48 protein-coding genes and 1 pseudogene are annotated in these 55,272 nt (G+C 65.5%); 31 read left to right on the top strand and 18 right to left on the bottom strand.

Annotation, left to right across the window (positions count from 1 at the left end; genetic code table 11):
* The 4 genes from HGB10_05090 to HGB10_05075 all read right to left on the bottom strand — a co-directional run.
* Positions 1 to 173, bottom strand: a 173-nt coding sequence (locus tag HGB10_05090; protein ID NTU71177.1) for an ATP-binding cassette domain-containing protein, incomplete at its 3' end; no start/stop codon positions are given.
* Positions 174 to 235: 62 nt separating this feature from the next.
* A complete protein-coding gene (locus tag HGB10_05085) occupies positions 236 to 790 on the bottom strand; it encodes a GNAT family N-acetyltransferase (protein NTU71176.1) in 555 nt (184 codons plus the stop codon).
* A gap of 9 nt (positions 791 to 799) precedes the next feature.
* Positions 800 to 1,192 carry a hypothetical protein gene (locus HGB10_05080; protein ID NTU71175.1) on the bottom strand — a complete coding sequence of 131 codons (393 nt, stop codon included), beginning with the start codon at positions 1,190 to 1,192 and terminating at the stop codon, positions 800 to 802.
* 64 nt (positions 1,193 to 1,256) lie between these two features.
* Positions 1,257 to 2,180 (bottom strand): DUF4350 domain-containing protein, encoded by a 924-nt coding sequence (locus HGB10_05075; protein NTU71174.1) that lies wholly within the window; start codon positions 2,178 to 2,180, stop codon positions 1,257 to 1,259.
* A 134-nt stretch (positions 2,181 to 2,314) separates the two neighbouring features.
* Here HGB10_05075 and HGB10_05070 point away from each other — a divergent pair, with 134 nt between their 5' ends.
* The 4 genes from HGB10_05070 to HGB10_05055 all read left to right on the top strand — a co-directional run bounded on the left by HGB10_05070 (position 2,315) and on the right by HGB10_05055 (position 6,652).
* A complete protein-coding gene (locus HGB10_05070) occupies positions 2,315 to 3,109 on the top strand; it encodes a DUF1295 domain-containing protein (protein NTU71173.1) in 795 nt (264 codons plus the stop codon).
* A 64-nt stretch (positions 3,110 to 3,173) separates the two neighbouring features.
* Positions 3,174 to 3,578 (top strand): hypothetical protein, encoded by a 405-nt coding sequence (locus HGB10_05065; GenBank protein NTU71172.1) that lies wholly within the window; start codon positions 3,174 to 3,176, stop codon positions 3,576 to 3,578.
* Entirely contained in the window at positions 3,575 to 5,800 is a 2,226-nt protein-coding gene (locus HGB10_05060; GenBank protein ID NTU71171.1) for a hypothetical protein, read from the top strand. The genes HGB10_05065 and HGB10_05060 overlap by 4 nt, the downstream gene beginning before the upstream one ends.
* A 66-nt stretch (positions 5,801 to 5,866) precedes the next feature.
* Positions 5,867 to 6,652, top strand: coding sequence for a MerR family transcriptional regulator (locus HGB10_05055; GenBank protein ID NTU71170.1), 786 nt, complete (start codon positions 5,867 to 5,869; stop codon positions 6,650 to 6,652).
* Between the two features lie 49 nt (positions 6,653 to 6,701).
* On the opposite strand, the gene HGB10_05050 is transcribed toward HGB10_05055, so the two are convergent.
* Positions 6,702 to 7,391 (bottom strand): iron-binding protein, encoded by a 690-nt coding sequence (locus HGB10_05050; protein NTU71169.1) that lies wholly within the window; start codon positions 7,389 to 7,391, stop codon positions 6,702 to 6,704.
* A 113-nt stretch (positions 7,392 to 7,504) separates the two neighbouring features.
* On the opposite strand from HGB10_05050, the gene HGB10_05045 reads away from it, so the two are divergent.
* Both HGB10_05045 and HGB10_05040 read left to right on the top strand, forming a co-directional pair.
* On the top strand, positions 7,505 to 7,924 hold the full coding sequence (locus tag HGB10_05045; protein ID NTU71168.1) for a hypothetical protein: 420 nt from the start codon (positions 7,505 to 7,507) through the stop codon (positions 7,922 to 7,924).
* A 60-nt stretch (positions 7,925 to 7,984) separates the two neighbouring features.
* A complete protein-coding gene (locus tag HGB10_05040) occupies positions 7,985 to 9,445 on the top strand; it encodes a hypothetical protein (GenBank protein NTU71167.1) in 1,461 nt (486 codons plus the stop codon).
* A gap of 44 nt (positions 9,446 to 9,489) precedes the next feature.
* Here the strand turns inward: HGB10_05040 and typA are convergent, their stop codons facing one another.
* Positions 9,490 to 11,298, bottom strand: coding sequence for a translational GTPase TypA (typA, locus tag HGB10_05035; GenBank protein NTU71166.1), 1,809 nt, complete (start codon positions 11,296 to 11,298; stop codon positions 9,490 to 9,492).
* A 186-nt stretch (positions 11,299 to 11,484) separates the two neighbouring features.
* Between typA and HGB10_05030 the strand changes: the two genes are divergently transcribed.
* Positions 11,485 to 12,726 (top strand): PASTA domain-containing protein, encoded by a 1,242-nt coding sequence (locus HGB10_05030; GenBank protein NTU71165.1) that lies wholly within the window; start codon positions 11,485 to 11,487, stop codon positions 12,724 to 12,726.
* On the opposite strand, the gene HGB10_05025 is transcribed toward HGB10_05030, so the two are convergent.
* From HGB10_05025 to HGB10_05015, 3 genes are all read right to left on the bottom strand, one after another.
* The gene (locus HGB10_05025) at positions 12,723 to 13,388 is read right to left on the bottom strand and encodes a hypothetical protein (protein ID NTU71164.1); all 666 of its coding nucleotides are present in this window, start codon (positions 13,386 to 13,388) and stop codon (positions 12,723 to 12,725) included. The two genes, HGB10_05030 and HGB10_05025, sit on opposite strands and share 4 nt — an antisense overlap.
* A gap of 5 nt (positions 13,389 to 13,393) precedes the next feature.
* Positions 13,394 to 13,924 carry an L-2-amino-thiazoline-4-carboxylic acid hydrolase gene (locus HGB10_05020; GenBank protein ID NTU71163.1) on the bottom strand — a complete coding sequence of 177 codons (531 nt, stop codon included), beginning with the start codon at positions 13,922 to 13,924 and terminating at the stop codon, positions 13,394 to 13,396.
* 113 nt (positions 13,925 to 14,037) lie between these two features.
* Entirely contained in the window at positions 14,038 to 15,303 is a 1,266-nt protein-coding gene (locus HGB10_05015; protein ID NTU71162.1) for an arginine deiminase, read from the bottom strand.
* Between the two features lie 163 nt (positions 15,304 to 15,466).
* On the opposite strand from HGB10_05015, the gene HGB10_05010 reads away from it, so the two are divergent.
* A complete protein-coding gene (locus tag HGB10_05010; protein ID NTU71161.1) occupies positions 15,467 to 16,942 on the top strand; it encodes an aminotransferase class V-fold PLP-dependent enzyme in 1,476 nt (491 codons plus the stop codon).
* 5 nt (positions 16,943 to 16,947) lie between these two features.
* On the opposite strand, the gene HGB10_05005 is transcribed toward HGB10_05010, so the two are convergent.
* The 5 genes from HGB10_05005 to HGB10_04985 all read right to left on the bottom strand — a co-directional run bounded on the left by HGB10_05005 (position 16,948) and on the right by HGB10_04985 (position 20,901).
* Positions 16,948 to 17,889 carry a hypothetical protein gene (locus HGB10_05005; GenBank protein NTU71160.1) on the bottom strand — a complete coding sequence of 314 codons (942 nt, stop codon included), beginning with the start codon at positions 17,887 to 17,889 and terminating at the stop codon, positions 16,948 to 16,950.
* Entirely contained in the window at positions 17,889 to 18,995 is a 1,107-nt protein-coding gene (locus HGB10_05000; protein NTU71159.1) for a hypothetical protein, read from the bottom strand. The genes HGB10_05005 and HGB10_05000 overlap by 1 nt, the downstream gene beginning before the upstream one ends.
* Positions 18,996 to 19,005: 10 nt before the next feature.
* Complete coding sequence (locus tag HGB10_04995) at positions 19,006 to 19,893, bottom strand: hypothetical protein (protein NTU71158.1); 888 nt, start codon at positions 19,891 to 19,893, stop codon at positions 19,006 to 19,008.
* Between the two features lie 3 nt (positions 19,894 to 19,896).
* On the bottom strand, positions 19,897 to 20,550 hold the full coding sequence (locus tag HGB10_04990; GenBank protein ID NTU71157.1) for a hypothetical protein: 654 nt from the start codon (positions 20,548 to 20,550) through the stop codon (positions 19,897 to 19,899).
* A gap of 174 nt (positions 20,551 to 20,724) precedes the next feature.
* Entirely contained in the window at positions 20,725 to 20,901 is a 177-nt protein-coding gene (locus HGB10_04985) for an SMC-Scp complex subunit ScpB (GenBank protein NTU71156.1), read from the bottom strand.
* A gap of 191 nt (positions 20,902 to 21,092) precedes the next feature.
* Between HGB10_04985 and HGB10_04980 the strand changes: the two genes are divergently transcribed.
* Positions 21,093 to 21,938 (top strand): hypothetical protein, encoded by an 846-nt coding sequence (locus HGB10_04980; protein ID NTU71155.1) that lies wholly within the window; start codon positions 21,093 to 21,095, stop codon positions 21,936 to 21,938.
* Here HGB10_04980 and HGB10_04975 read toward each other — a convergent pair.
* On the bottom strand, positions 21,935 to 22,942 hold the full coding sequence (locus HGB10_04975) for an acyltransferase (protein ID NTU71154.1): 1,008 nt from the start codon (positions 22,940 to 22,942) through the stop codon (positions 21,935 to 21,937). The genes HGB10_04980 and HGB10_04975 overlap by 4 nt on opposite strands.
* Positions 22,943 to 23,041: 99 nt before the next feature.
* Here HGB10_04975 and HGB10_04970 point away from each other — a divergent pair, with 99 nt between their 5' ends.
* The 14 genes and pseudogenes from HGB10_04970 (at position 23,042) to HGB10_04905 (ending at position 42,800) form a co-directional block, all read left to right on the top strand.
* Positions 23,042 to 25,234, top strand: a complete 2,193-nt coding sequence (locus HGB10_04970; GenBank protein ID NTU71153.1) for an alpha/beta fold hydrolase — start codon at positions 23,042 to 23,044, stop codon at positions 25,232 to 25,234.
* A 79-nt stretch (positions 25,235 to 25,313) separates the two neighbouring features.
* Positions 25,314 to 27,047, top strand: coding sequence for an ABC transporter ATP-binding protein (locus HGB10_04965; protein NTU71152.1), 1,734 nt, complete (start codon positions 25,314 to 25,316; stop codon positions 27,045 to 27,047).
* A 59-nt stretch (positions 27,048 to 27,106) separates the two neighbouring features.
* Complete coding sequence (locus HGB10_04960; protein ID NTU71151.1) at positions 27,107 to 29,008, top strand: ABC transporter ATP-binding protein; 1,902 nt, start codon at positions 27,107 to 27,109, stop codon at positions 29,006 to 29,008.
* A 42-nt stretch (positions 29,009 to 29,050) separates the two neighbouring features.
* Positions 29,051 to 29,548 carry a PaaI family thioesterase gene (locus HGB10_04955; protein NTU71150.1) on the top strand — a complete coding sequence of 166 codons (498 nt, stop codon included), beginning with the start codon at positions 29,051 to 29,053 and terminating at the stop codon, positions 29,546 to 29,548.
* Between the two features lie 124 nt (positions 29,549 to 29,672).
* Entirely contained in the window at positions 29,673 to 30,101 is a 429-nt protein-coding gene (locus tag HGB10_04950) for a hypothetical protein (protein ID NTU71149.1), read from the top strand.
* A gap of 58 nt (positions 30,102 to 30,159) precedes the next feature.
* The gene (locus HGB10_04945; GenBank protein ID NTU71148.1) at positions 30,160 to 30,408 is read left to right on the top strand and encodes a hypothetical protein; all 249 of its coding nucleotides are present in this window, start codon (positions 30,160 to 30,162) and stop codon (positions 30,406 to 30,408) included.
* 204 nt (positions 30,409 to 30,612) lie between these two features.
* A complete protein-coding gene (locus HGB10_04940; GenBank protein ID NTU71147.1) occupies positions 30,613 to 31,431 on the top strand; it encodes an N-acetylneuraminate synthase in 819 nt (272 codons plus the stop codon).
* A 17-nt stretch (positions 31,432 to 31,448) separates the two neighbouring features.
* Positions 31,449 to 32,606 (top strand): annotated as a pseudogene (locus tag HGB10_04935) (acylneuraminate cytidylyltransferase).
* Complete coding sequence (locus tag HGB10_04930; GenBank protein ID NTU71146.1) at positions 32,606 to 34,600, top strand: hypothetical protein; 1,995 nt, start codon at positions 32,606 to 32,608, stop codon at positions 34,598 to 34,600. The pseudogene HGB10_04935 and the gene HGB10_04930 overlap by 1 nt, the downstream one beginning before the upstream one ends.
* Before the next feature lie 191 nt (positions 34,601 to 34,791).
* Positions 34,792 to 36,432 carry a diguanylate cyclase gene (locus HGB10_04925; protein NTU71145.1) on the top strand — a complete coding sequence of 547 codons (1,641 nt, stop codon included), beginning with the start codon at positions 34,792 to 34,794 and terminating at the stop codon, positions 36,430 to 36,432.
* Positions 36,433 to 36,604: 172 nt separating this feature from the next.
* Positions 36,605 to 37,957, top strand: coding sequence for a hypothetical protein (locus HGB10_04920; GenBank protein NTU71144.1), 1,353 nt, complete (start codon positions 36,605 to 36,607; stop codon positions 37,955 to 37,957).
* Between the two features lie 219 nt (positions 37,958 to 38,176).
* The gene (locus HGB10_04915; GenBank protein ID NTU71143.1) at positions 38,177 to 38,995 is read left to right on the top strand and encodes an ABC transporter permease; all 819 of its coding nucleotides are present in this window, start codon (positions 38,177 to 38,179) and stop codon (positions 38,993 to 38,995) included.
* 5 nt (positions 38,996 to 39,000) lie between these two features.
* Positions 39,001 to 40,215, top strand: coding sequence for an ABC transporter ATP-binding protein (locus tag HGB10_04910; GenBank protein NTU71142.1), 1,215 nt, complete (start codon positions 39,001 to 39,003; stop codon positions 40,213 to 40,215).
* A 56-nt stretch (positions 40,216 to 40,271) separates the two neighbouring features.
* Positions 40,272 to 42,800, top strand: a complete 2,529-nt coding sequence (locus HGB10_04905; GenBank protein NTU71141.1) for a UPF0182 family protein — start codon at positions 40,272 to 40,274, stop codon at positions 42,798 to 42,800.
* Here the strand turns inward: HGB10_04905 and HGB10_04900 are convergent.
* Both HGB10_04900 and HGB10_04895 read right to left on the bottom strand, forming a co-directional pair.
* The gene (locus HGB10_04900) at positions 42,797 to 44,278 is read right to left on the bottom strand and encodes a glycosyltransferase family 2 protein (protein ID NTU71140.1); all 1,482 of its coding nucleotides are present in this window, start codon (positions 44,276 to 44,278) and stop codon (positions 42,797 to 42,799) included. The two genes, HGB10_04905 and HGB10_04900, sit on opposite strands and share 4 nt — an antisense overlap.
* Positions 44,279 to 46,297, bottom strand: a complete 2,019-nt coding sequence (locus HGB10_04895) for a glycosyltransferase (protein NTU71139.1) — start codon at positions 46,295 to 46,297, stop codon at positions 44,279 to 44,281. It lies immediately after the preceding gene.
* 188 nt (positions 46,298 to 46,485) lie between these two features.
* Here HGB10_04895 and HGB10_04890 point away from each other — a divergent pair, with 188 nt between their 5' ends.
* From HGB10_04890 to HGB10_04860, 7 genes are all read left to right on the top strand, one after another.
* Positions 46,486 to 47,631 (top strand): CDP-glycerol glycerophosphotransferase family protein, encoded by a 1,146-nt coding sequence (locus HGB10_04890; protein ID NTU71138.1) that lies wholly within the window; start codon positions 46,486 to 46,488, stop codon positions 47,629 to 47,631.
* Positions 47,632 to 47,697: 66 nt separating this feature from the next.
* A complete protein-coding gene (locus HGB10_04885) occupies positions 47,698 to 49,125 on the top strand; it encodes a hypothetical protein (protein NTU71137.1) in 1,428 nt (475 codons plus the stop codon).
* Positions 49,122 to 49,517, top strand: coding sequence for a glycerol-3-phosphate cytidylyltransferase (gene tagD, locus HGB10_04880; GenBank protein ID NTU71136.1), 396 nt, complete (start codon positions 49,122 to 49,124; stop codon positions 49,515 to 49,517). The genes HGB10_04885 and tagD overlap by 4 nt, the downstream gene beginning before the upstream one ends.
* Positions 49,514 to 50,467, top strand: a complete 954-nt coding sequence (locus tag HGB10_04875) for an alcohol dehydrogenase catalytic domain-containing protein (protein ID NTU71135.1) — start codon at positions 49,514 to 49,516, stop codon at positions 50,465 to 50,467. Before tagD ends, HGB10_04875 begins: the two co-directional genes overlap by 4 nt.
* A 100-nt stretch (positions 50,468 to 50,567) precedes the next feature.
* The gene (locus tag HGB10_04870) at positions 50,568 to 51,071 is read left to right on the top strand and encodes a DUF523 domain-containing protein (protein NTU71134.1); all 504 of its coding nucleotides are present in this window, start codon (positions 50,568 to 50,570) and stop codon (positions 51,069 to 51,071) included.
* Positions 51,072 to 51,129: 58 nt separating this feature from the next.
* Entirely contained in the window at positions 51,130 to 51,987 is an 858-nt protein-coding gene (locus HGB10_04865; GenBank protein NTU71133.1) for an amino acid ABC transporter substrate-binding protein, read from the top strand.
* A gap of 73 nt (positions 51,988 to 52,060) precedes the next feature.
* Positions 52,061 to 52,723, top strand: a complete 663-nt coding sequence (locus tag HGB10_04860) for an amino acid ABC transporter permease (protein NTU71132.1) — start codon at positions 52,061 to 52,063, stop codon at positions 52,721 to 52,723.
* A gap of 76 nt (positions 52,724 to 52,799) precedes the next feature.
* Here HGB10_04860 and HGB10_04855 read toward each other — a convergent pair whose 3' ends face one another.
* Entirely contained in the window at positions 52,800 to 54,200 is a 1,401-nt protein-coding gene (locus tag HGB10_04855) for a tyrosine phenol-lyase (GenBank protein ID NTU71131.1), read from the bottom strand.
* Positions 54,201 to 54,536: 336 nt separating this feature from the next.
* Between HGB10_04855 and HGB10_04850 the strand changes: the two genes are divergently transcribed.
* Positions 54,537 to 55,124: a hypothetical protein gene (locus tag HGB10_04850; GenBank protein NTU71130.1), complete on the top strand. Its 588-nt coding sequence runs from the start codon at positions 54,537 to 54,539 to the stop codon at positions 55,122 to 55,124.
* Positions 55,125 to 55,272 lie beyond the last annotated feature (148 nt).

Here is a 55,272-nt window from a genome sequence, read left to right as displayed (position 1 = left end):
GGCTCGCCGAGGAAGCGCACCGGCGGCGGGTCGGCCCACAGCGGCAGCACCTCTTTGGTCAGCAGCTTGATGAGCGTCGACTTGCCCGCGCCGTTGGGGCCCAAGACCACCAGCCGCTCGCCGGCGTCGATGCGGAACTCGTCCACCGAGAGGATCGCTCGTCCGTCCCGCATGACGACTGCGCCACGCAGCTCGAGCAGGGGCGGCGCCAACGACTCCGTGCTCACGTCGTCGCTCACAGCGCCGCCTCGTTGATCCGCGCGTAGCGGACGTGGTCTTCCCACCGGCCGTTGATGCGCAGGTAGCGCGGCGAGTAGCCCTCCCGGGAGAACCCGGCTCGCTCGGCGACGCCCAGCGACCGCTCGTTGTGCGGCATCACGTTGATCTCGAGCCGGTGTAGGCCGAGTTCCCCGAAGGCGATGCCCACCACACCCCGCACCGCCTCGGTCATGAAGCCCTGACCGACCGCGTCGGGAGCGAGCGCATAGCCCACGTGTGCCGACTGCAATGCGCCCCGGATGATGTTGCGGGTGTTGACCGCACCGATGACGACGCCCGGGTCGGTCTTGGGCGACAGGAACAGACACAGCGACATGCCGCGCCGGCCCTCCTCGATCTGGCCGCGCAACCGCTCGGCGACCACGGGCAACTGCCAGTAGTCGGCAGGCCGCGTGGGATCCCACGGGAAGTGGTACTCGAGCGAGCGCAGCCCGTACGCGCGCACAGGCGCGGCATGCTCGGGTCCGAGCTCACGCAGCAGCAGCCTATTGGTCTCCCACGCGCCCGGCATGCGTCCCCGCTACTCCGCGCTGCGATGGATGAGCGGAGCGAACGACTCGGAGGCGACGTCCTTGAGGACCTGCGCGCGTGCAATCGGGTCGAGCCCGGCGAGCTGCTCGCGCATGACCTCGCTTGCGGTCGCTATGCGGTCCGAACGACGGCTGACCGCGCCGCCGCTGATGACCGCGATTCCGCCGAGGATGAAGACCGCCGGCAGCAGGTACGGCCACGCCCCGCGCTTGCCGCGAATCAGGTTCATGATGACGGCGCCCAGCCCGGCTCCCACGAGCGAAAGCCCGATGGCGGCGTCGACCGCCGGGTCGTCGATGCGCTCGACGAACCGATCGCGGATCTCATCCTTGCGCGCGAGCCATTCGTCCTTGGTCGCGAGAATCTCTTCACGAGTGACCATTGTGGTCCCACCTTCCTTCTCGGTTAGTACGTTCCCGAGCAAAGCCGCCGAGCAACGCGAATCGCTACGCGGGCTTGGGGGCGGCGATCAGTTCGAGCAGGTTGTCGAGCAGTCGTGCGTTGTCGTTGGTGTCGATGGCGATGTTGGCGAAGATCGCATCGTCTCCGAGAACCACCACGCGTCCCGAGCCGATCGTCGCGACGCCCACCACGCCGTACGGCGGCTGCGGATCCTTCTTGTCGAACTTCTGGTCGTTGTTCTGGTCGACCACGACCTCGGCGGGCGCCTCGATGATGATGCGGGGATCGGCGATGTCGGACTTCTCGAGACCGACGGGCCAACCGGACGCGACGCTCAGCATCTTGACGCCCTCGGTGACCGGGTCGGCGATGACCTTGTCGGTCGCCCAGTAGCCCTGGTTGCCGTCGAGACGCGGATCGACCATGACTCCGGTGCCGACCGGCAGCCCGTAGCGTGCGGGCGTACCCATGACGGGGAACGGCACGTGGATCGTCATGATCATCGTGCCACCGCGCCCGACGAAGTCGTCGAGGACCGTGCGCTCCTCATCGGAGAGCGGAACCATGGGTCCGGGCAGGAACACCGCAGCGACGTCTTCGGACAGCGTCTTCTTGTCGATGGGCTTCGTGATCACCTTGACCGCGTAGCCGGCATTGCGCATGCGTTCGACGGCCTTCGACTGCCCGAGTTCGCTGGCATCCTGCGGCCCGAAGACCTCGTTGTGCGACATGTCGAAGACGATCGTGCCGCGCTTGGAACGCGAGCCGGTCGGCTCGAGCGTCTCGGCGACGATCATCGGGGCGGAAGGGTTCATCGGCAGAGTGGTGGCGGTCGACGAATCCTCGGCGGGCTTCTCGGCGTATCCGCCGGTGCGAATCTGAACGGACACGTAGATCGCATAGCCGAGGACGGCGATTGCGAGCACGACCGGTATCGAGATCAGGAGGGCGAGGGACTTCTTGGACACGGAACGGTCCTTTCGGTGGTGTCGCGAGTGCGGTTTGCGGGCAGAGAAACACCGATACGGTAGCACGCTCGGCCACGCACGACGCGCGCGGGCGTGAGATGCTTGCCGAGTCGACAATCGGTGAAGGGACCGTCGTGGCAGAACTCATGGTCATCGCGTACGTCTTCGGGCGTTGCGCCCTGTTCCTGTTCGTGTACGCGACCGCGTGGTACGTGCTCGCGCTCGTGATGCGCCGAAACGACATCGCCGACATCGCGTGGGGCCTCGGGCCGACGCTCGTCGCCTGGTGGCTCGCGCTGCAGCCGTTTGCCGCGCCGCATGCTCTGCCGCTGGCCGCGCTCGTAAGCGTGTGGGGGCTGCGCCTCGCGTGGCACGTCGCGCGCCGGGACTTCGCTCCGGGCCGTGGCGAGGACGCCCGCTACGCAGCGTGGCGCGCCGAGTGGAAGTACGTGAAGCTGCGCTCCTACCTTCAGGTCTTCCTGCTGCAGGCGTTCTTCATGCTGCTGGTGATTGCTCCGGTGGTCCTCATCGCGACCTCGGCCGTCGCCCCCTCACTGCCGTTCGTCATCGCGGGGCTCGCCGTGACGTTCGCAGGCTTCGCCATCGAGTCGACCGCCGACCGGCAGCTCGCGGCCTTCCTCGCGCAGCCGCGTGAGACGCGCGGGCGCGTGATGGACCAGGGGCTATGGGGATGGAGCCGCCACCCCAACTACTTCGGCGAATCGATGATCTGGCTCGGGTTCGCGATCCTCTCGGCGGGTGTTCCGCTGGGGTGGATCGGGTTCATCAGCCCGATGATCATCACGTGGCTGCTCGTGTTCGTGTCAGGCATCCCGATGGTCGAGCAGCGCCACGCGGGCGAGCCGGCGTGGGAGGCGTACAAGGCGAGGACCAGTGCGTTCGTGCCGCTGCCGCCCAAGCGCGACTGAGGCGGACTGCGCGCGGCTCGGTGATAGAGTGAGTTTGACCGCGACGCTCGAACGCGGAGCGCCCATGAGAGAGGACCTTCTCGATATGCCGTGGCAAAGAGACGACGACGACAATCTCAGATTCGACGGTCCGCTCGCGGACTTCATGGGCCTCATCAAGGTGTCCTACGAACAGGACACCGAGCGTGGCACCGACAACCCCGAGCTCGGCGAGTACGTCACCGCTACGGCCATCGTGCTTCGCGAGGTGATGATCGAGTACTTCTCGGATGACCCCGAGGCCAAGGAGTTCGTTGAGCGGCTCTCCGATGGCCTCAAGGAAGACGACAACGGCGCCGTGCACGTCGCCACCTTCGAGATGCTCGACGACATGGCCGAGCACATCGAGCCGGACGCCCTTGAGCACTGGATGTCCACGTTCGCGATTCGCGGCGCGATCGTGGAGTTGGCGACCACGGCCTTCGCGTGATCGCAGGCGTCGACACGCCGGCGCGTGATCGCCGTGTGACTGCGGCAGCCCGAGCACTCGCATGTGCGGTTGCGTTCTACATCGCGCTCGCCGCGCTCTCGCCCGCGACGGCCTTCGCCTCCACAGCGGCAAGCGCCACGCCCGATGCCTCGCCTGCCCGCGCCCGCACGGTCATCGTCGTGCTCGCGCCGTACCTCTCGTGGTCCGATCTCACCGCCGAGAAGACCCCCGCCATCCACAAGCTCCTCGAGTCAGCGGCCCTGGGCAGCCTGAACGCGAGGTCGGCCGACACGGGCTGGCCCACGTACGCGGGCGGCGCCCTCACCATCTCGGCCGGTCGCTGGGCGACCGGTCCCACCGGCGGCCCGATCGACGCCGCCTCTCTCGACCGCGCGCGCGAGGCGAACGCGGACTCGCTGTCGCCTCCCACGCTCGGGCTGCTCGGTGATGCGCTGCAGGGTGCCGGTCTGCGCACCGTCGCGGCGGGCGCCTCCGACACCTCGACGGTGGCTTCGGGGCGGTTGCGCCCGGCCGAGCTCATCGCGACCGACGGCAGTGGCACCGTGAACGTACGTTTCGGCGACTCGCAGGTGGCCGACGCCTCGGCACCGTTCGGGCTTCGAACCGACACCCGCGCACTCGTCTCGGACGTCGCGTCCGCGCTCACCGGCGCGCCCGGGCTGATCGTCGTGGACACCAGCGACCTGTCGCGCGCGCATGACGCGAGCGCCACGCCCGACGCTTACCGCGCCAATCACGCTGCGGCGGTGACCAAACTCGACGACCTCGTCGGGGAGCTCTCGCTGCTGGTCGCGCAGGGTGCCGGCGACGGAGTGATGCTCGCGATCGTGCCGGTCGCGACCAATAAGGAGTGGTACAAGGCGCCTGAGTTCGGGCCGCTCATCCTTGCAGGCGGCGGCTTCTCGGGCGAAATTCTCTCTGCCTCCACCCGCCGAGCAGGACTGGCCACGAACCTCGATATCGGCCCCACGGTGCTCGCGGCGCTGGGCGTCGAGGTGCCCGCACAGATGCTCGGCCGGCCGCTCACCTCACGCGCGGATGCGACGTCGGTTGACGAGCGCATCGCGCGCTACGCGCTGATCGACGCCTCGGTGGGCACGATCGACCGACTGCGCGACGCATGGCTCGCGCGCTGGTTCTGCTACGCCGCGATCGCCGCCATCGCGCTCGCGACGCTGCTGATCGCGTACCCGATGCGTCGCGCTGCGTTCGCCGGCGAGGCCGCTCTGATCGTGGTGCTCGCGGCGATGCCCGCCGGCTGGCTCATGCTGGTGGTCCGCCCGTGGCCGATAAACGATGCGGGCGCATTGCACGCGTTCATCGTCGCAACGGCGTTGATCGTCGCAGCCGCGTTCGGGGTTCGCGCCCTGTGGCCGAGCCGCGCGCCGGCTGCCGCGCTCTTCCTCACCACGCTCACCTCGTTCGCGATCGCACTCGACCAGTGGACGGGCAACCCGTTCGAGTCGGGCATCTTCTCGTACTCGATCGCCGCGGGCTGGCGCTACTACGGCATCGGCAACGAGGGTGCGGCGATCCTCGTGGGCTCGTCGATCGCGGCACTCGCGCTCGCTGCCGACTGCGTGCCCGAGCGGTTCGCGGGCGCTGTCCGGCGGTTCGGCATCCCCGTGGTTGGCAGCATCGTCGTCGTGACCGCCGCCGCCCCGTTCGCGGGCGCGAACGCCGGCGCCGCCGTCTGGGGCGTGGTCGCGTACTGCATCGCATGGGCGGCGATGAACGGCATCCGGCTCACCTGGCGTTCTGCCGCGGTCACGTTGGGAGCGGTGGTGGTCGTGGTCGCGGCGTTCTCGGCGATCGATCTGCTGCAGGCCAAGAGCGGCGGAAGCCACCTCGCGCGCTTCGCAGGCGGCATCTTGCAAGGCGACATCTCCGGGACCGCCGAGCTCGTGCGCCGCAAACTCGCCAACAACCTGGGGCTGCTCACGCGCACGACGTTCACGTGGGTCGCGCTCGCGATGGCGGCGGCTCTCGTCGCGCTGCGGTTTGCGCCGGGACGCCCGCTGCGTGCCGGCTTGGCCGAGACCCCCGCCTACGGCAAGGCCGTCGTGGGCATCATCGTTGGCGGCCTCGTCGCGTGGGCAACCGAGGACTCCGGCACCGTGATGCCCGCGCTGATGCTGCTCGCCGGCATAGGGCCGGCGTTCGTGATCGTGCTCCGGCGCCAATCCCAGCAGACTCCCTGACACCCTCCTCTTGACCCTCACGCAACGTGAGGGTTTACGCTCCTTCTCGGAAGGAGGCGATGCGAGATGTCATGGACTGTCGGTGAAGTCTCAAAGCTCACACGCGTGAGCGTTCGAACGCTGCACCACTACGACGAGATCGGGCTGCTCGCGCCAAGCGCGCGCTCGGATGCGGGCTACCGGCTCTACTCGGTCGATGACCTCGAGCGGCTGCAGCAGATCCTGCTCTTCCGGGAGCTGGGCTTCGCGCTGCCCGACATCGCCGAGATCCTCTCGGACCCCACGTTCGACCGGGCCAAGGCGCTCAAAGCGCAACGCAACCTCCTCGCCGAGAAGGTGCGGCGAACCGAAGTCGCGATCGACGCGATCGATCTGCGGCTGCTGGAGATGGGAGAAGGGATCGAGATGACCAAGGACGAGGCGTCCAAGATGTTCGGTGAGCTGTTCGACGGGTTCGATCCGGCCGAGTACGAGGACGAGGTGCAGGAGCGCTGGGGCGAGACCGATGCGTACAAGCAGTCGGCCGCGCGCACGAAGCGCTACGGTCGCGCCGAGTGGGAACTGATCAAGGCGGAGGACCTAGCGAACACGAACGCGTTCATCGCGCTCATGGACGCCGGCGTGGCCGCCGATTCACCCGAGGCGATGGCACTCGCGGAGGACCATCGCGAGCACATCTCGAAGTGGTTCTACGACCTGCCGGTCGAGTTCTACGGGAACATGGCCGCCATCTGGGTCAACGACCCGCGCTTCACGAAGAACATCGACAAGCCGCGCGCGGGGCTCGCAGCATACAAGTACGCGGCGGTGGTTGCGCTCGTGGCAGCGAATGCGGGCGGCGCCAGCGAGTAGACCTGGCGTCGCGCGGGTCACTCGCGGGTGCGCGGCCCCGCGCCGCGACCTACAGGTGGTCGTGGAAGCCGCACTCCACGTGACTGCCGTCGCAGAACGGCTTGTTCTTGCTCTGGCCACAGCGGCATAGCGTCACGCGGTTGCGGACCTCGTAGGTCTCGCCGTCCGCCGCTTCGACCTCGATGCCGCCGCGCACCCAGATGGGCCCGCTCACGGCCGCCTTCACGTCCTGCACGAACGCGATCGACGGGTCGAGTTGCGGCTCGAGGCGCTCCCCCGACTCCGAGTCGATGGCCGTGTAGCGACCCGAAGGGCACAGCTCGCACTCGTCGCGCACGAGCTGCTCGGCCTCGTCGGAGTCCTCGAGGATGCGATGCCACACCGCACCGTCGCGATGACAGAAGCGCGCGTCGGCGCACAGTGAGCGCGCGTCGGCGAGGTCGAGCCTGGGACCGTGGACCATCTCGGCCTGCTCGGCGTAGGGAGCGCGGCTCGCGACCTCGGTGCCGTCGAAGCCGAGTAGCGCATGGCTGCCGTCACATAGCGGCTTCGCGTCTGACTTGCCGCAGCGGCACAGTCCGCAGCTCTCGCGGTCCATAAGCCGCGAGTCGACTCGCCACTCGCGCGACTCGCCCTCGTCGTCGCACACGATCGACTCCACGGTCATCGGAACGAGCCCCGAGACGATGTACGGACCGTTCTTGGTGACTCGTATGCGTACGCCCGATGCCGGCTTCATGGGCAATCCCCTCGGTTGAGTGCCGATCCCGGTGATGAGTATCACACAGCGCACGAGCAACGCGGCCGATACCAGTGTGGAGGCGCTTCGTCTCCGCCGTTGGGAGGTTCACCGTGCTCGTCCGCTTCGCCCGTTACACCGTAGCGCTGATGCTCATCGGCTGCCTCGTCGCGCCGTCAGCGTTCGCGAGCGAGGCCGCGGGCGTGGCCCCGGCGGGTGAATCAGCCGTCGCCAGCGCCTTCGCGGCGCTCGCCGACATTCGGATCGGCGTCGACTCGAGCGTCGTCACGATCCAGAACGGTGCATCGGCCGAGCCGGTCGTCATCGACTACGGCCAGGCGCTGCGCACCGGCTCGCTCGGCTTCACCAACGACGGATCGCAGTCGCAGATCGCACGCGGCAGCGCGCATCGCACCGGCGCGCTCCCCCACGGCTTCACGCTGGTGCAGATCGCCGGCGTGTTGCTCGGACTTCTCGTGCTCGGCATAGCGCTCTCGCGCGCCCGAGAGGCGCTCCCCGCGGCTCATCGCTAGGGCGGCGCTGGTGTAGACTTCTCCCGCTGAACCACATGCGGACCACGGGGGAGATCGCACGTGAGCAAGAAGAAGTCGAGTCGCAAACCGGTCGCGTCGACCAAGCCATCGAAGACACCGATGTCGTTCCCTGTGTGGCGGCTGGTCGCAGCATCCCTCGTGGCGGCGCTGTCGTTCCTCTTCGTGATCGGCCCCGAGAAGACAGCGTTCTTCTCGGGCACGCTCATCGTGCGCGGACTCCTGACCGGCTTGGCCGCAGGGCTGCTCTTCGAGCGCAAAGAGTGGGGATACGCGGCGGCAACCGCGCTGATCGGCTCCGTCATCGGACTGATCGCGGTCGCCACTGCCAACACACCTATCTCGGCGGGCACGATGATGCTCGGCGCCGTCATCCTTCCCCCGTTGGCCGCGGGTCTCATCGCACGATTCCTGCCGCGTGAGCCCGAGTGGTTCACGGTGGGCATCGTCATCGTCGTTCTCTCCGGGACGCTGTTCTGGTCGCTCGGTGTGATCGGGGGACCACTCAAGAGCGAACTTTCGACGGTGCGCGCGAAGGCCGCAGCTGTGCCACAAGCCGAGCAGTACGCCATCGACCCCTATATCTTCATCAAGACAGTCGATTACATGCGCTCGGGGCTGGGCTACTACCAGTCGTTCCAGCTCGCATGGGATGAAGACAGCAGGCAGGCGGGCACGGTCCCCGGTGCGCTCAACTTCCGCGAACCGACACTCTTCGTGCTCTGGAACTACCTGCCCGGTGCTACGGGCGGAACGGCGATCCTCAACGGCTTCATCTTCTGGGCCTGGCTCGGCGTGATCCTGACCTGGTTCGCCGCGCGCAAGTTCGTCAACGACGGCGTCGCCATGCTCGGCGCGCAGTTGATGGTGTCCTTCTACGTGTATGCGGCTCTGGGCGGCATGTGGTTCACGCTGGCCGAGCTATGGGCGAGCGTCGTCGTGATCGGAGCTGTCGCGCTGCTCGTGAGACGGCAGTTCCTCGCCAGCGCGATCCTGATCACGCTTGCTGTCGCATTCCGCGAGTTGAGTGCGATCTACCTTCCGGCCTGGGCGATCGCCTGGTGGTTCGGCGGCGAGCGTAAGCGCTGGCTCCCGGGCCTGATCGTGGCGTTCGCAGGGCCATTGCTGGCGCTGGGGATCCACATCGATTCGGCGCCTGCGGCCAACTCCGGAGGCCTGCCGTCACTGCAGGAGTGGATGCACAGCACGGGGATACCGCGAACGCTGACGGCCATCCGATTCGGCGGGCTGTTCCCCTACTATCAGACGCTGCTGCCCACCATCGCGGTCGCGTCGGTGGTCGGCGGTGCGCTCGTCAAGGAGTCATGGCTGCGCTGGACGCTGCTGTTCGTGGCCCTGGTCCCGCTCGTGTTTCTCACCGCGTTCAGCAAGAGCGAGTGGGACTACTACTGGGCGCTGAACTTCCAGACGACCATGGCAATGCTGGCCAGTCTCGTATTCGTGCGGGTCTTCCCGAGCCGCGGCGCCACGACCGCTCCGTAAACTCCGGCGGTTCGCTCTTCAGCGCGTCGGTGCCGACTCAGAGGCTAGGAGCGGCCGGCCTTCTTGCGGTCGTTAGCCGACAGCAGTCGCTTACGCAGCCGGATGCTCTTGGGCGTGACTTCGACGAGCTCGTCGTCCTCGATGTACTCAAGCGCCTCTTCGAGCGTGAAGGTGATCGGCGGGGCGAGCGAGATGCCCTTGTCGGCCGATGCCGCACGCGTGTTGGTGAGCTGCTTGGCCTTCGCGACGTTGACGACCAGGTCGCCTTCCTTGGCAGCCTCGCCGACGATCATGCCCTCGTAGCACGCCACACCCGGGCCGATGAACATCTTGCCGCGCTGCTGTAGTGAGTCCAGCGCGAAGGCGACCGACTTCTCGGTGGCCATTGCCACCATCGAGCCGTTCTGGCGCCCGCCGAGATCGCCCTTATAGGGGCCGTACTCGGCGAAGTGGTGGAAGAGCGTCGCCTCGCCACGAGTCGCATTGAGGATGCGGGTACGCAGACCCATCACGCCTCGCGACGGGATCTTGAACTCAAGGTGTACGTGCTCGTCGCGCTGGACCATGTCGGTCATCTCGCCCGAGCGTGAGCCGAAGATCTCGATGACCTTACCGGCGTACTCGGACGGCACGTCGACGACCGCTGTCTCGATCGGCTCGAGCTTCTTGCTGCCTTCGCGCTTGATGATGACCTGCGGTCGACCCACCTGGAACTCATAGCCTTCGCGACGCATCGTCTCCATGAGCACCGACAGGTGCAAGACGCCACGACCGGCGACCTCCATGCCGCTCTTGTCCTCGGTCTCGTTGATGTTCATCGAGATATTGGACTCGGCTTCGCGAAGGAGTCGCTCCTTGATCTGGCGACCTCCGACGATGTCGCCCTCCTGGCCGACGAGCGGGCTCGTCGAGGGGGCGAACACGATCGACATCGTGGGCTCTTCCACGTGGATGGGAGCGAGCGTGATGGGGTCGATACGACACGTGAACATGTCACCGATATCCGCATCCTCGATACCCACGACGGCGCACAGATCGCCGGCGTGCACCGCCTCGGCCTCGGCGCGTCCCATGCCCTCGAAGGTGTAAAGCGCCTTGACGTTGGCCTGGTAGCGCGAGCCGTCGTTCTTGATGACGAGGATGCGCTCACCATTGTGCAGCGTGCCCGAGTACACACGGCCGATGCCGATACGACCGACGAAGCTCGAGTAGTCGATGGTGCAGACCTGCATGGCAACCGGGCCGGTCGCATCGCAGTCCGGTGCGGGGATGTGGTCGATGATCGCGTCAAGCAGCGGGGTCATGTCCATGTTGCCGTCGTCGGGCTCGTTGCGCGCATAGCCGTTGACAGCACTGGTGTAGACCACCGGGAAGTCGAGCTGCGCGTCGTTGGCGCCCAGGTCGAGCATGAGGTCGAAGACCTCGTCAATCACCTCAAGCGGGCGAGCGCCCGGGCGGTCGATCTTGTTGACGACGACCATGGGCTTGAGGCCGTGCTCGAGAGCATGCTTGAGGACGAAGCGCGTCTGCGGCATGGCGCCTTCGAAGGCGTCGACGATCAGCAGGCAGCCGTCGGCCATCTTCAGGACGCGCTCGACCTCGCCACCGAAGTCAGCGTGGCCCGGCGTGTCGATGACGTTGATCTTGGTGTCGCGATACCGGATCGAGATGTTCTTCGCGAGAATCGTGATTCCGCGTTCCCGCTCTTGGTCGTTGCTGTCGAGCACACGCTCGGCGACCTGCTGGTTCTCTCGGAATACGTGGGTAGTGTGAAGCAGTCGGTCCACGAGCGTGGTCTTGCCGTGGTCGACGTGGGCGATGATTGCGATGTTTCTGACGTCGTTCTGACGCATGATGTGACTCCGTGTCCGTGTAGCCGGATGGTTCCAGGCACCTCAATTGGGCGCAAGCGCAAGCGCGAAGCATACCACGGCGGGCTCTTTCAGCGATTTCCCCGCCCAAGCCCTCGCTAATCTCGCCTAATCTGCCGTACCATAGTGGCGCGTGTGAATGCGCCACAGCCTGGGAAAGGCAGCCGCATGGCAGCCGAGTTCGACACACAGCCTGACTACGCGGGAGAAGACGAGCCCGTAACCGAGCCGCAAGGCGACAAGCCCCGCAACTCGCGCGGCGGGTGGCTCGTTCTCGCGCTGCTCGCCCTCGGTGCGATCCTGCTGCTGCTGTGGCTCTTGGCGGTCACCGCCAAAGTCCCCAACCTCACCGGCCTTTCACGATCCGACGCCGAGGCGAAGTTGGAGAAGTCCGGTTTCACCACAGGTGACGTGAGCGAAATAGCGGCGGACGGAACGAAGCCCGGCACCGTCCGCGAGCAGGCCCCCGCGGCAGGTCTCACCGTGCGCAAGGGCTCGAGCATCGACCTTCTGGTCGCAGCCGGTGGAAACCTGATCTCGGTGCCAAACGTCATCGGTCAGGACTCGGCGAGCGCCAGCGTCAAGGTACTTCAGGCGGGATTCAAGGTCTCGAGCTCCGAGGAGTACAGCGACGACGTACCCGAGGGCGTGGCGGTCTCGCAGTCGCCACCCGCGGGGTCGCTCGCGATGCCCGACTCAACCGTGACCGTCTACTACTCACTCGGCTCGCAGTCGATGGCTGCAGTCGCTGTTGATCGCTCGGATACCGACTCGGGCCTCAACCTCGCGTCCACCGGCACCGGAACCGGCAACGATCCCAAGATCATGAACTGCACCGACGCATATCCCGACGCAAACGCCTGGTCCTCGGGTGGCGACATCTACGTGCGCCTCACTCCGGGCGGATCTGCGCGCCAGGTCACGTCCACCGGCGACTGGGACACCGACCCGGTGGTCGCCCCGAGCGGCAAGTACGTCGTGTTCCTTCGGGCTCCTGGGTCCGGCGACAAAGCCACGGGCGTTGGCGCGGTGTGCCTGACGGACTTCGACACCCACATGCTGTCGATGCTTCCGGTCAACCTCTCGCGCGATATCGCCTGGTCGTTGGGCAAGCCCGTGTTCGCCCCCAGCTCGGATTCGGCGACACCGGACTCGGACTGGATCGTCTTCCCCCAGTATTGGAGCGAGACGTTCTCGGCTGACGAACCCACGCCCCAGGCTCGGCTCATCATCTGCAACGTTCCCACAGACTCGAAGTGGGTCTCGTGGAACATCGAGTTTCGACCCGCGTACACCGTCAACCTCTCGGCTGCGAACCGGACCGGATGCGTCCGAGTCCGCCACACCAACGGTGGCACGACGCTCTACGACCGGGACTTCAACGTGTGGACCGGTCTGTACCTGCGCTAGCCTGCGCCCTGCGCAGTGCGTTTAAGCTGCGCGACGACCGGTCGATGGTCAGAAGCCTTCGTGTCGACCGATGACACGTGCTCGAGCTCCCAGTGTGAACTGAACGCGATGTGGTCGAGTGCGCGCTGCGGCCAGAACGCCGGGTAGGTTGCGGGGGCATCGACGACGGTGAGGAACTCCTTGAGCGGATCGAGTTCGTGCGCAAGGCAGTTCATGTCGCCCGCGAGAACCAGCGGCACATCGCGCGGAAGCACCTCGACCAGCGCTCGCACCTGGCGCGCGCGCATCTTCCGGTTGAGCGACAGGTGCGCCGAGCCAAACGCCACTTCCTCGCCGTCGAGTTCGATGCGTGCGAGAAGGCAGCTTCGCATCTCGCCCCAGCTCGGAAGTTCGATGTTCTCGTGGTGCTTGATGTCACCACGCGTGGAGACCATGTTCCCCTGCTCCAGGAACGCCAGCTTCACGTTGCGCTCGAACACGATGCTGGTCGCGAGTAGCCGCTCGAATGCAGCCGGCTGATGAAAGAAGTCGCCCATCCGCCAGACCTCATTGAGCCCCACGATGTCGACGTTCGCCTCGGCGATGACCTTGGCGACCCGGGCGTTGCTGACCCAGCCATCCTCACCCTGACCGTGCCGGATGTTGTAGGTCATCACCCGCATGCGCGCTAGTCCGTGCCTTCGCGATGGATGAGCTCGAGCACGCAGCGCGACGCGCCCTCCTGGCCGAGACGCTCCAGAAACGTCAGTTCGAGCCCGGCGCTCTCGAACGTGCCCTCGTCGACCGCCGCAGCGATCTCGCAGAGGTGATCGATCTGCTCGGGAGAGCGGTTCTCGGCGACCCAGGCGTCCTTGAGGGGGCACGACTCCATACGCAGGACCAGCCGCCCGTCAGAACGCTCCTCGACGCCGGGCGTGAAGAGCGCGCCGGCGCACGGAGAGCCCTCGCAGAAGATGCGGGCGACCTCGTCGAGGTCACCGCGGCGAACCGCCGGACGGTACTTCTTGCCGACTTCGTGGCCGCGCGCGTGGATGGCGCGTTTCATGATGTCGGTCGCGCGCTCGTCGCCTATCTCCCAGGACAGCTCATCGTAGATGGCAGCGTAGATGAGCGCGCGGTTCGTGAATGCCGAGCGGGTCTCGGCACGCGATGCTTCGAGGGCGGCCTCAAACTCTGCTATGCGTTCGGCGTCAGTCATTGCGGTCTCCTTGGCGCTGCGTCTCGACAGGTGACGCGCCCCGCAACCGGCATGCGGCGCTTGCGTGACGTCGTGTGGACATCGTACTACCGTGCAACGCTCGTCGCGGGTCGCTACAGCCCGTCGCGCTGCAGCGGGCAGGTCATGCAGTGGCAGCCGCCGCGGCCCTTGCCGAGCTCGGCGCCCTCGATCTCGATGACCTCGATGCCCGCCGCCCGCAGGTTGGCGTTGGTACGCGTGTTCTTCGCGTAAGCGACCACGACGCCGGGCTCGATGGTGACGACGTTGTTGGCGTCGTCCCACTGCTCACGCGCAGCCTGGAATGTGTTGCCGCCCGTGACGATCGTGCGCAGCTTGTCCACGCCAAGCGCGTCCTGCACCGCGTCGAGCAGGCAGCGCTCCTGGGTGACGTCGAACGCGTTCTTGCCGTCACCCGGCCGTACGCTGTAGACGGTCATCGCGTCAACGACCGGCGGGTAGAGCGAGACCGCATCGCGATCGACGAGGCCGAAGACGGTGTCGAGATGCATGTACGAGCGGTCCTGCTGCATACGGCAGGCGATGACACGCTCGGCTGCGCCGGCGGCGAAGAGCGTTCGCGCGACGTGCTCGACCATGCGGCCGGTAGAGCGTTCGCCGAGCCCAACGAGCACCGTCTTGTTGCCGATCGGCATCAGGTCGCCGCCTTCGAGGCTCGCGCCGTGGCCGACGTCCTCAAGCACGAGGTTCTCGGCGCGGCCCGACGGCGGATACCAGAACTCGAAGTCGTCGTCGGCGAACATGGGATGGTGACGGTAGATGGCCGCGACATTGGCGACCTCGAGACGGCGCGCGTTCCAGAACAGCGGCGGCAGCACCACGCCGCCGTAGAGCCATGCGCTCGAGTCACGCATGAACACGGAGTTGGGCAGCGGCGGCAAGACGAACGAGTCCGGCTCGGCGAGCACGGCACCGAGTGAATGGCGGTTGAGCGAGGAGAGATCGAGGCCGTCGAGCTCGGAGATGAGCAGCCCGCCGACGAGGACGTCGGACAGCCGCTTGGAGTCCAGGTCGAGCAGCCAGTCGCGCAGCTCGTTGACCATGGACAGACCGACTGTGTACGACGAGACGGCCCGGTCGATGATGTGCCCGTGGACCTCGGACGCTGCGTCGAGCGTCTCGGCGAGAAGATCCTGCAGGTAGAAGACCTCGACGCCTCGGTCGCGCATGACGTCGGTGAATGCGTCGTGCTCGCGCCGCGCGCGCTCGACCCAGACGACGTCGTCGAAGAGGAACTCGGTGCGGTTGGAGGGCGTCAGCCGCTCAAGACAGGCGCCCGGTCGGTGCACGAGCACCTTACGCAGCCGCCCCACTTCAGAGTGCACGCCGAACGCAGGCATCTGATCCCCCAACTTCCGAAGTGTGCGAACACCGCAGTATCGTATCGTCCGAGGCGCACAGCGTATACGCCGCAGTTGTCAGGGCACGGTGACTGGTTCACCATCACCCCCGGTGTATGCATACCCGATAGGAGCCAGCATGGCCGAGCAGCACACGACATCCATGGGAGACGACGGCGCTCACACAACCTACGAGCCCGACCGCTTCGAAGCGGCCTTGAGCGAGTTTCGCTCGGCGTATCCGGACTATGCGGGCACCGCTCACCTCGACGAACTGCGTGCGCACGACTACTCGCGGCTCGACCGGCTCGGGCACGTCTATCTCGACTACACCGGCGGCGGCCTGTACGCCGAGTCCCAGATTCGTACGCACCTCGAACTGCTCGCGGACAGCGTGCTGGGCAACCCGCACTCGCACAACCCGACCTCGCTCGCGAGCACGCAACTGGTCGAAGAGGCCCGCGACGCGGTACTCGCGTTCTTCAACGCCGACCCCGCCGAGTACGACGTCGTGTTCACGCCCAACGCCAGCGGAGCGCTCAAGCTGGTCGGCGAGTCCTACCCGTTCGAAGCGGGCGATCGCTACCTCCTCACCTACGACAACCACAACTCGGTCAACGGCATCCGCGAGTTCGCACGGATGCGTGGCGCGAGCGTCACCTACCTGCCTGTGGGCGCGCCCGACCTGCGGCTCGACTGCGCAATGGTCGAAGCCGAGCTCGCTAAGGCCGCGCCGGGCAAGTCCAACCTGTTCGCGTTCCCTGCACAATCGAACTTCAGCGGCGTGCAGCACCCGCTGGACTGGGTCGACATCGCGCATGACAACGGCTGGGACGTGCTTCTCGACTGCGCGGCATTCGCCCCGACGAACCGCTTGGACCTGTCGGTCGTGAAGCCCGACTTCGTGCCGCTGTCGTTTTACAAGATGTTCGGCTACCCCACGGGCGTGGGAGCCCTCATCGCCCGCCGAGAAGCCCTCGCGAAGCTCAAGCGCCCGTGGTTCGCCGGTGGCACGATCACGCTCGCCTCAGTTCAGGGTGATGGCTGGCACCACCTCGCGCCCGGGCACACCGGCTTTGAGGACGGCACCGTCGACTACCTCGGCCTGCCGGCGGTGCGGATCGGGTTGGCGCACGTGCAGTCAGCCGGCGTCGACTCGATCCATTCGCGCGTCACGGCCCTAGCGAGTTGGCTGTTGGCAGAGATGACAGCGCTGACGCACACCTCCGGAGCGCCGCTCATCCAGGTGTTCGGCCCGACGGACATGGAGTGCCGCGGGGCGACGATCGCCTTCTACCTGCTCGACCCGGCCGGCGAGGTCCTCGACGTCCATCTGCTTGAGAGCCTCGCAGGTCAGGAACTGATCTCGCTACGCACCGGGTGCTTCTGTAACCCCGGTGATGGCGAGGTGGCACACGACATCGAGCGCGATGAGATGGCCGAGTGCTTCGTCGGCAAGGCCAAGCCGGTCACGTTCTCCGAGTGCCACGAGATCATCCGCGATGCGACCGGCAAGATGCCCAACACGATGCGGGTATCACTTGGTTTGGCGTCGGACTTCTCAGACGTGTATCGCTTCCTCGCGTTCGTAACAGGCTTCCGCGACCGCAGCGCGGAAGCGGTGTCGCAACCGGGTTAGTCGTCTCACCACCCTAGGGGAGCGTCGTCGCATGCGACGCCGGTGGGCGTAGGACCCGCGGTGCCGTCCCCGCTGGCAACCCAGATCGTGCCGTCCGCCGCCGAGCGAAATGCGATGCGCTCGCCATCCCCCGAGAAGACCGGCCAGGTGGGCACCAACCCCACTGAGCCGGTGACCAACCGGGGCCGCGTGCCCGCGGCATCCACCACCCAGAGTGCGATCGCGTCGCCTTCCCGAGCGGTTCCCGTGAACGCGATCTGCTCGGCATCGGGCGAGAGCGCCGGGGTGAACGCCGTCGCGAAGCCCTCCACGATCGGCCTGCTGCGACTGCGGGCCCGCAGGAAGACGCTGGCCGGATTCTGATGCGTGCCCGTGTACACGACCACGCCGCCGCTGCTCACGTCGAACTCGCCACTGAAGTCGTCCCCCAAGCCGATCGAGGCGGGCCGGCTCGCCAAATCGCGCGCGTCAGCCGCAAACAGACGTGCCGACGGATACCCGTGCACGGAGTAGTACACGCTCGCACTTGCGCCGGTCGCACGCGCAGTTCCCAGCTCCCCCGAAACGGCCAGGACCGGGCCGGAGCCGGCGTCCAGTCTCAGCGGCGCGAGCCGGACGTTATGCGCCGCGCTATTCACCTCGGCGATGACGAGCGCTTCGCGGTCCGAGGAGTAGCCGACCGCGATCACCTCCCGGCCAGCTTCCCCGATCGACCGCATGCGGCCCTCGCGCACCACGAACGCGGATCCTGCACGAACGAACGTGATGCCCTCAGCGATGGCAGGCGGCGACCCGGTCGGCTGCCATGACGGCGCCGCCGGCGGGCCGGGGTCGCTTGGCGCAGCCGGACGCGCACCGCATCCAGCCTGCACCAGCCCAAGCGCGAGCACCACAGCGAGTGCCGCAACTCGTGACCGCCTGCGCGCCCATGCCGCTGGCAACCGCATCACCGCACCCCCTCGGCTAGGCTGATGGCTTCAGCCTCGCCCAAGTCGGTCTCGACCGTGACGAGCAGCCCCTCTCGGGCGAAGACCAGTCGGACGAGCCCCGCCTCGTCGAAGACCACCGCAGGTTGCCCTGCAACCAGCACGCCACGACCATCGTCGGCGCCGCCCAGCGCCGCCGCGACCGTGCCCGCCGCATCGTCGCGGGCAACCTGCGTCACAATCGCCTCCCCTCGCGAGCCGGCGAGCGCAACCACGAACGCGCCTTCAGCAGGGCCATCGCCTATCGTCACCGTCGGATCCACGTATCCCTGGAGTCGAACCGCAAGACCAGCTGACGGATCGACCGAGCGCGGAGTGAAGCCCAGCGCAATCGACGCGTCCGCCGGACCAGCCACCTCACGAAAGCCCAGATCCTCCTCGATAAGCGCGCGAGCACCCGACACGGTTGCGGCAGCGAACTCGGCGTCGCTGATCGCCGCGTCATCCTCGAAATGCCGAACCTGAACGCTGTGCACCACCTCACCGTTGGAGACAACCTGCTCCTCTACCGGCAGGCCGGTCTCTCGGTCCACCCACACGAAACGGTCCGCGCCGAGCGCCAGGCGATCTGTGGGCCTCCCACCGTGCGAGCCGGATCCCACGACCTTGAGCGCTCGCGTCGAAGCCACCGCCTCGACGGTCTGCCCGAGCAGATTGTCTCGCCCAAGGGACAGCACTGGGCGCATGCCGCTCACGAGATGCAGTTCCGTCGAACCGTCACCGAGCGTCCGTACCGTGCGCATGGTCGAGCCGGTCCGCACGGTGGTCGACACGACTTCTCGGCCTCGACCGTCGCGTTCGCGAACCACCAGCCGATACTGCCCCGGCCCACGAACGACCAGCTGCTGGACCTGCGATGCGCGTTCGCCATCGGAGCCCCGCTCGGTCACCACAAGCTCCGCACGCCATGCCCGCTTCGTCGAAAACCCCTTCACGCACCGCGTGCGCAGCTCCTCCGCGTGCGCCACCGTCGCCCGTTCGAGCAGTGCCGGCACCGCAAACAATGCCACGGTCGCCGCCACCACGAAGATTGCTGCCATCCCCCACCGAGCACGCATCTGATTCATCATCCCCACCTCACCGTTCGATTGCTTCTGCCCGAGAAGCCCGTCGGAACTCCTCGTCCCACCTGCTCGCGAGCGCGTGGCGGCCGCGCTCCCTGGCCAGATCGCGCAGGCCCGCAAGCGAAGCCGTTGCGATCCAGCTCTGAACCCCGTCGTCGCGCCGGTCGATCAAGGCCAGCGCTGCGGCGAAGTGCTCCGCTGCAACCGCGCGCGATCCGATCCGCCGAGCACACCGCCCGAGGTTGTACTCGGCGATTGCCACGCCAGGGGCCGCGCGATTGCGAAAGCACGCCGAGAACCGCTCCCAGAGCTCGACCTCCTCCGCGGTGCTGCCGCGCTCAGATGCCGCCACCGCTTGAATCCGAAGCGCCTCGCTGGCCCACCGTGAGTCCGGATAGCGCGAGGCGAAGTCCCGCGCCGACGCCACCACTGACGGGTCGCGCTGGGGCGCCCCTTGCCTTCCCAGCAGATCGAAGAACACCGCTTCGGCCCGCTGCCCATCCCAAAGAGCATGCGCGACCATGACGGATCCGGCGCCGCCGGCCAGTAGCGCCGTTGCGATGACGGCAGAGGCCGCGACCCGGCACCTGTCCGAGCTCGCAAGTAGCTGCGCCGCACTTACGCATACCGTCACAGCGACCAACGAGCTCAGTACGAGCGGCTCCCACCCAACCGTGCCCTCAGCTGCGCCGAGCACCCTGCCACTCGAGATCGAGCCACCGAGCGACAACGGCAGTCCCACCGTCCACGCCGCAAGTCGGAACCAGGTGCCAAGCGCGATCCGCTCGGCGAGGATGAGATAGCGAGGCAGCACCAACAGCGCGACTGCGGCGCACGCCTGCGCCCACACGAGTCCGACCACCACCGCGACGAGCGTCTGGCGTCTCCCTAGGGTGCCCACGGCTCAGTACACCACGCCTTGACTGCCCCAGTTCTTGTAGTTGAGGCACTTCCAAAACGTCGATGACGAGGTCGCGTGGTACCCGTAGTGACTCGCGTCGTAGTGCGGATCCCAGTAGTAGACGGTCTGCGCACTGGACGTGTAGTTGTAGCCCCGCAAGACCACGTAGTGCCCGCCGCGCTGTGTACCCGAGTACGTGGGCAGGCCGGGTGACGTCTGGCCGGCGGAGTTGGTGTACGCGTACGGATTCACACATGGAATGCCGAGGTAGCCGTAGTCGGTGCAGTACTGCACGATGCTCGCGAGCAGACTCGGTGACGTGACGTCGGTTCGCTTCACATGGACGTAATCGAACCCGCTCACATAGCTGTTGAGTACTCCCGGCATCTGCTCGATGGCGACGGCACTGCCATCGGCCTTGCCGACCCCGTACTTCGACGCGAGGGTGCCCTGCGAGATGTTCTTGCCCCGGTTGTGCAGCACTGCGTGCGTGCTCGCGACGCCGCACCAGTTGTTGTAATCCTGCTGCCCGCACCCGGCGGTGCACGCAACCAAGTCCCACTTCGAGCCGACGGTCCACGCGAACGCGGGCCCCACGGACCCCGCGACGATCAGCCCCGCCAGTCCGGCCACCCAGATGGCCTTTGACAACCGCATGCCTCCCCCTCTCACGACTCCGACACGCCGATGAGAACCCGAGGGGCTTTCCCGGGACTGACCCAGACCTTGCCATGCCGTGTCCGGAACAGGAGAAGCGCCGCGCGAGTCGATCGCACGGCGCTTCTTGTGCGCCGCCGCGGATGCGGCAACGCGAGACTCGTCTGGCTCGGACTAGGCGGGAGTCCACTTGCAGCGGACCGGCGAGACGATCTCGCCCGACTTCTTCATCTCGTCCATGGCCTTATCCACGGCCTTGCGCTCAAGACCGGTCATCTCGGCGATCTTGCCCGCGGCAAGCGGCTCACCGGCGGCCTTCATCGCCTTGATCACTTCCTGCTTCGCATCCATAACTGCTCCTCTGGTAGTCGGTGACTCGCTAGTGAGAGATACCCGTCCGAGCGCACACATCACGCCCGCCACGCGAAAACATCGGACCGAAGTCCTCATGAACTCGCAAGGGGATACGAGACGGGTGTCGAATATGGCTCAATGGCACGTCTGATTCAACGACCGTCTTTCTGCCGGGGAGGGACCTTTCGATGACGCTCACCCAGATCAACGTCTGGCTCGACGTGGCGTTCACCGCGCTGTACATCTTCGTGGTGGCGTTTCTCGTCTTTCACTTCGCACTGTTCGTAATCAAAGGACGGTTCCGTAAGTCCTTCATCGAAGGTCACTGGCCCGAGCACGACTCGCGCCCACCCGCGACCCCCAAGGTGCTGCACTTCATACACATGACGTCGATGATCATCCTCGGCATCACCGGCATGTTCCTGCGTTTCCCCTCGATCTACGGTGCTCGGACGTTCATGCGTAACACGCACTACGTCTTCATGTTCATCGTGATCGCGATACTCATCTGGCGTGTGTGGTACGCGTTCTTCTCCAAGACAAACGCCGACTGGCGCGAGTTCGCCATCGGGAAGAAGGACCTGCAGTCCACGCTCGGCATCCTCGCCTACTACGGCTACTTCAGTAACCAGAAGCCGCACGTCGCCAAGTACAACGTGCTGCAGAAGATGTCGTACAACCTCTTCCTCTACATGATGATCGCGCAGGCGTTCACCGGGCTCGCACTGCTGAAGTGGACCATCCCGATGACCAGCGTGACCATCACTCAGGCGATGATCGGCTGGTGGCTCGGTCAGCTCATGGGTAGCGCCTCGATGGCGCTGTGGGTCGTGCGCACCTTCCACTACATCTTCAACTGGCTGTTCATCATCATGACCACGGTGCACCTCTACCTGGCGTTCTCGGTCGACATCCCCTGCGCGCTCGACTTCTTCGGCATCAAGGAGCTGCAGGTCGTCGAGGGTGCTCATGGGCACAGCGAGGAAGACGACCACGCTTCTCCGCAGGTGGAGCCGGCACCGTCGGGCGCCTAACGCGTCCGACCACCACGCCACGCACGAGGCCACTGTCCCAAGAATAGCGCCCGCGTGACCGCGAAACGGTCCAACGCGACTGCGAGCACGGTCGAGCCGGCAAGCACGGCCGACCACGAGATCATCGCGCCACTCCAGCCGCTGCCAAGGATCAGGAACGGCATGAGGATCATCTGACCGCCGTAGACCCCGAGGGTCTTGCTGCCGAGCGGGCCGATGGCACCCGGAATCGCGGCAGGCAGGAACCGGAAGATGCCGCATGCCGCCACGGCACCCGTGATACCGGTGGCGAACTCGAGTGGCGGTGGCCCGGCGAGGTTCGCCCAGGACAGTCCGGCGAACGCAACGGCGGCGGCGACAGTCACCGGAGCGTCGAATCGCCGCAGCTTCGCGCGATGCTTCGCGGCGAGATAGCCGAGCACGAAGTACGGGTACAGCCACACGACGCGCGCCAGCCCATCCATTCCACGCGGGACGAAGAACGTGACGGCCGCGATCGCGAGTGCGACACCAGCGGTCCACAGATCGTTTCGGCTCACGAGCCGGGCGACGGTGAAGACCGCGAACATCATGAACAGCGCCCACAGGAACCACATCTGCATGCCATAGGCCGGGTTGAGCAACGCGCGCCAGAGACGCAGTGGATACGCAGCCAGCGGCACGTGGCGCTTGGGCAGCTCGAGCAGGATCCACGCGAGGTAGGGCACGAGCAACCCCAGCACCTTGCCGCGCATGAAGAGCAGCGGGTCGCGTCCTTCTCGGCCGAACAGCACCCACCCGGACAGCATTGTGAACAGCGGCATGTTCATCGAGACGATGATTCGCAGCATGTCCGGACTCAGGTCGTTGAACTCGCCACGCAGTAGCAGGAGGTGTCCGAGAATGACCAGCGCGATCGCTACGTACTTGAGTGCGTCGATGACGTCGTTGCGGCCGCCCGAAGCGCGAACGGGGGCTGCCGCCCCCTCTGCCGCTACCGGATTCGTGTGCATGCCTTCAGTCATGCGCCAAGGGTAGCCCAATTCTCCGCCGTCGGACGGGTAGAATCAGGTAGGTTGAAGTGCGCGAGTGATCGACAGTCCCGATGCTCAGAGGTGACACGCATGGCCCAGGCGACATCGCCCTATCGACTCCACGTCGCGATCGACCGCGGCCAGGGACCCGTCTACGTGCTGCTGCACGGCATCAACAGCACCGGCCACGACTGGGACACGGTCGTGACGGCTATGGGCTTCGACCGCCACTGCATCGCGCTCGACGAGCTCGGCTACGGCAACTCCCCCAAGCCACTCGACATCGAGTACACCGTCGATGACCACGCTGATGCCATCGTGGCGACGCTGGATGACCTCGGCATCAACGAACCGTTCACGCTCGTCGGCTACTCCATGGGTGGCCCGATGGCGGTGCGCCTCGCAGCCAAGTACCCGCAGCTGGTGCGGCGACTGGTGCTCATCAGCGCCCCGTTCTTCCTCGACGCCGACCAGATGGGCGACAGCGCCTACGCGAAAGCTGTGTTCCAGACGATGGGGTCGCAGAAGGTGCTCGACTTGGTCCGTAGCGCCGGGTTCGCCACCTCAAACGTGTTCAAGAAGTTCTCGGCAGATGACAAGAAGCTCATCCAGGGCTTCATAAACTCCGAGGACCTCGATACCGACTGGCACATCCTGCAGAAGAACATGGCCAACGGCATCCAGCGAACGAACTTCGCCGAGAACCTCTCGGCGGTCGTCTGCCCCGTCACGTTCATGGTCGGTGAGCACGACGCGTTCATCGTCCAGTCGCAGATCGAGACGCTCGCTCGGGACTTTGCCCCCAACATGGAGGTCAGGTTCCTCGCGGACCTCAAGGCCGATCACATGCTGCTGCAAAACATCCCCACGATGATGGCTGATGAGATCACACGCTTCGAGGACCGCCGCCTCTCCATCGCATTCGACCGAGGCGAAGGGCCGCTCATCCTGATGCTCCACGGCATCGAGAACGACGGGTCCTTCTGGAATCAGGCGGCGCTCGCGCTCGCCACTCGCAACCGTGTGGTCGCACTCGACCTTCTCGGATTCGGGCGATCGCCCAAGCCGACCGACATCCCATACACCGTCGACAACCACGTTGAATCGATCGAGCTGACGCTCGACTCCTTGCTGCGCGACCCCGACCAGCCACTAACGATCGTCGGGCACTCGATCGGCGCGATCATCTCGGCGGCCTTCGCCCGCAAACACCCTGAGCGCATCACGCGGCTCGTGATGTTCTCGGTGCCGGTCAACGAGCGCGACGTCGAGGCGGGCTCGGGCAGGCTCGATCAGGCCAGAGCGGTGTTCGTCGACAACTTCGGGCCCCTGCGCGAAAAGGGTCTCAAGCTCGCCAACACCAGTGCGGTGCGTGGGGTTCTCGGCCGAGAGCGGCTCTCACGGTACACGCCGACGCTGCGCAGCCTCGCGAACACCATCGAGGTGGAGCACGTGGGTGAGGACCTGCGCGCCTGCCCCGATGTGCCGGTAACACTCGTGTACGGGACGCGCGATCCGTTCGTGGTTCCCGAGTACATCGAAGCGCTCGCAGCAAGCCGTGAAGGCGCTGAGACGGTGCGACTCGAAGCGGGACACGATATCGCGACCCAGATGGCGCCCACCGCGGTGCGGATCATCGACCCCGAGGTGCCCGAGCAGACCGCATCGGAGCTCGCCGCCAAGGCGCTCAAGGACCCAAAGCTGCGACCGAACCAGTCGAGCTGGGCCGGGCTGTTCGCTCAGGACAACGCATTGATCATCTTCCGCGCGCTGCTCTACCTCGCGCTCGGCGGTTCGATGCTGTTCTTGCCGCCCTCGGGCGACGTGCAGGTTCTTCGCATCGCGTTCGCGATCTTCATGTTCGCGCGCTCGATATCGTTCATCACGAGTGTGTTCACGACGCAGTCGATCCAACAGGAGCGGTTCACCAACGCGGCGTCCGGCATCGCGGGCATCGCAGTGGGTATCTTCCTGATGCTCGCTCCCAACATCTCGGCCGCGATCCTTGCGATCACGGTCGCCGGCTACCTCGTCGTCAACGCCGTCGTGAACCTCTTCGCGGCGTTCTACTCCTCACACAAGAGCCGTCGCCGCCGACTCCTCGCAGCGCAGGGCCTCGCCGAGCTCGCTGCGGCCGCCCTGTTGCTCGCCGGTTCGACCTTCACCGGCCGGGTCATCATGCTGCTCATCATGGTCGGCTCGATCGCCTCGGGGGTGTCGCTGCTGACGTACGTCGGAGTGACTGCGAGACTCGGCAAGGCCTTCGACGCCACGTCCGAATAGCACGAGCGCCTCGCGGCGACGGTCGGCGTAGACTGTCTTCTCGTCGTGTTCAGTCCAGCCGCTTGGAGAACGCCACAGCATGATCAGACTGCTGAAGACCTACCTGAAGCCCTACGCCGGCCAACTCATCCTCGTGATGGCGTTGCTGCTCGTGCAGGCGCTGACGAACCTCTTTCTGCCCAGCCTCAACGCCGACATCATCAATAACGGCGTGGCGAAGGGCGACATCGCTTACATCACGCGCATCGGAGCGGTCATGCTCGGCGTCACCGCGCTGATGGGCGTCGCCGCTGTCGTCGGCGTCTATTTCGGGTCGCGCACCGCGATGGCGTTTGGCCGAGACGTTCGCGCCGCTCTCTTCCGCCACGTCGTCTCGTTCGCTCAGACCGAGGTCAACACCTTCGGCACGCCATCACTCATCACGCGCAACACCAACGACGTCCAGCAGGTCCAGCAGGTCGTGATGATGGCGCTCAACATGATGATCCTCGCGCCGGTCATGGGTATCGGCGGCATCATCATGGCGCTGCGCGAGGACGTGGCGCTCTCGGCCATCCTCGTCGTGGTCATCCCGATCATGACCGTGTTTATCGCGCTCGTCGTTCGCAAGGCAATGCCGCTTTTCAAAGCGGTGCAGATCAAGGTGGACCGCATCAACCAGGTCGTCCGTGAGACCCTCTCGGGCGTGCGGGTCATCCGAGCGTTCGTACGCGACGACTACGAACGCCAGCGTTTCGAGGCCGCCAACGAGGACCTCACGGACACCTCGATCAAGGTGGGGCGGATCTTCGCGTTCATGATTCCTTCGCTGTTCGGTCTGCTCAACCTCACGACCGTCGCGGTGATGTGGTTCGGCAGCATCCGGGTCGCGAGCGGTGGGATGCCCATCGGCAACCTCACCGCCTACCTCACGTACATCTCGATGATCCTCATGGCCGTCATGATGGGCACCGTGATGTTCGCGATGGTGCCGCGCGCGGCGGCATCGGCCGATCGCATCCAGGCCGTGCTCGACACCGAGCCCTCGGTCACCTCCCTCGCGAACCCGACGGCGCTGCCGTCCGACATCTCGGGCCGCATCGAATTCCGCGACGTCGAGTTCCGCTACCCCGGTGCCGAGGACCCCGTGCTGCGCAACATCAACTTCTCGGCGGGTCCGGGTGAGGTCACCGCGATCGTGGGGTCGACCGGCAGCGGCAAGTCAACGCTCGTCAACCTGATCCCACGCTTCTACGACGTGAGCGCCGGAGCGGTGCTCATCGACGGTGTGGACATCCGCGAGCTCAGCCCCGACGACCTGTGGCGCACCATCGGCTTCGTACCGCAGCGCGCGTTCCTGTTCAGCGGGACCGTGGCCGACAACCTGCGCTACGGCGACGTCAATGCGACTGACGAAGAGCTGTGGCGCTGCCTGACCATCGCGCAGGGCAAGCAGTTCATCTCCGAGATGCCCGAGCAGCTCGAAGCGACCATCTCGCAAGGCGGTACGAGCGTCTCGGGAGGACAGCGTCAACGCCTCGCCATCGCGCGAGCACTCGTGAAGCGTCCCGAGATCTACGTGTTCGACGACTCGTTCTCGGCACTCGACTTCAAGACCGATTCGCAACTGCGCGCGGCGCTCAAGGCCGAGACTGCCGATGCCACCGTCATCGTGGTCGCCCAACGGGTCAGCACGATCATGACCGCGGACCGCATCATCGTCATGGAATGCGGCACCATCGCCGGCATGGGGACGCACGCAGAGCTCATGGAGTCCAGCGAGACCTACCGCGAGATCGTGTACTCGCAGATGAGCCAGGAGGAGGTAGCGTGAGCGAGCAGAACGAAAAGCCCACTCGCTCGCGCAGTGGCGGCTTCGGCGGCGGACACGGCATGCGCGCACCCGCCGAGAAGTCCAAGAACTTCAAGGCCTCCGGCGCGCGTCTGCTCGCGCTCCTCGCACCGCACGCCTTCACGATTGCGCTCATCATCGTACTGGCCACGGTATCGGTCGCCTTCACCGTGTGGGGCCCCAAGCTGCTCGGCGACGCGACGAACGTCCTGTTCCAGGGCGTGATGAGCGCGCAACTCAAGCCCGGTGAAACCGGCGATGAGGCCATCGCCGCGCTGCGTGCGAGCGGCAAGCCCGGTGATGAGCAGATCGCGTCGATGCTCTCGAAGATGACGCTGACGCCGGGCACCGGCCCGGACTTCGGCGAAATCAGCCGCATCCTCACGCTGCTCGCGGTCGTCTACCTGCTCAGCGCAGTCTTCGGGTGGCTGCAGCAGTACCTCACGGTCGGGATGTCGCAAAGCATCGTGTATCGGCTGCGAAACCAGGTCGACGACAAGCTCACGCGCCTGCCGCTCCGCTACTTCGACGATCACCCGCGCGGCGACATCCTGTCGCGCGTGACCAACGACATCGACAACATCGCCAACACGCTGCAGCAAAGCCTCACGCAGATCATCACGTCACTGCTCACCGTCATCGGCGTGCTTGCGATGATGTTCTGGATCAACTGGGTTCTTGCCGCGATTTCTCTGCTCACGGTGCCGATCTCGGTACTGGTCACAGTCGTCATCGCCAAGCGTTCGCAGAAGCAGTTCGCTGCGCAGTGGGAACACACCGGTACCCTCAACGGCCACATCGAGGAGATGCACACCGGTCGGACTATCGTGAAAGTGTTCGGTCGCGAGAAAGAAGCGCTCGAGAAGTTCGACGAGCACAACCAGAAGCTCTACGAAGCGAGCTTCAAGGCGCAGTTCATCTCGGGGATCATCCAGCCGTCGCTGACCGTCATCGGCAACCTCAACTACGTCGCGATCGCCGTCATCGGCGGCGTGCAGGTCGCGTCGGGGCAGCTCTCATTGGGCGACGTCCAGGCGTTCATCCAGTACTCGCGCCAGTTCACCTGGCCGATCACGCAGCTCGCCTCGATCGCAAACGTCATGCAAAGCGCCGTCGCCTCCGCCGAGCGGGTCTTCGAGCTGCTCGACGAGCCCGAGCAGACGCCGGATCTCGCCTCCGTCGAGCCGTCCGGCTGCTGCGGCGCCATCGTGCTCGAGGACGTCTCGTTCTCCTACTCGCCAGACGAGCCACTCATCAAGAACCTCAACCTCGACGTCAAACCCGGGCAGACCGTGGCCATCGTCGGCCCCACCGGCGCCGGCAAGACCACGCTCGTCAACCTGCTGCTTCGCTTCTACGACATCGACGCCGGGCGCATCGTCATCGATGGCGTGGACGCAGCGGACATGTCGCGGGAGGACCTGCGCCGAATGTTCGGCATGGTGCTGCAGGATGCGTGGCTGTTCAGCGGCACGATCCGCGAGAACATCGCGTACGGCCTCGAGGGCGCGACCGAGGCACAGATCATCTCGGCAGCTGAGGCCGCACACGTCGACCACTTCGTGCGAACGCTTCCCGATGGCTACGACACCGTGCTCGACGACGATGCAACCAGCGTTTCGGCCGGCGAGAAGCAGCTGCTCACGATCGCGCGTGCGTTCCTCGCCGACCCGCAGGTCCTCATACTCGACGAGGCTACGAGTTCGGTCGATACGCGCACCGAGGTGCTCATCCAACGCGCGATGGGGCTGCTCATGAGGGGCCGTACCAGCTTCGTCATCGCACACCGCCTGTCGACCATCCGCGAAGCCGACGTGATTCTCGTCATGAACCACGGCTCGATCATCGAGCAGGGCACGCACGAGGAGCTGCTCGCTGCGCGGGGCTTCTACTTCGACCTGTACAACAGCCAGTTCGTCGACGCGTTCGACGAGGCGGGTTAGCCTGCGCGTCAGGCGACTCGAGCAACCCGAAGGGCCGATTCGATGGAGCGTCGCATCGTCGCAGCGCAGAACGTGAGCCGTATGTGCGTGGTGTGCGGACAGGAGAATGAGTTCGGGTTGCACACCCGGTTCTTCGAGCTCGACTCCGGCGAACTACTCGGCGTCTTCGAACCCGCAGAGCACCACCAGAGCTACCCGGGTCGGCTGCACGGCGGCATCGCATCGACCCTGCTCGATGAGACAATCGGGCGGGCGATCAACGTCTCCGACCACGATGCGTGGGGTGTCACCGTCGAGCTCAACATCCGCTACCGCAAGCCGGTGCCGCTCGATGAGCCGGTTCGCGCCTTCGCGCGCATCACGCGCGATTCTCGGCGGTTGTTCGAGGGCAGCGGCGAGATCGTGCTGGCCGATGGCACGGTCGCAGTCGAGGCCACCGGCAAGTACATGAAGCTGCCGATAGACGCGATCGTCGACGGCGACTTCACGGCGCAGTGGTTCGCAGACGACGCCCCGCTCCCCGAAAGCGCTGACGTCTGACGCCCGCCCCAACCTCCACACGATTCTCCGCGTCAGACCGACAGTTTCTCCACACCGCTCGGAAAGACTGAGTGTGTCGGAGGATTCCTCCGGCGTACGCAGGCTCATGACGGGAGACGCAGCGATGAAGCGACGCGAGGGGGATACGCCCAGCAACACACGGCGGATGACCGTCGTTGCGGGTACCGCTGCGGCTGCAGTCCTCTGTATGTCGCTCGCGTTCGCATCGCTCTTCGGCAGCGCACCTGCTGCCGCCCCCTCGCTTTCCGGACCGTCGATCGCCACGACCTCGTCCCACCCGATTCCCCCTGGCGCTCCCCACGCCCCGCATCGCAAGCCGCTTCGTCCGGTACTCTCGGTCAAGCTCGCGGAGGGCGCGTCCAGCGCAGCGTTCGCCGATGACGGCGCCGCGCGCACCGCAGCCGCGCTGCACGCAGCGGCCTCGATCCCTCGGCCCATCGCGCACGTCTGCACCATCTCGGAGGCTGCGAGCTCGCTGCTCCACCTCGAATCGAAGGCTTCCCGAACGAGGGGCCAGCCAGGACGGGCGTGATCTCACACCCGTCCTGCAACCGCGCGCGATGCCCCGCGCGACCATTCGAGGAGTAGCCATGAAAGCCGTACACATCCTCATCGAAGGACTTCGTGACGAATACGAGGCCGGCCTCGCCGAGATGCTCGTTCGCATCATGGACGGCGTGAAGGACGTCGCGTCGATCCGCTCGATCCACCTGGTCTCGGTGCTTTACGACGAGAGTGTCGCCAGTGTCACGCAGATACTGCGCACCCTGCGTCGCGCAGGCTTCTCCGTCCGAACGTACACACCGCCTCCGCAGCACGCGCTCGCCGGCATGGCGTAGGCGCCTCGGTTTCCGGGCGGCCGAACGGGCCGCCCGGCCGACGCGGTTGTCGAGTCGTCAACCGCGTCATCGATGGGGGCATTTGGCGGTATACTGCCTGCGGGCGAACCTCGCTCGAGGTTCGGCGACGACTGAAGGAGGCAACTGGTGGCCTACGAGCCGTCTCACATCATTGCGGAAATCGGCTGTAACCATAAGGGCGAGATGGATCTCGCCTATGAGCTCATCAAGACAGCCGCGGTCTACTGTAAGGTCGATGCGGTCAAGTTCCAGAAGCGCAACAACAAGGAGCTGCTCACTCCCGAGCAGTACAACGCTCCCCACCCCAATCCGGCGAACTCCTACGGTGACACCTATGGCGCTCACCGCGAGTACCTGGAGCTCGACGTCGAGCAGCACCGTCAGCTCAAGACATGGTGCGAGGAGTTCGGTCTGGTCTACTCCACCTCCGTGTGGGACCTGACCTCCGCCATGGAGATCGCGTCGCTGAATCCGACCACCATCAAGATCCCCTCGGCGTGCAACACGCACTTCGAGATGCTCAACTGGCTGTGCGACAACTTCCCCGGCGAGATTCAGATCTCGGTCGGCATGACGACGCTTGAGGAAGAGAAGCAGATCATCGACCTCTTCGTCTCGAAGGGTCGCGCCAAGGACCTCGTCGTCTTCAGTTGCACCTCGGGTTACCCGGTGCCGTTCGAGGACATCTGCCTGCTCGAGATCAACCGTCTCAAGACGGCCTACGACGGCATCGTCAAGTCGATCGGCTTCTCGGGACACCACCTCGGCATCGCCGTCGACACCGCCGCCTACACGCTGGGCGCGCACATCATCGAGCGTCACTACACGCTCGACCGCACCTGGAAGGGCACCGACCACGCTGCTTCGCTCGAGCCCGAGGGCCTGCGCAAGCTCAAGCGTGACCTGGAGGCCGTCCACAAGGCGCTCACCTACAAGTCCGCGGAGGTTCTCGACATCGAGATGGTCCAGCGGGTGAAGCTGAAGTACCGCGAGGCCGAGTAGTGAGCGAACGCTACACAGCGTTCATCCCGGTGCGCGGGGGCAGCAAGTCCATCCCCCTCAAGAACATCAAGGAGATGGCGGGGCGGCCGCTCGTCCACTGGACGATTGCGGCCGCCGACGCCTGCCCTGATATCGACCGCATCGTGATATCGACGGACTCCGACGAGATCGAGGCTGCGGCCAACGCGTTCGGCTCGGCCAAGCTCGTCGTGCATCGCCGATCAGCCGAGAGCGCGAGTGACACCGCCGGCACCGAGGCTGTGATGCTCGAGTACGCTTCCGCACACGACGACTTCGATGCGATGGTGCTCATCCAGGCGACCTCGCCGCTTCTCGCCGCCGACGACCTCAGCCGGGGCATCGCCGCCTACGCTGCGGGAGCGGACAGCGTTCTGTCGGTCGTGCGCCAGAAACGCTTCCTGTGGGAGGACGCCCCCGAGGGCGCTCGCCCGGTGAACTACGACTACAACGCTCGGCCGCGTCGCCAGGAGTTCGATGGCCACCTGGTCGAGAACGGCGCGTTCTACGTCACGTCGCGTGCGGCCCTGCTCGAAACCGGCTGCCGCCTCTCGGGGCGCATCGCGCTCGCCGAGATGGACGAAGCGTCGTACTTCGAAATCGACGAGCCCGACGACTGGATCATCGCCGAAGCGCTGCTCGCGAGGCGCACCGGCATCGATGTCGCGCCTGCCGCGAACCTCGCTGGCATCAAGGCGCTGCTCACAGACTGTGACGGCGTGCTCACCGACGCCGGGATGTACTACTCAGAGCACGGCGACGAACTCAAGAAGTTCAACACCCGAGACGGCATGGGCTTCGCCATGTTGCGCGAGGCCGGACTCACGGTCGGGATCATCACCGCCGAGAACGTCGATCTCGTACGACGCCGCGCCGAGAAGCTCAAGCTCGACGAGCTGCACATGGGCGTCCACGACAAGCTCGCGATCGTCTCGGAGTTGTGCGCGAAACGCGGCATCACGCTCGACGAGGTCGCATACGTGGGTGACGACTTGATGGACCTCGCGGTCATCAAGGCCGTCGGATTCGGCTGCAGCGTGAGTGACGGCATGCCCGAGGTCAAGGCCGCGGCCACGTACGTCACCCATGCTCGCGGTGGCGAGGGTGCCATTCGCGAGGTCGCCGAGATGATCATCGCTGCTCGGAACCGGGTCTGATGCACGACCCCGCGTTCGACGAGCAACCCGCTACGCCCGCACCCGAGCGCGCCCTCAACGTGCTGTTCGTGGGCGCCTACGACTCCACTAACTACGCGTACGTCGAGCTCGTTCACGAGCTCGAGCGTCGCGGTCACACGTGCACGGTTGTCGTCGAGAACGAGCGCGACAGTGTGAACAACAAGATGTTCATCAATGACGAGATCCCCATGGTGCCGGTGCGCAACTACCCTGTATCGGATCTCGACGCCGTCGACTTCGTCTTCACAGGTCCGTTTGTGCAGCGGGGCAGCAAGGCACTGTATGGCGCCATCCGTGACAAGCAGAAGTTCCTCATCTCATTCGCAACGCTGTTCTCCTCGGTGACGATGCGAAACCCGCCGGACCTCGTGCTCGCATCAAGTGAGCGCAAGTTCCGAGAGTTCGAGGACAACGGCCTGCGCTACAACATGGTCGCTGTGGGCAACCCGCAGTACGACCCGCTGATCCGCCTCCGTGAGAGTCGCGAGCCGGTCCCGCTCGATCAGATCCGCAAGGTACTCATCGTCGATCAGGGCGCCTACCCGCTGGGCGAGGCCGGCAAGGACCAGCTCGGCGAGACGCTCATGGCCATCGCGCGCAACAACCCCGAGATGACGTTTCACATCAAGCCCCGCTACCTCCCCAGCGAGGAGGGCGTGCACCTCCATAGCATCTCGGATCACCTCTACGCCCACCTGCCGGACAAGCCCGACAACCTCATCCTCATCCACGAGCCGACCATCCTCGAAGAGCTCATTCTCGAGTTCGACGCGATGATCACCACGTGGAGCACGGCGCACCTCGACGCCGCCGCGCTCGGTCTCCCGCTGCTGCTGATCGATGGGCTCGACTCCGTCGACGTGTTCGACGTGCGCAAGCAGCGTGTCGCGGCCGCCTATGAACACCTCGCCGAGACAGGCTGCCTGCACGACCGGCGCGACTTGATGGAGGGGCCTGCCCCCTTCAGCTACGTCGCCGAGGCGTATGTCCAGGCCGAGTTCCACGATTCCGATACCCCCGCGGCGCCCCGCGTCGCGGATCTGTTGGAGCGAATCGAGGAGGTCGTCCTGCGGCAGGGGCACCTGTTCGCCACCGGCTTCGAGCTGACATTCGAGCAGTTCATGAGCGACGTGGAGTCGCTCGACACCCTTCCGGCAGGTTCGACGCAGGTGCGGCTGAATCGGCGGCTGTTCCGCGGACTCAACAGCGTCGCCCAGTCCGCCGTCTACGACAACCGGTGCCTCGGCTATGTGCTCGACATGAGCCAGGTGTTGCCCGTCTGGGATCTGCGCATGAATCCCGAGGACACCGACGATGACGTCAACACTCACGTCCGAGAGCTGCGCGCCCTGATCCGGGAGATGAAGACCGACTACTTCGAGAACCACCCCGAGGGCGTCGCATCGGATCCACTCGTACAGGACTACTACTTCGACTACCTGTTCAAGGGACGTCGCTACGACGAACTGATGGGCTATGCCGGCCCCGTCGTCGTACCTGCCAGCCTCGAGTACAACATCGGCCGGATGTACTTGAAGAAGCGACGCCCCTTCAGCGCGGCCAAGCACTTCGTCGAGTCATTCTCGATATCGCTGCAGGAGCCATGTCGAATCCTGCGTAAGGACCGCAACATCAAGGTCACACTCTCGAACGCGGACACCATCTGGCTGCCCAACGCGATCCTGTTCTTCCTCAATCTCTACGGGAAGGATCAGGCGCTCAGCGTCGTCGACGTGGAGGGTCGTCCCGACTTCGAAGTGCTCGTCTACTACAAGATGCGTGCGCTGATCCGGCTCGGCCAGATCGATGACGCCAGGGCACTGTGTGAGGAGTACGCGGCCGTTCAGCGCGACGTGCCCGCGGCCCCGCGTCGCGGTGGGTGGAAGCGGCGATCGCTGCGGTGGTTCATCGGGCTGTATCGCGGCCGACTCGCCCGCGCAGCCAAACGTCTTGGTGTCGCGGACGCGCAGTAGACTGCACTCCTGCCTGCATCGGCGTATTGTGATATTCGTCACATTCCGGTGCACCGCTGTCTGAACATCTATGAAGCGGGGGTAGTATCCCGGTACGAGACCCTACTCAGGCGGCGATCCCTATGAAAGCCACACAGCGATCCACCCAAGCCCAATCAGCCAACGGCGACTGTCTCGCGCCAAGCTCGGGAGTGGCACAGCCGCCTGTCTCGGATCAGGTCGCACACGTCGACGAGCTCATCGGCGACGCGACACGGTTCAAGCGGCTCGACTACGACCTGGTGGGCACGCTGGCGGAGGAAGCCTACGAGATCGCATGTCAGGTGGATCCGGGTGGTAATCAGTACCGCTACGGCATGGCCTCGGCGCTGGCGCTGCTCGCCCACCGGTGCGCCGCGCTGGGCGAAGCCGACAATGCGATGCAGCACGCATCCGAGGCGCTGGCGCTACTCGACTCACACGACCCCAGCCCGATGCTCGGCGACCTCTACGTCACGATGGGGTGGGCGCACTACCTCTTGGGCGACTACGTGGACGCGATGAATCGGCTACTCGTCGCGCAAGACATCGCCGAGAAGATCAACGACCGCAGTCTGGCCGCGTACGTCATGGACCGCATCGCGAACGTGTACCACGCCACGTCGCGCGCTTCGCTCGCGCTCTATCTTCAGCGACGGGCCATCGCGATTCAGCACGAGCTCGGCGACGAACTCGGCGCCGCGCTGACCATGAACAACATGACGTACAGCCTCATGGACCTCGACCAGTTCGACGAGGCGCTCGAAGTCGCGCTTGAGGCCATGCGCATCAGCGAAGAGCACGGCCTCACCTACCTGCTCATGGGCGTCCTCGATACGTTGGCCGAGGTTCACCGTCGCACCGGTGATCTCGATACCGCCGCGGCCTACTCGCTGCGCAGCCTACGGCTTGCCGGTGAGCACCATTCCGAGCCTGATCGGGGTGACGCGCTCTACACGACCGCCCTCATCGCGCTCCAACAGGGCCGCCTCGACGACGCGCTGGCCGCCGCACGCGATGCACTTGCCATCAACACGAGGCACGGGCGGTCGATCGAGGAGTTCTACTGCCATGAGCTGCTATCGCGCGTCCAGGAGCAGCGGGGCGAGCTCGGCGCCGCTCTCGAGCACTACCGCCGATTCCACGACCTGGAGCGTATCCGCCTCAACGAGGAGACCTCGAGCCGGCTCGCCAACCTGCAGGTCGAGCACGAAGTAGCCACGGCGCGCAAGGATGCCGAGATTCATCGGCTGCGCAGCCTTGCACTCGAGCAGGAGGTCGAGCAACGCCGAATCGCACAAGCGGAGCTCGAGGCCCAGGCATCGCTCGACGCGCTTACGGGCCTGTTCAACCGACGGCACGTCTCGGTGCTCTCGCAGGAGTTGCGTCGAGAGATGGCGCAGGGCCATCGCGCGTCGCTGATCCTCATCGACATCGATCACTTCAAGGAGATCAACGACACGCACGGGCATTTCGCCGGCGACCGGGCGCTGGTCTCGATCGCGCGCCTGCTGCGCGAGAACGCCCGCGATGCCGATACGCCGGTCCGCTATGGCGGCGACGAGTTCCTCGTCCTACTCGCGGGCACCGGCGCCGAGAAGGCCAAGGACATCGCCGAGCGACTGCGCAACGCCATCGAGTCCGAGCCCGTACGATACCGCGGCGCGTCGATTCCGATCACGGTCAGCATCGGGGTCGCGAGCGTCGGCCCGGGATCACACCAGGACATGCACGACCTCATTGAGCGCGCAGACCGCGCCCTGTACGCCGCGAAGCACGCCGGACGCAACTGCGTCGTGGGCGAAAGCCTGTGACCGTGCCGCGTGGGCACGTACGCGCGAGACACGCCGAAGCAGTGTGTCACTCGTCACATTCATCATGCGTTCGCCTGCGTGCGATCAACCGAGTGGCTAATGCCCACCCCCACCGCGGCCGATACCAGAAGTGAAGATTCATGCGTCAGACCCGCTGGGAGATGTGAGTTCGATGTTGCGCAGGATAGCCGTCATAGCGACCGCCGCCGTGCTGCTCGTTGCAGCCACGTCGTCGACCGCGTTCGGGTGGGGCAACGGTGGTCCTGACGACTGGCACTACGGCACCCATGACTGGGTACTCGACCACGCGATCACGTTGGCCGGCCAAGGCGGAGACTGGGTCGATGTCCGTGCCGCCCTCTACGCCTCCGATGACATCGACTACCGAGCCACCCCGACGTCTGTTCCCCGGCACGTCGGCGTGGGCGTGCGTGGCGGCCCCCAAGCCGTCTCGGACGAGTACTACCAGGTCGTGACCGCGTACAACGCCGGTGACTACGCCGATGCGAGCGAGCACCTCGGTCGCCTGGCCCACTACTATGCCGATGAGGTCCAGCCGTTCCACACGACCACAGCCGGATTCGTCTCGAACAACCCGCGACACGCCCCGTACGAGTACGAAGTCGACGACATGACCCCCAGCTACTCGAGCATGTCGAGCTGGATCAGCCCACGCAGCCGTAGGTCAGTCAGCGACGTGAGAGCTTCAGCGTTCCACGCAGCCGCGTACGCCGGCACGAAGTACGCGGATCTCAACGCGTCGTATCGAGCGAACAACAACAACGTCGCTGGTATCGGCAAGACCAACACGGGTCTCGTGCTCAACCGAGCCGTTAACGACCTCGCCGACATCATCGCTGCAGTCCCCAGGGGCGAGGGTCTGTCCCAAGCACCGGCGACGATGAAGCAGCGTATGTGGCGACCGAACTACTACTTCCCCCGAAGCAGTGACAGCCACAGCGCCGTCATCCGCAGCGACGTCTACTGCTACGACGAGAACGGCAAGCCGATGCCCGGCGTGGGCGTCACCTTCAACTGGCCGCTGGCCAGCGGCATCAAGTCGCGCGTCGCCTACACGGACGCCAACGGGTTCGCCTACACGTGGGAGGTCCCCGGGGCCGGCGTTTCCTTGATGAGAAAGCGTGCGCTCACCGCCAAGACCGTGCAGAGCAGCGAAGTCGCGACATCGGCCACGTGGTTCATGCCGACGCCGATGCTCGCCTCGGGGCTCTCGGGAATGAAGTCGAGCCTGTCCAACACGCGACCCAAGCGCTACTCCACGATCACCTCGCGTGTGCGCATTCGCAACACCGCAGGAAAGGCCGTCGCAGGGCTGCCGGTCACCTTCTACTGGAAGTTCGGTTCGGGGACCAAGAAGCTGACCGCAGTCACGAACTCGAGCGGCGTCGCATCGACTTCGTGCAACATCGGCGGAGCGGCTGCGGGACGGCGCGTCTACGTGCGGGCGAGAGCCTACTCGGGCAAGCAGAAGCGCGAGAGCGCGTCGTCGTTCATCCCGCACTAGGGCCGATATCCGGCGGCCTCAGACCCGCACCGCCGGCACCTGACAGGATTCAGCGAAGGCCCGGCCCGTCGGTCGGGCCTTCTTAGTGCGGTTCGCCGCGATTCGCCTGAAATGGGTTTGTTTCACATCGGAAACGCAATGCTGGATAATGCGTTCGGTTGCGGGACACTGGCGTTTCGCCGTGAACCGGCTCAGCCTCACGTCAAGGAGCGACACATAGTGCTGACCTCCGTGGTCGGAGACTTCCTACGACTCGTCAGGATCAATACCGATAACGCCTCGCGCACGTATGCGATGGCGCAGGTCGCTCTTACCAAACGCTACAGTGGCTCCGCGCTGGGCGCGGCCTGGGCGCTCGTCAAGCCGCTCATCTTCGTCTTCGCCTACTGGTTCGCGGTCAACATCGGCATCCGAGGCGGACGCTCGATGGGTGAGATTCCCTACATCCTGTGGCTGATTCCCGGCATCATGCCGTGGTTCTATATCTCGGATGCGCTCACCATCGGCGGTTCAGCTGTCCGATCGAACTCCCACTTCGTCACCAAGATGGTCTATCCGGTGGCAACGCTCCCCGTCTCCGAGGTGCTCTCGCTCTACATGGTCCACCTCATGATGATGTGCGTGACCGTCGCGATCTTCGTGATCTCAGGGTATGGACTCAGCATCTACTTCATCCAACTGCCCTACTACCTGCTGTGCACTGCGGCGTTCACCGTGGTCGTCGCGACGCTGCTCTCGGCACTGACGGCGGTGAGCCAGGACGTCCGACAAGCGGTGAAGTCGCTTATGACGTTGCTGTTCTGGATGTCGCCCGTACTGTGGTCGGCCGATAAGCTCTCCTCGCCGCTCAAGCAGATCGTGCTCGCGAACCCGATCGCCTACCTCACCGGCGGCTACCGCAACGCGTTTGTGTACCACCGGTGGTTCTTCCAGGACTGGGAGTACATGCTCTATTTCTGGGGCATGCTCGCTATCCTCGCGCTGTTGGCGAGCTACGTGTTCACTAAGCTCGAAGGCGAATTTGCAGACGTTCTGTAGGGGAGGTGTCGGCGCTGGATAACGCGATTCGTGTCAAGAATCTGACCAAGACCTATCGGATCTACTCATCTTCCATCTCCAGAGCGCTCGCCCCCTTCCGGCGCGACGACGACTCGAAGAAGTTCACTGCGCTCAAGAACGTCTCTATCGACTTCCCCAAGGGCGAGGTCGTTGCGATCCTCGGCAAGAACGGCTCGGGCAAGTCGACGCTGCTCAAGATCATCACGGGAGTCGCACGGCAGACCAGCGGTGAAGTCGAAATCGAGGGGCGCATCTCGGCGATGCTCGAGCTGACGAGCGGGTTCGACCTCGAGCTCACCGGAGTCGAGAACATCTACCTGCGAGCGTTGGCCCTCGGCATACCTCGCGAGGAAGCGGATGCTCGCAAAGAAGAGATCATCCGGTTCGCCGATATCGGCGATCACATCAACCAGCCCGTACGCACGTACTCGAGCGGCATGAAGGCTCGTCTCGGCTTCGCCGTAAGTGTGAGCGTCGACCCGGATATCCTCATCGTCGACGAGGTCCTTGCCGTTGGTGACGACATCTTCAAGATCAAGTGCATCGAGAAGATGGAGGAGTTCCGCAGGCAGGGAAAGACGATCCTGTTCGTCAGCCACTCCCTGTTCACGGTGAAGGCGTTCTGCACACGCGCCGTGTGGATCAACGCCGGTGTGGTCATGGAGCAGGGCGAGCTGGGACCGGTCGTACTCGCGTACGAGGAGTTCCTCAAGCAGGAGCGTGCCCGGATACGCGACCAGCACCGCGAGGATCATGGTGACGAAGAGATCGCGCTTGAGAAGCGCGACATCCTCGAGATCAAGGACTTCCGCCTCTACAACGAAGGTGTCGAGGGCCGCAGCAACACCTTCGACTTCCGAGAGGACATCCTCTTCGAGTTCGACTACTACGTGAAGCGGCCCATCGAGCGGCTCACGTTCTGCTACACGATCAAGAACTCCGAGGGTCTTGAGATGTTCATGTCGGACAAACAGGACCCGGACGCCGTGATCAACTCCGAGATCGGCAAGCACCATCTCCGCGTACGGCTGCGCGACCCCAGGTTGCTCGCAGGTGAATACCTCATGGCTGGCGAACTGTGGAATAACGACGCCGGGTTCTTCATCAACCACTCACTCAGGCGCCCGATTCACATTCGCGCCGGCAAGTTCGTCGGAACCGGCGTCGTGCACGTCGACTACGAACTTGAGAACGACTGACCCCACGATCGGGTTCAGTCGACCAGCCAGCTAGGGCTCTCGGAGGCGGGACTCATATGAACCGCGTGCGTCTGTCACGAAGGTTCGCACTCATGATTGGCGGCGGGATCGCCCTCGTGCTCGGCGCGGCGGCACTTGTCGGCATCGACTGGATCTGGACCGACTACCTCTGGTACGCATCCATGGGCCAGCAGTCGGTGTTTCAGGTCAGCTACGCCTCGATGCTCGGAGTGTGGTTGGGGTGCACTGCGATCGCGTTCCTGGCGATTCACGCGGGTGCTCGCTCGGCATGGAAGTCCGCGCTGGGAAGCTTCAAGTTCCCGGTCGGAACGGCAATCGGGTCGTTGCTGGCTGCCGGCCTGATGAGCCTGTCGATGTCGAAGCAGTGGATGGCGTTTCGCCTCGCAATCGCGCAGTCACCGTTCGGGCTCCACGACCCCCATTTCGGCTATGACGTCGGCTTCTTCGTCTTCACGCTCCCGGCGTTTGAGCTGCTCACTCGCTGGCTCACCGGACTTGTTGTTCTTGTCATGGTCACCATGGTCGCAATCGCCTTCATCGCGACTCGGCTGGACCCCACCGGAGTGGTCACGCCGGATTGGCGACGCCTCAAGCGGTCCTTCTCGATCCTGGCCGGTGCGCTTTCGTTGCTCGCCTCCGCAAACGTCATCCTCTCCATCTGGCAGTTGAGCTTCTCAACAGCCGAGACGCCCTTCGCGGGTGCCTCCTACGCCGATGTCCATGCACAGATTCCCGCCAGCATCGCGATCGCGTTGATGGGGGTGGTCGCAGCTGTCGTCTTCTTCGCGACCGCATCGGGGAAGCGCTTCAAGCCCGTGGTGCTGACGCTTGCCGTGTGGGCGGTCGCCGCTGCCGTACTCGGAGTCGCGTGGCCATGGGTCGTTGAGACGTACGTCGCCGCGCCGAACGAGGCGACGTTGGAGAAACCCTACATCGAGCGCAACATCGCCATGACACGAGCTGCGTGGGACCTCACATCGGTCAGGGGCGTTGACTACCCCGTGCATGAGAGCCTGGAGCCATCAGCAGCCTCGGCTGCGCAGCGCTCGCTCGCCACGGCGACCATTTGGTCACCGACGACAGTGCAGCAAGCATTCACACAGCTGCAGACGATCCGACCCTACTACCGCTTGTCTGACATCGATTACGACCGCTACGAGTACGGTGGCGAGCTGCATCAGGTGCTTGTTGCTGCGCGGCTGATCGACCCATCCGGCTTGCCGACGACCGCCCGTACCTGGGTCAACCAGCACCTCGTCTACACGCACGGATATGGGCTGGCGATCAGCTCGGCCAGCATGACGACCCCGCGCGGGTTCCCCGAGTTCATCGTTGGCGAGATCCCCCCGCGCGTGGAGAGTGCCGACGCGAGCATGGCTGCGAGTCTGGTGACGAAGGAGCCCCGCATCTACTTCGCCCCCGGACAGTCCGACTACGCGATCGTGGACACGGGCATCGATGAGTTCGACTACCCCGCGGGACAGAGCAACGCAAAGAACCGCTATACCGCGGACAGCGGAGTCGCGGTGGGTAACCCGATGCGCCGCCTCGCATGGGCAGTCCGGCTGGGCTCGCCCGAGGTGCTCTTCTCTCGCTACCTCACGCCGACAAGCCGCGTACTCGCCAACCGCGATGTGGTCCTGCGCGCCAAGAAGCTCGCACCGTGGCTGTCGTATGAAGACGCATATCCCGCACTCGTCGATGGCCGCATCACGTGGATCATCGACGGCTACACCGCAAGCGACCACTATCCGTACTCACAGCCACTCAAGAACGGCACAAGCTACCTGCGCGACTCAGTGAAGGTGACCGTCGATGCATTGACCGGTGACGTCACCTTCTACGCCACGGGTGAGGATCCCATCCGCGATGCATGGGCGCGCATCTATCCCACGATCATCACGCCTGAATCCGAGATACCCGTGGCCGTCGCCAAGCACATCCGCTTTCCGCGACAGCAGTTCAACGCTCAGGCGTCGATCTATCGCACGTACCACATGACCGATCCGATGGTCTTCTACAACAAGGAAGACCTCTGGGCCACACCATTGGATGCGAGCGGCAAGCCGGTGAAGCCCACGTACGTCATGGCCGACCTTCCCGGAGGAAACGGCAAGGGGCTCTACCTGCTCCAGCCCTACTCGCTGCCGGACAAGGCGAACCTGGTCGGCTGGATGGCGACGTCATGCGAGCCGGGCAACTATGGTGAGCACACCGTCTACTTGCTGCCTAAAGAGCGAGTCATTCTCGGCGCTGCGCAGATCATGGCGCGCATCAATCAGGACCCGCGCTTCTCACAGCAGCTGACTCTGTGGACGCAGCCGGGTAGCACCGTGGTCTTCGGCGATATGCTCGTGCTTCCGGTTCAGAACTCCGTGGCCTACGTACAGCCGGTGTTCCTCCAGGCCCAGAACAACGCGATGGCCGAGCTCGTCAGCGTGATCGTGGTCAATGGCGACCGCGTCGAGTTCGACACGACGCTGCCGGGCGCGCTCGAGAAGGCGTACGGACTTGCGAGCACCGCTCCCAGCGGTTCGGTGGAGGCGAGCGTCAGCGCGAACTAGCCTCGACTCCCGGCGAGTCGTCGCTTGAGCCATCGCGCCGCGCGGCCCGGGCCGGAAACCGGCGGGCGCACGTGCAGGGCCAGATTGCCTTCCCCGCTCGCGAAGTAGGCCACGACACGTACGCGACCCCCTAGCCGAAGCGGGACCTCGCAGCCGCCAGGACCATCGCCGAGTGTCTGCGCGCGTTCGATACCGAAACGGACCCTGCGCCGCGCACCGCGATAGCGCACCTGGGCAAATGCGTCCCACCGGCCCTCAGCCAAGCGCTCACCGTCTGCTACCCGGGCGACGTCGAGATGCACCTCAAACGGCGTCCCCGCCTCGGCATCGAGCTCGCCGAGTACGACGGGGACGAGAATGCTGACCCCTCGACCACGCGCGACCAGGTCGATCTCGGCGACCTGCTCCACCGGCAAGCCGGCAAGACCGAGGCGACCACGCGCGACCAGCTCGGTGCCGCTCCATCGCAGCTCGGTGAGTTCGTGACGTAGCTTGAACTCCGCACCTGCTTCGAGGGCGCCAAGCACCGCGATCGCATCGGCGTCGTTCGCCGCCACCGCCTCGTAACACACGCGGAAGCGCCACGGCAGTTGCTCGGCGACCTCGTCGTTGTAGAAGCGCTTCAGCCAGTCCCTGACCTCCTCGAGCACTCGGTGCGTCACCGCTGCGTCTGTCTCGGCGGGGAGCCGTACGAGCACGTTGCGCATAGCCTGTGCATGAAGGAGACGTGCAGCGACCGCATCGCGATCCGACCCGGGCTCGACGCACTCCTCGAGCACGTCGAATGCGCGTGCGAGCGACGGAACGTGCACGTCGGACGCGGTGGCGACGAGCGTCAGGTTCTGCCCGTCATCACGATGCCGGAAGTACAGATAGTCGTAGTCGCCGAGAATCGAGATCGCGCGTGCAGCGAAGTACGCACGCAGCACGAAGGGCTGGTCCTCCCCCATGTTCAGATCCTCGGGGAACCGGATCGCGTGGCGCTCCAGCATCTCTCGGCGGTAGAGCTTCCACGCCCCAAGCGTGCGAAACGCCCGAGAACCGAGTGCCGGTGTGCTCAGAACCGTCTCCTCATAGACGAGTTGTGGAACATTGCGACCGCCCACACTCACCATCTTGGCGAGCACCACATCGGTCCCGTTCTCGTCGGCTACGCGCACCATCCGCTCGAGCGCCTCGGGGCCGAGATAGTCGTCGGCGTCGAGCACGAAGACGTAGCGGCCGGTCGCGATATCGAGCGCGCGGTTTCGCGGAACGGACGGGCCCCCGGAGTTGGGCTGGTGGATGACGCGCATCGATGGTGCATCGACGGCGAGGCGGTCGAGCTCCTCGCCGGTACCGTCGGTCGAGCCGTCATCCACGACCAGGATCTCGATGCGGTCCTGCGGCAGCGTCTGTGCGAAGAGCGACTCGATGCACTCCACCACGTAGGGCATGGCGTTGTACGCCGCGACGATGACCGTGACATCCGGCTGCATCTAGCGGGCCTCGGCACGCGGACGAAGCAGTCCGCGCAGGCGTCGACGGGCCCTCCCGAGGATCTGCCGCGCCGTCTGCGGGCCACGCGCCGGGACGAACGAAAGGTTGCCGCCGCGTGTGACCGTGGGTGCGACCCCTCCGGTGTTGAAGACTCCGAATGCCTCCCGGCCGGCGGCGATGCGAACGAAACGGTGCGCGTTGCGCAATGAGACGCTGGCGTACACGTCCCATACGACACCGCTGCGCAGTACGTCATCAGGGTCGAAATCGACGATGACCTGCAGATGTCCACCCTGTCGCGACACGCTCTGCGCCTCGACGTAGCGCGCGCCGACGATGGTCGCACGCGGACGTGCGTAGAGGCGCACGTCGGGTGTCTCGGCGAACTCACCGAGCCGAATACTCGCTTCGATCCGGTAGCGCTCGCCTTGAGCGAACACATGTGAGGCGCGCGCGGTCATCCTGGGAAGCGCCACTCGGCGATCCTTTTGTTCCATCGCCGCCACGTAGACCTCGAACCAGCGCTCGACGCACAAGCCCGCCGAGAAGCGCCGATCGACCTCGAGCGCGCGCTCGCCCATGCTCCGCGTGCGGTCAGGATCGTCCAGCATGGAGCTCATCGCTTCGGCGAGCGCCTCGACGTCGCCGTACGTGACAACGGTTCCGTCGACACCATCGCGGATCAACTCCGTGATTCCGTACTTGCCGTCGTAGGCGACGGTGGGCGTACCCTGGGCCATCGACTCGGCGATGACCAGCGGCATGCCTTCTCGGATGCCTGCGAGCACCGAGTACGACGCCCGCGAGAACACCGAAGCCGAGTCGGCGGTCGTCCCCATGACGCGGAAGACGTCCGTCAGGCCCAGACCGTCGATGAGCCGTTGCAGCTCCCAACGCAGCGGACCCAGGCCCCACAGCTCGAAACGCGCCTCGGGGTGGGTTTCGGACACGCTGCGAAACGCCCTGACGACGTCGCTCCAGTTCTTGCGCTCGGCGAATCGACCGATACCAACGCCCAGCCAGCGGTCCTTGTCCGGCGACAGCGCGTCTCGGCTCGTGGGTGCGTCGTGCGGTACGGCGTGGAGGGTCGCGCGCGGCCCAAACTCCTCGGCGACGTCTGCGCGCTGCTCCTCGGTGATGAGGACGAATGCGTCGAATCGATCGAGTCTCGCGAGCATCGGGGCGTGCTCCGGCATCGTCGGCGACCCGTAAGTGTGCGGGGCGTCGAGATGACTCGCATGCAGCATCGTAACCTTCGCGGCCGACGGGTTCGTCATCTGAAGCACCGCCGAGGTGATCAGCGGGCTCTCGGTCTCGACCTGGAATATCGACTCGTCGTAGAGGGCCGCATGGTGATCGAGCCACTCAGTGCGCATGCTGCGTTCACTGTCGAACACGTGCGTGAATGCGCCGTGCTCGTCGGCGAACCGGATCTGCCAGGGAGCGCCCGGCTCGGTTCCGTGGCCGAACTCGACACGCGGCCTACCCTCGTCGTCGAAGTAGAGCCGCCGTAGAGGCTCGCCCGTCACGGCATCCAGGGTCACGGACTTGCGCAGCCGTCCGGCGAGATCCCGGCGTTCCTCGCGCAACACGCGCCCGCCGGCGTCTCGATAGGTGACGATGCTGCGACCATCCGGGTCGTGCGTCTCGACGGCATCCCACTCGGACGACGGGCCCGTGTCGGGCTTGATCGCACCGGGACGGGCGGGTCGATGGACGTCCTCTGCGAAGAGCCCTCTGGGGGCGTCGCCGCTGATGCCCGCCTCATCGAACAGGTTGATGACCTGGACGCGAGGCCCGAGCACGCCCATCTGGCGCAGCCGGTGGCCGGAATCGTCTTGGTCGAGAGTGAACGCGAGTGTGAGTATCGTGACGTCGCGATCGAGCGCCTCGCCGATCAGCGAGGCCTTATGCAGCGCGTTTCGGACGAGCCCGCCTCGGTGATGCCAGACATCGTGAAGCACGACGTGAAAGGCCACGTCGTTGAGTCGCTCTGGGACTGGGACGGTGAGTTGCAATCCGGATCCTCCGCGGCGCTCCCCCGAGTGTGCTGGCGCAACGACTGAAGTGTACCTGAGAAGCCGCGACCACTCGGCGTGCAGGGCGCGGCCGAAGCGCACGCTGCCCAGACCCGATATCATGAATCGGCCGGTCGCTCGGGGAGAGCGGCCACCAGACGACACGAACCCACGAGGTGCCCCTGCGCATGCGGACCCTGATCCGACTCGCCATCTACGTCGCCCGCGCGATCTACGCCGTGCTCAGGGTGTTGCCTCGCCGCGCCAAGATCGTGATGCTGAGCCGCCAGTCCGACGAGCCATCCAAGGACCTCGTCCTGCTCGCCGAGCAGCTCCGTCGACAAGCACCCGACATCGATGTGGTCGTGCGCTGCCGCTTCATCCCCAAGGACACTCTCGGCCGTGCGCTGTATCTGTCGGAGGTCCTCGTCCAGATGTACCACCTCGCCACCGCCCGCGCGTGCGTGGTCGATGGCTACAACGTCCCCCTCTCGATTCTCAACCACCACGGCAACCTGTTCGTGGTGCAACTTTGGCACGCGCTGGGCGGCATCAAGCAGTTCGGCTACCAGTCGATCGGGCAGCCCGGGGGCCGCTCGGCGGCGATCGCTCGCGCGATGCACATGCACCGCAACTACGACGTCGTCCTGTGCGGCGGTCCCGGCTCCGTCGCGGCCTTCGCGGCAGCGTTCGAGGTCGACCCGACGGCAGTCGTCCCGCTCGGCCTGCCGCGCGTCGACTACCTGCGCGGTGCGCGTACGCCCGCCGACGGCGCGCGCCCGGCGCAGCCGGTCGCCGCGCTCGTCCGGGCGTACCCGCACCTCACCGACGGCTCCACGCGCGTGGTGCTGTACGCACCGACGTTCCGCCACCACGGCGGCTCGGCGTACCGCGAGGTCATCGACGCCTTCGCTGACAGCGGCATGACGCTCATCGTCAAGCCACACGACCTCGAGAGTGCATCGCTTACCGGCGCGCACCTCGTGGATGCGACCGGGGTCGACGTGTTCGACCTGCTGCCACTGTGCGATGCGGTCATCACCGATTACTCGGCGGTTGCATTCGAGGCGGCTTGCATCGACAAGCCGGTCTACTACTACGTCTACGACATCGAGGAGTACCGAGCGGAGCGCGGCCTGAACTTCGACCCGCTCGCCGAGATACCCGCGATGTCGTCGACGAGCATCGACGACGTCATCCGGATGATCCGCGAGTCCGTCGTCGACGAGGCGGCCGTGAGCGACTTCTCGGCAGCGTTCGTGCCCGAGCGCGGCGCCGACTGCACCGCGTCCATCGCCGATCTCGTGCTCTCGCACGTACGCGAGCGTTCGTAGCCAACCCCACGGCGAGGCGGTAAGATACCGCTTTCGTGCGACGACCCGAAAGGCACATTCAGTCACATGGCAGCGCCCCTCAAGAAGCGCCTCAAGCGCCGGATGAAGAAGGCGGTCAACGAGATCGGCAAGCACGTTCCGGTCGTGCGTGAGATTGCACGCCGTCGCGACTCAGCACGCCTCGCCGAGCGCTACGCGCGTACGTGCGCCGAGAACCCTGTGACGCCCGGCGTCGCGATCTTCGAGAGCTACTCGGGTCGCAGCTACGCATGCAGCCCTCGCGCCCTGTGCGAAGCGATGCGCACGCACGAGTCCACACGCGGCTACGAGCTCATCTACGCGCTCGCGCGCCCCGTCGTGGCTGCGCTCAACGAGCGTGGCGGCTTCGACGTGCGCGGCCTGCGCGCGAACGACACCGGCGACGGCGTGGATCTCGACGCGCTCTTCAGCGCCGAGGACCTCGAGGCACTGGCCGCCATCCGCATCGTCGTGCGCCGCTCGCAGGAGTACTTCCGCGACTACGCGCGCGCGTCGCTGTGGGTCTCGAACAACCGCATTCCCCCGCATCTCATCCCCCGCGAGGGTCAGACGTACATCCAGACGTGGCACGGTACGCCACTGAAGCGCCTCGGCTTCGACATCGAGACCAAGGGCTGGGCGAACCCGATGTTCACCAAGCGGGAGTGGCACGAGGCCTACGGCCTTGAGGGCGAGCGCTTCAGCTACCTGCTCGCAGCCTCGCCCTTCGCGGCCAAGGCGCTCGGCTCGACGTTCAACCTGCCCAAGATCGGGCGCACGGACGCCGTCATCGAACTCGGCTACCCGCGCAACGACTACCTGAGCACCTTCACCGCCGAGCAGGCCGCAGCGACCCGCGCCCGCATGGGCATCCCCGAGGGCAATCGCGTCGTGCTCTACGCCCCCACCTGGCGCGAGGACCAGTACTCCACGAGCGAGGGCTGGACCTACGAGCCGGCGGTCGACTTCGAGCGGTTGCTCTCCGACCTCGGCGACGGCTACACGGTGCTCTTCCGCGCACACTGCCTCATCGCGAGCTCGTTCGACTTCGCCCGCTACGGCGATTCGGTCGTCGATGCCTCCAAGGTCACTGACATCAACCAGCTGTACGCCATCGCCGACGTGCTCGTCACCGACTACTCGAGCGTGTTCTTCGACTACTCGAACCTGCGTCGCCCGGTCGTCTTCTACATGTACGACCTCGACACCTACGCCAACGACATGCACGGCTTCTACCTCGAGCTCGACGAGCTCCCCGGTCCTGTTGTGCGAACCCAGCCCGAGCTCACTGCCGCCCTGAAGGCCGCCGAGAACCCCTCCGCCGCTGAGGTCGCCCGCGTCCGCGCGTTCGCCGAGACCTACGCGCCGCTTGATGACGGTCACGCGAGCGAGCGCGTCATCGAGCGCTGTGTTGCCCCGCTGGTTTACCATGGGTCGGAGCCCGTTACCGCGCCCGAAAAGGAAGTCGCCGAATGAAGCGTGTTCTGACCTACGGCACGTTCGACCTGCTCCATCACGGTCACATCCGCATCCTGCAGCGCGCTAAGGCGCTCGGCGACTATCTCGTCGTGGCCGTGTCCACCGACGAGTTCAACGCCGGCAAGGGCAAGAAGGCCTTTCACGACTACGCGCTGCGCAAGGAAGTCGTTGAGTCGATCCGCTACGTCGATCTGGTGATCCCCGAGAACTCGTGGGAGCAGAAGCTCGACGACATCAAGAACTACAGCATCGACGTGGTCGTCATGGGCGACGACTGGGCCGACAGCGACAAGTTCGACTACCTCAAGGACCACTGTGAGCTGGTGTTCCTCGCCCGCACCGACGGCATCTCGACAACCGAGATCAAGGCCGACCTCGCCGGCCAGTGAAGGCGCTGTGGCTCCAGGATCGCGAGCTGTCCGTACGTGACGTCGACGTACCGGATGCCACGGCAGCCGGTGAAGCGCTCGTTCGCGTCCGCCTCTCGGGCATCTGCGGCACGGACCTGGAGCTGACCCGCGGCTACTACCCGTACACCGGCGTGCTCGGGCACGAGTTCGTCGGCGAGGTCGTCGAGTCGCCCGATTCCGAGTGGCTCGGTGCCCGCGTGGTCGCCGAGATCAACGATGCCTGCGGCTCATGCGAAACCTGCCGAGCAGGTCGCCTCACGCACTGTGAGACCCGCAGCGTGCTCGGTATCGTGAACCGCAACGGCGCGCATGCCGAGTTCGTGAGCGTCCCCCTCGGCTGCCTCCATCGCGTGCCCGCGACGGTGAGCGACGACGCCGCCGTCTTCACCGAGCCGCTCGCCGCAGCGCTCGAGATCCTCGAGCAGGTCCACATCGCGCCCACCGATCGCGTGCTGCTGCTGGGCGCCGGTCGCTTGGGCCAGCTAGTCGCGCAGGTCATTGCGCTCACGGGCGCCCGGCTCCAAGTCGTTGCGCGCCACACCATCCAACGAGCACTACTCACCAAGCGTGGCATCACCGCCATCGCCGAGGACACCGTCGTCGAGCGTGGCTACGACGTCGTCGTCGAAGCCACGGGCTCCCCCGACGGTCTGGCGCTTGCGAGGCGCGCGGTGCGGCCACGAGGGACGCTGGTGCTCAAGTCCACGTACGCGGGTGAGGTCACGCTCGACCTCTCGGCGTTTGTCGTCGACGAGATCACCGTGGTCGGCTCCCGCTGCGGCCCGTTCGCGCCCGCGCTACGCCTGCTCGAGCGTGGCGACGTCGACCCCACCGTACTCATCGCCGAGCGGTTCGCTCTGGCAGACGGTGTCGCCGCCATGGCGCATGCCGCTGAGCGCGGTGTCATGAAGGTCCTGCTCGAGCCGTAGTGACGACCACCCTTGTGCTCCGCCTCGCCGGTGGCATGTCCTCTCCTATTCGGATACAGTATGCGCAGTATTCGTTGTCGTGATTTCGCAGGAGTACAGGATGCCGCTTCGGGGACGTCGGATAGTGGTCGTCGCGCACTGCGTTCTCAATTCGAATTCGAAGGTTGACGGTCTCGCGAACTACGCGGGCGCGATCCGCAGCACCGTAGCGCCCCTTGTCGAGAGTGGTGTCGGAATCGTCCAGCTCCCCTGCCCGGAGGCGACCTTCCTCGGGATGAAGCGCTGGGGCATGACGTACGAGCAGTACGACACGCCTGCCTACCGGAGGCACTGTCGACGAATCCTGGCGCCGGTCATCCATGAACTCGTCGCGTTCGACTCGGCCGGCTACTCGCTTGAGAGCGTGATCGGCATCGACAACAGTCCGAGCTGCGGCGTCAACCTCACATGCCGCGGCTACACGGGTGGAGAGATCGAGACCGTACCGACGAGCACGAAGTCGCCGGGGCGCGGGGTGTTCATCGAGGAGCTGCAGGCACTACTTGCCGCACGCTCCCTGGCCATCGACTTTCAGGCGGTCGACGAGGATGAGCCCGAAGCCTGACCACGGGGGAAGTCAGGCCGCAGCCGCGGCCTACGCCGAATTGAAGGGAGTCATGCACATGAGGGGTTCGGGACAGAGGTATCTGCTGCTTGCGGGCGTGATCGCGCTCCTGGCGACCGTCCTAGCGCTGGGTGGGTGTGCGAAGCCAGCAGCGACTCCGGAAGCGAAGGCGCCGGAGGCGTCATCGACGCCAGCAGCGAGCGACCCGTCGCTCGCCGACATCCAGTCCAAGGGCGTGCTCATCATCGGCACGGCGCCGTTCTACGCACCGTTCGAGTCGACGAACGAGAAGACCAAAGCGATCGAAGGCTTCGACGTCGACATGATGAACGCCATCGCGACGAAGATGGGCGTGAAGGCCGAGTTCAAGCCGGCCGACTGGCAGGCGCTGCTCGGCGGTCTTGAGAAGGGCGACTACGACGTCATCGTGAGCGCCATGTCCAAGAAGGAAGCGGCCGGCAACAACGTCGACTTCTCGGAGGTCTACTACCTGCTGCCCGACGTCATCATCGTCAAGAAGGGCAACCCCAAGGGCATCACCGGGGAGGCCGACCTCTCGGGCAAGATCGTGGGCGTGCAGCTCGGGAGCGGATCCGAGCAGCTCGCAGACGAACTCAAGGGCAAGCTCGGCTTCAAGAGCCTCAAGAAGTACAAGCTCACGCAGGATGCGATGAACGACCTGAAGGTCGGGCGCATCGACGCGGTCATCGCGGGCCAGGCGTTCGCCGTGGAGCAGAGCAAGGTCGACCCGAGCTTCGAGCTCGTTGGTGAGCCGCTCACTACCGCTGAGATCGTCGGCGTGTTCCCCAAGGGCAACGCGAGCGCGATCGAGGCGTTCAACAAGGCGTTGGCCGACATCAAGGCCGACGGCACCTACGACGCGCTCATCGCGAAGTGGCTGACCGTCAAGCAGTAGGTATCCAGCACTAATGTGCACATCGGGGCGGCTCCACAGTGGGGTCGCCCCGAATGCGTTTGAGGAGAACCGGATGAACGTGGTGCAGTGGCAGATCATCGGCGACTGGGCGCCCGAGTTGGCCGCAGCGGCCCTGGTGACGCTTGAGATCAGCGCAGCGTCGTTCGTCGTTGCGCTCGTGATCGGCGTCGTCACGGGCGCGGTTCGCTCCCGCGGCGGGTGGCTCTCTGCGCCCGTCACCGCCTACGTCGAGTTCTTCCGCGGCACACCCCTGCTCGTGCAGCTCTTCTTCATCTACTACGGGCTCGCGCAGGTCGGGCTGGTGTTGGAGGCAAACGTCGCGGCAGTGTTGGGACTCGGACTCAACGGCGGCGCCTACATCTCCGAGATCATCCGAGGCTCACTGCTTGGAATCGATCAGGGGCAGTACGACGCATCCCACGCCCTGGGCCTTGGCTGGTTCAAGACGCTGCGATGGGTGGTCATGCCTCAGGCACTGCGCATCGCGCTGCCGCCACTGGTGAACTCGTTCTCATCACTCCTCAAGGAGAGTTCGCTCGTGTCGCTTCTGGCGATCACCGAGATCATGAACGTAGCCAACCAGATCTACTCGCGTACCTTCCGGGCCTTCGAGATCTTCGCGGTTGTCGCGGTCATGTACTTCGTGATGACCTACGCGTTCTCGTTGCTGGCGAAGAGGCTTGAGACCCGGCTGAACTTCCGCGGAGCCGTCTGACCCCAAGCACACCAGCACCCGCCCCTCGAATCGAGAGACGGGCGCTGGGAGATCGCTTGAGTCGTGCGGTCGGTCCCTACGCGAAGATGCCGTCTCCGCCCACGCTGTCGAAGCGAGCCTGGAAGAAGCGCAGGTACTCCGGCTCGTAGTTGAAGGCCAGCCCTCGCACCTTGGCGGAGTGGTCCATGACCTCCATGACGCTCTCGGCGGTCACGTCCATGTGCGCCTGCGTGTAGACACGGCGCGGAATCGTGAGGCGCACGAGCTCGAGCTTGGGGTAGCGGTTCTCGCCGGTCTTCGCATCTCGACCCGCCGAGACGGCGCCGCGCTCCATCGCGCGGATGCCCGACTCGACGTAGAGCGCGGCAGCAAGCGCCTGCGCCGGGAACTGGTCACGCGGGATGTGCGGCAGCATCGCGATGGCGTCGAGGAAGATCGCGTGACCGCCGATGGGTCGCACGATCGGCACGCCGGCCTCGATCAGCTTCTCGCCGAGGTACTCGACCTGACCGATACGCGAACGCATGTGGTCGTCTTGCACCGACTCCTCGATGCCGATCGCCATCGCCTGCATATCGCGCCCGGCCATACCACCGTAGGTGTGCAGCCCCTCGTACACGACTACGAGGTTCTGCGCCTGCTCGGCGATCTTCTTGTCGTTGACAGCGAGCCATCCGCCGATGTTAACGAGTGAGTCCTTCTTGCCGGACATGGTGGCGCCGTCGGAGACGTCACAGATCTCGCGCAGGATCTGGGCGACGCTCTTGTCGGCGTAGCCCTCCTCGCGCTGCTGGATGAAGTAGGCGTTCTCGACGGCGCGGGTGGCGTCGAGGATGACGGTGATGCCCTGCTCACGGCAGTAGCCGCTCACTTCGCGCAGGTTCGCCATCGAGACAGGCTGGCCTCCGGCGAGGTTCACGGTCACGCCGATGGTGATGTAGGGGATGCGGTCCGCGCCTACCTCGGCGACGAGCGCGCGCACCTTGTCCAGGTCGATGTTGCCCTTGAAGGGGTGCTCGGAGGCCGGATCGTGCGCCTCGTCGATGATGACGTCGCGGAAGGTGCCGCCCGCGAGCTCCTGGTGAAGACGCGTGGTCGTGAAGTACATGTTGCCGGGGACGTAGTCGCCGTCCTTGATGAGAATCTGCGACAGGATGTTCTCGGCGCCGCGGCCCTGGTGAGTGGGGATCAAGTGCTCGTAGCCGTAGTACTTCTGTACCGCGGCCTCGAGCGCATAGAAGTTCGCTGAGCCGGCGTACGCCTCGTCGCCGAGCATCATGCCGGCCCACTGGCGATCCGACATCGCGCTGGTGCCTGAGTCGGTGAGCAGATCGATGTAGCAGTCCTCGGACCTGAGCAGGAACGTGTTGTAGCCGGCCTCGCGGATCGCCACCTCGCGCTGCTCACGGGTGGTCATCTTGATGGGCTCGACGACCTTGATCTTCCAGGGCTCGGCCCAGCTTGTGCGTCGTGTCATGGCGTATCAGTCCCTCTCATCCGGTGCGGTGTGCGCCCACGTAATGGGTCGCGCACCCGTAGTCGCGGTACACCCCGCATTGTTCCGCGCACGCCGCCGCCGATAAAGGGGCTACCGTAGGTAGAACTTGCCAATTGCCACGGAATCCATTTCGTAAACAACCTCTTGCTTATGAATCTGTATCTCGTACACGATTTCACCAACTGTCTTGCGTTGCAGGGGTCCCTGCGAAGTTCACCCCCTCCGCTTCGCACGTTCACTGCGAATTCACCCGCCGAGACCAGTGTGGGGTTGCGCGCAACATCAGCAACTCGACTCTGAAGGAGGCACTTCCTCATGAACATGAAGCGAATGACCGCCGCGGTCGCCGGAGCACTCGTAGCCGGACTCGTCCTCGGCACCGCCGTCTCGGGTTACGCCGCGACGACCGGCCAGAGCGGCACGGCATCGACCGTCGCCGCAGCGTGTGGCACCGCCGGACTCCGCCTTGGTGGCGCGGTCCGTGACGGTGGCGGACGCCTGCTCGACGTGGTTTCCAAGCTGACCGGCATGTCGACCGCCGAGGTCACCGCCGAGCGTGCCGCCGGCAAGACCTTCACGCAGATCGCTGCGGCCAAGAACGTCGACTCCTCGGCCGTCATCGCCGAGGCGCTCAAGGTCCGCGAGTCGCTTCTCGCCGAGAAGGTCGCGGCCGGTACGATCACCCAGGCTCAGGCCGATACGGCCCTCGAGAACATGAAGGCCCGCGTCACCTCGCGCGTCGACACCGTCAACGCTGACTGCGACGGAACCGGCTCCGGTTCCGGTGGCGGCTCGGGCGCTGGCAAGGGTGGCGGCAACGGTGGCGGCGGTCGCGGTAACGGTGCTGGCGGCGGTCGCGGCGCTGGTGGCGGCGACGGTACGGGTACCTGCACCGTCCAGTAGATTGTCTCTTGCACACGTGAGCGGGCGCCGAAGCGGCGCCCGTGGGGGAGCAGCGCTCCCGGGGGAGGTCAGTCCCTCCGGGCCGACCGATCGCTGGCCGACGCGGTCGGGCTTCGACAAGTTCTACGGGTTCTTCGGCGGCGAGACC

The organism is Coriobacteriia bacterium (assembly GCA_013334745.1).
In the GTDB taxonomy this organism is placed as follows: domain Bacteria; phylum Actinomycetota; class Coriobacteriia; order Anaerosomatales; family JAAXUF01; genus JAAXWY01.
The sequence above is the reverse complement of the archived record's forward strand: the minus strand, read 5'-3'. Positions and strand labels throughout refer to the sequence as shown.

Bases quoted from the DNA above. Each gene is read 5' to 3' on its own strand.
- HGB10_04970 (NTU71153.1), top strand. From the start codon at position 23,042: ATGGCCCAGGCGACATCGCCCTATCGACTCCACGTCGCGATCGACCGC.
- HGB10_04955 (NTU71150.1), top strand. From the start codon at position 29,051: ATGGAGCGTCGCATCGTCGCAGCGCAGAACGTGAGCCGTATGTGCGTG.
- HGB10_04860 (NTU71132.1), top strand. From the start codon at position 52,061: ATGAACGTGGTGCAGTGGCAGATCATCGGCGACTGGGCGCCCGAGTTG.
- HGB10_04930 (NTU71146.1), top strand. From the start codon at position 32,606: ATGCACGACCCCGCGTTCGACGAGCAACCCGCTACGCCCGCACCCGAG.
- HGB10_04980 (NTU71155.1), top strand. From the start codon at position 21,093: ATGACGCTCACCCAGATCAACGTCTGGCTCGACGTGGCGTTCACCGCG.
- HGB10_04855 (NTU71131.1), bottom strand. From the start codon at position 54,200: ATGACACGACGCACAAGCTGGGCCGAGCCCTGGAAGATCAAGGTCGTC.
- HGB10_04920 (NTU71144.1), top strand. From the start codon at position 36,605: ATGTTGCGCAGGATAGCCGTCATAGCGACCGCCGCCGTGCTGCTCGTT.
- HGB10_05055 (NTU71170.1), top strand. From the start codon at position 5,867: ATGTCATGGACTGTCGGTGAAGTCTCAAAGCTCACACGCGTGAGCGTT.
- HGB10_04850 (NTU71130.1), top strand. From the start codon at position 54,537: ATGAACATGAAGCGAATGACCGCCGCGGTCGCCGGAGCACTCGTAGCC.
- HGB10_04870 (NTU71134.1), top strand. From the start codon at position 50,568: ATGCCGCTTCGGGGACGTCGGATAGTGGTCGTCGCGCACTGCGTTCTC.
- HGB10_04900 (NTU71140.1), bottom strand. From the start codon at position 44,278: ATGCAGCCGGATGTCACGGTCATCGTCGCGGCGTACAACGCCATGCCC.
- HGB10_05005 (NTU71160.1), bottom strand. From the start codon at position 17,889: ATGCGGTTGCCAGCGGCATGGGCGCGCAGGCGGTCACGAGTTGCGGCA.
- HGB10_04905 (NTU71141.1), top strand. From the start codon at position 40,272: ATGAACCGCGTGCGTCTGTCACGAAGGTTCGCACTCATGATTGGCGGC.
- HGB10_04965 (NTU71152.1), top strand. From the start codon at position 25,314: ATGATCAGACTGCTGAAGACCTACCTGAAGCCCTACGCCGGCCAACTC.
- HGB10_05030 (NTU71165.1), top strand. From the start codon at position 11,485: ATGGCAGCCGAGTTCGACACACAGCCTGACTACGCGGGAGAAGACGAG.
- HGB10_05085 (NTU71176.1), bottom strand. From the start codon at position 790: ATGCCGGGCGCGTGGGAGACCAATAGGCTGCTGCTGCGTGAGCTCGGA.
- HGB10_04985 (NTU71156.1), bottom strand. From the start codon at position 20,901: ATGGATGCGAAGCAGGAAGTGATCAAGGCGATGAAGGCCGCCGGTGAG.
- HGB10_05080 (NTU71175.1), bottom strand. From the start codon at position 1,192: ATGGTCACTCGTGAAGAGATTCTCGCGACCAAGGACGAATGGCTCGCG.
- HGB10_05025 (NTU71164.1), bottom strand. From the start codon at position 13,388: ATGCGGGTGATGACCTACAACATCCGGCACGGTCAGGGTGAGGATGGC.
- HGB10_05015 (NTU71162.1), bottom strand. From the start codon at position 15,303: ATGCCTGCGTTCGGCGTGCACTCTGAAGTGGGGCGGCTGCGTAAGGTG.
- HGB10_04890 (NTU71138.1), top strand. From the start codon at position 46,486: ATGCGGACCCTGATCCGACTCGCCATCTACGTCGCCCGCGCGATCTAC.
- HGB10_04865 (NTU71133.1), top strand. From the start codon at position 51,130: ATGAGGGGTTCGGGACAGAGGTATCTGCTGCTTGCGGGCGTGATCGCG.
- HGB10_04960 (NTU71151.1), top strand. From the start codon at position 27,107: ATGCGCGCACCCGCCGAGAAGTCCAAGAACTTCAAGGCCTCCGGCGCG.
- HGB10_05020 (NTU71163.1), bottom strand. From the start codon at position 13,924: ATGACTGACGCCGAACGCATAGCAGAGTTTGAGGCCGCCCTCGAAGCA.
- HGB10_04945 (NTU71148.1), top strand. From the start codon at position 30,160: ATGAAAGCCGTACACATCCTCATCGAAGGACTTCGTGACGAATACGAG.
- HGB10_04990 (NTU71157.1), bottom strand. From the start codon at position 20,550: ATGCGGTTGTCAAAGGCCATCTGGGTGGCCGGACTGGCGGGGCTGATC.
- HGB10_05010 (NTU71161.1), top strand. From the start codon at position 15,467: ATGGGAGACGACGGCGCTCACACAACCTACGAGCCCGACCGCTTCGAA.
- HGB10_04885 (NTU71137.1), top strand. From the start codon at position 47,698: ATGGCAGCGCCCCTCAAGAAGCGCCTCAAGCGCCGGATGAAGAAGGCG.
- tagD (NTU71136.1), top strand. From the start codon at position 49,122: ATGAAGCGTGTTCTGACCTACGGCACGTTCGACCTGCTCCATCACGGT.
- HGB10_05065 (NTU71172.1), top strand. From the start codon at position 3,174: ATGAGAGAGGACCTTCTCGATATGCCGTGGCAAAGAGACGACGACGAC.
- HGB10_04950 (NTU71149.1), top strand. From the start codon at position 29,673: ATGAAGCGACGCGAGGGGGATACGCCCAGCAACACACGGCGGATGACC.
- HGB10_04975 (NTU71154.1), bottom strand. From the start codon at position 22,942: ATGACTGAAGGCATGCACACGAATCCGGTAGCGGCAGAGGGGGCGGCA.
- typA (NTU71166.1), bottom strand. From the start codon at position 11,298: ATGCGTCAGAACGACGTCAGAAACATCGCAATCATCGCCCACGTCGAC.
- HGB10_05000 (NTU71159.1), bottom strand. From the start codon at position 18,995: ATGAATCAGATGCGTGCTCGGTGGGGGATGGCAGCAATCTTCGTGGTG.
- HGB10_05050 (NTU71169.1), bottom strand. From the start codon at position 7,391: ATGAAGCCGGCATCGGGCGTACGCATACGAGTCACCAAGAACGGTCCG.
- HGB10_04940 (NTU71147.1), top strand. From the start codon at position 30,613: ATGGATCTCGCCTATGAGCTCATCAAGACAGCCGCGGTCTACTGTAAG.